We start from the raw sequence: 51,518 nt of genomic DNA on the forward strand, positions 1-51,518 counted from the left end.
ATCTCAGATCCAGCAACTCCAGCATCGTCACCAAATGCAGGACGATCTACCGTAAAGCCTGACAAAAACATACTATCTGTTTCAGGGAAATATTCGATCCGCCGCAAGTCGTTAAATATTTTGGGAGTAGTTTGCTTTTCCATCGAACTATAGCTGTAGATGGGGTTGCCTTTAGGATCTATTCCCTGTAAAGGATAGTGTCGAATGCCATCTTCTGTTCGCAAAGCTTTCCAAACATCTCCTTTACTGTCTACCCACCAGCCACCAAGATGAGGATAATCTTTGCTGCGATCGTATTCGTTCTTTTCAAATTTGCCATTACCGTTGCGATCGCGCCAGATCCATTCTCCTTGTTCTGGTTGATACGGTGGCCAATTTCCGGCAATAAATGGTTTATCTGCGCCATTAGTTCCGACAAACATTCCGGCGGGGATGGCAACTTTACCATCTGTGGCGGGATTAAAACGATAGATTTGCAGAAAGCTGTTATACATATCTGTGAGGAACAAAAACGGCTTCCCTTGGATGCGGCGAACAAAGGTTCCGTCTGGCGATGTATGCAGACGTGGATCTTGAGGATATTTGAAAGGATTTAAGGTGTAGGCTTTGTAATTCCATTGCTTACCAGCAGCCTTACTGTAATCCATCAGATAGTGTTCTTGTTTGGTGAATAAATCTACACCATCAGTTTTCGGATCGGCATCTGCATTATCGACGAATATCAATCCCAGCGATCGCCACATTAGTTTTCCCGATGGCGAAAATTTCCGCAAATCTGTTCCTGATTTGTTGAAACCATTACTATTTATATAGATATTGCCGGAAGCATCTGTACCGACTCCGGTAAGTCCGTAAAGTTTCAAATCTCGAACTTCACCAGGAACTCCTGCATAGATACCGCCTTTAGAACCAAAACTACTCACCTGCACTGGCCGATCTTTGATCTCATAAGTCAACATTTGCTGACGCGGGCCATTTTCTGCTACTAACAGCTTACCTTGATGATTAATAGCGATCGCAGTTGGTTCGACGATATCTGCAATCTGTTGGGGCAATTGCTTTCCACTTTGGGAATAATGTAAAATTTTTGCAGGCTTACTACCATTTTTACTTTGAATAATCCACAGATTTTTTTGTGGATCAATAGTTATTGCTCCTGGATTAGCAACGGGAAAGCTGCGAAGTTCCTTCATCGTATCAGTATCATAAACACGAATCTGGTTAGCAGCAGAATCACTCACATATAACTCGCTTCCCACAGTTGCTAATCCAGTAACTTCACTTTTAGTACTGGTAATCAACATACTTTTATCCCAACCACGCCCATTCGGAAACGGCGCAGGTTTTCCTGATAAGTCATAGCGTCTAACGCTATACCAAGTTGTTCCTTCTGGTGGATAATCTTCTTTTGTATCGCCCCTGGAACCTTGAGTCATGGCAATGTAAACATATTTACTATTTGCGGTTACAGCTTTGCCACCGCCACGACTCCAGCCGTGAGTATCCCCAAGAGCAGCAATAACTTTACCATCTTTATATATTCCTGCCTCCATTGCCGCCTCATCCCAATGGCTGTTAGTATAAACCGTGCCATCAGGGGCAACATACATTGCCTCAATATTATTTTGTATCCGCAGATTTCCACTGCCAATTGTATTACCTATCCAGGATGTTTTGTAGTTAAGCGCGGGTGTTTCAGTATTGTTTTGTACCAGCAACTTTGTACTGTCAATAGTATTACTTATTGGTGATGCTTTGTATGTAATTGTCGGTGTTTCTGTTGTTGCCCAGTCTGTTGTAATTCCAATGCTAGTAACAATGACTGCAACAGTCATACTGAGTAAAAAATTGAAAGTTTTACTTCTTTGTAAATATTTAGTCTTAGATAATTTTTTTACCTGCTGATTGAGTTTATGACGAAGTTTTACTAACTTCGCCAGTAATTTATTTATCATATATTTTTCATCTTTTAATTATTTATATACAATTACCTTTTTTGAAATCCGCACAAAAGATAACTGTTTTTAAATTCACTCATATACAGTTTTTCCGAACCAAGATATCTGATTACATATCAATAAAAAGCTATCAGGATTAAAAATGTACTATTTATATAAGCTTTATCAAAATCACATGATTGTATAAAATAGTAAACAAAAATTTTAAAAGTATTTATTATTGCTTTTGTACTGTGATTTCTGATACAAACTTATTTGCTCACTAGTAGCTTTTTCCTTACTATACATAGCATACAGCTTGTTAAATTATAGGTATAGTAGATATGTAGTAAGTGTTATTTAGTTAATAAAAAGACAGATTTTAATTCATTGTTGACGTTGGGATATAAATAGTTTATAAATTGGTGTTCCGTAAAAAAACTCTTATTAGTAATGTGTATTCCGAAATTATAGTGATTCGGGTTTGGATACAACACGCTGTAGGGGCACACAGATGTGCGCCCCTACTGTTTTAATATATTTATAGGATAAATATCGATGGAAGCTAATAAAGAAAGAAGTTTTAATTCAGTATCTGCATCCATTCTCACTCTGGGATTAGGCTGGTTTCCCAAAAGTCCCGGAGGATTAGAAAGGTATATTTATGAACTAACTCATAAATTAGCAGCAAATCACGATCGGATTGAATTATGTGGAGTCGGTTTACCAGAAGCTGAACTAAATTCGCCGATTAAGCTGACTAACTTGGCGAGTCCCGATAGTGCTATTTGGCAAAGATTATGGTCGATTCGCACGAATTTTCAGAAAACAAGAACCAGCAAACCAGATGCTATTAATTTGCACTTTGCATTATACAGCTTTCCGATTTTAGATATTTTACCAAAGGGAGTACCAGTTACTTTTAACTTTCATGGCCCTTGGGCTTCTGAAAGTCAGCAGGAAGTTGTTAACAAAAACCTCAGTCTTTTAATTAAGCACTGGCTAATAGAACAAAACACTTATAATCGCTGCGATCGCTTCATTGTTTTGAGCAAAGCATTTGGTAAAATTCTACATGATAAATATCAAGTACCGTGGAGCAAAATTAATATTATTCCCGGTGGAGTTGATATTAATTGGTTTCAGCCAAATTTATCACCCCAAGAGGCTTGTGCAAAGCTAGGCTGGCCTAGTAATCGCCGGATTATATTTACATCACGCCGCTTAGTGCATCGAACGGGAGTTGACAAATTATTGCAAGCTCTGGCCATAATTAAGCCCAGAATACCAGATGTTTGGCTAGCGATCGCAGGTCGTGGCCACATCCAAGCTGCACTACAACAACAGGCTACAGAATTAGGACTAGATGACAACGTTAAATTTTTAGGTTTTCTCCCTGATGAGCAATTGCCTATAGCTTATCAAGCGGCTGAATTGACTATTATGCCTAGTCAATCTTTTGAAGGATTTGGATTAGTAATAGTTGAGTCTTTAGCTTGTGGCACTCCTGTTTTATGTACTCCAGTTGGGGGAATGCCAGAAATTTTATCAGAATTTTCACCAGATTTAATTACTACTTCAACAGACGCCTTAGCTATTGCTGAAAAATTAGAGCAAGTGCTTTTGGGTAATATCCCCATACCTTCACGATCGGACTGTCGCCACTACGCCACCACACATTACGACTGGAATCAAATCGCCCAACAAGTACGGAATGTTTTATTAGCTTAAATAAGTGATTGTAATAGATTTTAGGGTTGCTGCGTGGGTCAAATTAGATAAATTAGAGGTTTTATGAAAATTCTTTTTTTAGACCAAAGCGGTAAACCAGGCGGTGCCGAATTATGTTTAATAGATATTGCTAAACCTTATGGCGATCGCGCCTTAGTAGGTTTATTTGCAGATGGATCGTTTAAAGATTTACTACAACAAAATCATATTCCAGTAGAAGTTCTCGCAACTCAAGCAATCCAAGTTCGCAAAGAAAGCAGTTTGCTACAAGGATTCAAGAGTTTGGGACAACTTGCACCTCTGATTACTAAGGTAGTTAAAAAAGCGCGTGAATACGATTTAATCTATGCCAACACCCAAAAAGCATTAGTTGTCGGAGCTTTAGCAAGTTTTTTCAGTCGTCGCCCTCTGGTTTATCATTTACATGATATTCTTTCCAAAGAACATTTTAGCCAAACTAATCTTCGCATTGCTGTTAACTTAGCTAATCGTTTTGCATCATTAGTAATTGCTAATTCTCAAGCTAGTCAAACAGCCTTCGTACAAGCAGGAGGACGCTCAGACATCATCGAAGTTGTTTACAACGGCTTTAATCCAAAAATTTATCAAACTGATGAATCTGATATTAAACAATTACAGCAACAGTTAGGATTAGAAGGAAAATTTGTTGTTGGACACTTTAGCCGTCTTGCACCTTGGAAAGGCCAGCATATTTTAATTGATGCCCTGGCTAAATGTCCGCAAGAGGTGACAGCAATTTTAGTAGGTGATGCACTGTTTGGCGAACAAGATTATGTCCAAAAGTTACACCAACAAGTTAGTGAACTGGGATTAGAAAACCGCGTCAAATTCTTAGGATTTCGTTCTGATATTCCCCAGTTAATGGCAGCTTGTGACTTGGTGGCGCATACATCTACTTCGCCAGAACCCTTTGGTAGAGTGATTGTAGAGGCAATGCTATCTGGAAAACCTGTAGTTGCAGCCAAAGCTGGAGGTGCAATGGAGTTAGTAGAACATGGCCTTAATGGTTTTTTAGTGACACCAGGAAAACCCCAAGAACTTGCACAAGTAATTATCACTTGTTTACAGGAGACAGAAATAACTGCGACTATAGCTAATAATGCCAGGACTACTGCTAGTCAGCGTTTTGATGTTGCAAGTATTAATCAGCAAATTTTTCAACTGCTGTCCCACAGATTATAATTACTTTTCTCAAACTCTTATTTCTCCGTGCCCTCTATGTCCTCAACCCCACCCCCAACCCCCTCCCCGCAAGCGAGGAGGGGGCTAAGATGTAGCTCATGTGATTAGGAAACGCTATAATCTGGCTTTCAACTTAGCTACACTAAACTGGTTACGCAGATATTCCAAATGGGCGATCGCATTTGCTTTATCGACAGTTAATCTAATTTGGGGTCTATTGCCTTATTTAGCCGTCAGACTTAAGTCTGCGGCTAACAAAGTAAGCCTGCTTATGCAGGCTAATTATTTTCTGCTAAATTCTGCACTGTAGCCTCAAGCCGCTTCCCGCAGTTGTGGTTGTGAGGGCACACTCACCTCTGGAAATGAAAGCGAGAGTTGTTCGGCTTGAGGTACTGCCGCTTGCTGCAAAACTTGAACTTCAATATTCACGCTGACCAAATAACTACCTGTATCAGCACCAACTGCTTCGGCAATTAGTTTAGCAATGTCTGGGCGTTTGGCAGTCAGCGGGTCACGTAAAATACACCGATCCCATTCATGCTTGGCAGTCGGATTGAGGTTGAGAATATAATGCTTCATCATCGAACTAACCCTTGAATCCATCTTCCAGAAGGTTTTCACAGAGCCATTATGCATTTGGCTAGGCTTTGTGGACGCTATACCTATTATAGTATATTTGTACTAAATTGGACGATATCTGAGTCAGAAAGTAGGAAATATATCATGTCCATCCAATTGGCTATATTCCCTAATCTATGCAGAAAGCCCAAAAATCCCTTTAACCGGACACGATTAAGCTGTTCCACATTTAACTTGCATAATTAGCGTGGGCTTTTCGACCTATGCCACAAGAGTTATATAAATTTTGGATTAGATGTCGTTTAGCTTATAAACCATTCCTAAAAGCGTATAGGTGTGTCTTAGCTATATTCCCGTGCTACATCCGATTAGTTAAAGGACTTCTAACAAATAATCAAAGCGCAATGTCTACGATGGGCAAAGCCAACGCCAAATTTATCTATTCCTTTCTTCTTCAATTTGGTAGTGTCTCTGAATTCCTAATCCCATAAAATCTGCCTATAGGTAAATTCTAATACAAAGGTATTGCAACTAAGCTTACAAAGCAACACCTTATATTTATGTAAATCGCTATATGCTAGATATCTATATTATTGACCTATTTGTAATTGGTCTACTTTTACTGATGGTAACTTTAGGGTCAGGTTGGATTACTCGCTTACCCCTTTCTTTTGCCATCATCTACCTAGTGGTTGGTATTTTTCTAGGCCCTTATGGCTTAGGGCTGATTCAATTACGTCGAGATGACGTTTTTAACACCGAACTGCTGGAGAAAATAACAGAACTTGTAGTAATTATTTCTGTATTTAGTTGCGGCTTAAGAATTGTTCGGCCTCTAAAGTTGGGGGTTTGGAATATTACGGTGCGATTGATTCTATTTTTGATGCCAATTTCAATTTTTGCTCTGGCTGTTGTGGGTAAATTGTTTTTAGGTATGAATTGGGGAGAAGCAATTTTATTAGGAGCAATTCTCGCACCTACCGATCCAGTATTAGCATCAGAAGTACAACTAACCAGTGCAAATGACCAAGATGAGTTGAGATTTGGTTTAACTTCTGAAGGTGGGTTAAATGATGCTTTAGCTTTTCCCTTTGTTTATTTTGGCATTCATGCCTTAGAAGATGACAACTGGGGAAACTGGTTTCAACAATGGATTACAGTTGATTTAATATGGGCGATCGCAGCTGGTATTATTATGGGAATTGTTGTTGCCAAATCTATAGTTTGGATTGAAAAAAAAGTTCAAAAACGCCGTCCTGCCGATGAGTTAATGGAAGATTTTATTGCTATCAGCACAATTCTCATAACTTATTCATTAACAGAAATGGTTAATGGCTATGGATTTTTGGCGGTATTTGTTGCTGGGTTAGTTGTCCAACGCAGTTACAGGAATTCTGAAAAACCGATAGAACAATTAGAATTTGTTGAGCAAGTAGAAAAGCTACTGGAAGTTGGGACAATTTTACTATTAGGTTCAATATTATTATTGAAACCAATGCTTAATTATGCTATGCAATCTGTGTTAGTGATAATTTTGTTATTCTTGATCATCAGACCTTTAGGAGTTTGGATTAGCACAATAGGTAAACGTCCTCTAGATTCACGCCGCCGAACCTTTCACCCAGGAACTCGGTGGTTATTTGGATGGTTTGGTATTCGCGGTGTTGGTTCTTTATATTATCTAGCTTATGCCTTTGGTCATGGCTTAAAAGGTGAAGCAGCCGAACAAATTGCTTGGATAACTTACACTACTATTGTTGCCTCGGTCATTGTGCATGGAATTAGCGCAACTCCATTAATGAAGTGGTATGAGCGCAATTTTGCTAACAAGAGAAAAACTACTACTCCCACTACAATAGACGAATTTGAGTAAAAGCCATTTTTGTATGTAGCGACTGTCTTGAAAGTCGCTACAGTTTAATTTTTTGAACTTTACTCCCAATTTGAGAGTTGCTTTGAGTCTTAATTCCCCTTTCTTTATAGGAAAGGGGTTTATATTAGGTCTATATTCCCTATTTACCTGTCACTTTTTCAATAACTTCTTTCGCTTTTTCGCCAAAACTTTCTGGGGGATTTTGTTTTTGTTCAGCCTTCAAATTTCTTTCGTAAGTCTTCTCTATAGTAGTAAGATTTTTTGAATCTTTTATTGCTTGCTCATAAGCTTTTTCTCTGTCTTCTTCTTGAATGCCAACACCTGGATCGTATTCGTTAGCACGATTAATTTTTTCTTCAGAATTTGGTTTATACTCTGGAGGTACTAGTTTTAATTCTTCAAGAGTAGTTGCATAACTACTTTGCTGAACAAAAATGAAGGAACCTGTTAAGCTGATGAAAACCATCAAGCCAACAACCAAAAAGCTTGAACGTAATGCTTGTTTTAAACTTAATAGAATTTTTTGCATGAAAAAATCTCCTAATCTTTCGTGATGAGCTTTTTTAGGTAGAAGATAGGTTAGATATCTTAGGCTCACAGGCATCCTAAGTGTTTAGGTACAGTTCTTTCTTCTATCTCAAGGTATATTAATTTTTAGCTAGGGTAATCTTATTCACAAGACTAAAATCCCCGACTTCTCTAAGAAGTCGGGGATTTCGTTGTCCACAAATAATTTAGTAGTAGGACAAAATTGTGCCACTTTACCCGTGTACCTCTTGAAAATGAGAATCGCTATAGTCACAAATTTTCGTGCTTACTAATATATTGTCCAGAATTTAAGTTTTGGACTAATAGCTCAAATCTAGTCAAGTAGACTAACATTTTTACTTTCTTGTCGGATAAATACTTATGACCAACTGTGATTAATCTTAATTCCTCGGCTTTGCATTACCTCTTCAAATAAATTTGTTGGTAATGCTTCTTCTACAGGAAAAACTCCTGGTTTCTTGAGTTTACCTTCTAGCAATAATTGGGCAATACTACCTGTGCCACAACCAGAAGCTACCGCTGTATTTTCATGCACTACAGTTGAACAATAAACAGCTGTCTCACCATTTTTTTGCCCTGTAACTTCTGAACGAACTGCTACTCCAATTCCACTAAAATTATTAGTGACATCTGTCATTGAATGGCTGACATGAGACAGAAATTCAATCATGTAACGACGCTGCATTAACCATTTGGGAAAAACGTGTGCCGCAATCCAAGTTAGATGATTATAAAAATCTGGAACAGAGCCAAACTTAGTAATTACAGTTTTCACTGATGGGAATGCATGGGGCAGTGTAAAGGTTTCTGGCATATCAAACCAGTAAACTCCGCTGCTTGCATAAGGAGATGGAAACTCAACTACTTCCCTTTTACTGTAAGGCTTGACTATTTCCCATTTTCCATCTATCCAAGCCTCAAAAGGATACTGCAACCCTAGAAAAGTTGTCCGCATCACTGTAATGCCAGCACCACCAGAACCAGAAACTAAATAACTTAAATGGATCTTTTCTGGTCGATCGAATTGTTCAACTCCCTGACGTACCATGCTGTTAGAAATACCAGGGAAAATGCCAGTATTAATAATTGCCGTCACGCCAGCAGCAGCAGCTTTTTCATGATAATTCAGAGCCTTGCTGGTATAAGATCGGTGGTCGCTAACATCTAGATAATTAACGCCTTCAGCAATACAGGTTTCGAGAACATTAGTATCTCGATAGTGAAACGGCCCAGCACAATGAATGACTAAGTTAGAGTTTGCGATCGCATCTCGCAGTTTGTCAACTTCTGTCAAATCTAATATCAAAAACTGCACTTGTCCCCCTGAAGACAAGCTCACAGCCTTCCCAAACTCCGCAGAACGTCCAGTAATCGTAATTTGTGCTTGCGTATGGGTAGCTAGATCCTCGGCAACACTGCTACCAATCCGCCCTCTTCCTCCAATAATTAAAACGCTGTCTGTCATTACTCCAGATTCGCAACACTAACCTTATTTCATCAGTTTTGCGTCCTGTCTGGCATCGGTTATAAGTATGATTTATAGTATTTAATAAAATTTCTGCTCTATCTAAATAGTTGTAAACAAGTTTGTAGTCAGGACTAAAGTGCTTACTACAAACTCTTCATTACTAACTTGACAAAATACTACATTTGCGCTTCAATTTGCCTAAATACCGTTAGCGCCGAGTAACTCACCCCAGCCGTACCTTCCCCTGGATGGGTGGAGTCACCAACTAACCACAAATTCTCGATTGGTGTCCGATTGGCGAACCCAAAAGGGCCAAAGGTAGGAATTCTTTGACCAATACCGCCAACTATACCGCGATCGCGGGCTGTGAAATGGGCAAAAGTGCGGGGTGTTGCGGCTTCTTGATAAATAATAGTTTCTGGTTTGAGATAAAAGTATTGGGCAAGACGAGCGATCGCTTCTTGGGTAAACTTTTCTTTTAGTCCTTCATAATCATCAGTCTGCCACCACTGTGCAGGATCGACAAACGAAGAAGCAATAATTGTCGCTTTCCCCTCCGGTGCGCGACCATCTCCAGGATGACTGACGGAAACAAATAGGGAATTATTCTCGCCAATTGGGCCATTAACATCGTATAGAAATTGGAGGTGGGGAGGACACCCAGGCGGAATCGCGCTGACATCTATACCCAAATACACCACAAAAGCACCCGATGCTTGAGGCAGTTTTTCCACCCGATTTTTATAACCAGATGGCGCTTGTTCTCCCAACAACTGCACCAAGTTTTGCACGGTGACATTGCTAACTATGTGGTCGGCTGCTTCTGTCCAAACTTCGCCAGTTTTCTGATTTCTAATAACAACAGCACTGGCTTTGCCATTTTCTACTTTGATTTCTTCTACAGTGTGGCGCATCAATAGTTTGCCACCATCTCTTTCTAAAGATTGTACCAAGCGATCGCTTAATACTTGCATACTTCCCTGGAGGTGAAACAATCCTTGGGGTAGTTGGGATACACTCAACGCCGTTGCTGCATAAAGTAATGCTGTCTCGTCTGCATCTACCTGGGAGTATAGCTTCAGTTGCAAATCTAAAAAAGTTCTCAGTCGTCGGTCATTTCCCAATCCACATAACCGTAAAGCATCTCCTACCGTAAACAAAGTGAAGGGTACGGTAATTAATGTACTCGGACGCACCGCCTGAGTTAGCTGCCACAAATCCCATAAATTACGCGGTGGTAGTACCGGGTCGCGTCCTTGAAATTCCCAACTAGCAGCAAATAAAGTTGCCATCAACTGCCAAAACGGTTCGCTACCAGGAAACTGTTTTTGTCGTTCCTCTTGCCATTTCTCTTGGTCGCGCCAAACGTTGATGGGTGTGGTTTCCCCAGGTAAATACACCGCACAAGCAGGGTCACAAGGCGTTGCTTGTGGCAAATCTATTGACAATTCTGAGAAAATCCGGTGGTGAATTCCCCCTGGTTCCAACCCCGCCACCTGAGTTGCTCCCACATCAAAGGTAAATCCCTGGCGTTTAAACGTTGAAGCACAGCCTCCTGGTACGAGGGCTTGATCCAAAATTAAGACACTGTAACCTCTATGAGCTAATAATGCTCCAGCAGTCAGTCCACCTATTCCTGCACCAATAACGGTGACACGAGAGTTATTTTTGTCAATAGAAATGCTGGACATTGATTAGTTTCTTTAAATTTCTTAATACTTTTACTTATAATTTTACCTTAATCTCTGACTTCAATAGGGTCGAAGGGTGCGATTTATCAGTTGAGTCCAATACAGACCTAACCCCCAACCCCTTCCCTATAAGGGAAGGGGAGTAAGATTCAAAGCCTCTCTCCTAAGAGGAGAGAGGTTTGGAGAGAGGTCAAAGAAGCGCTATATTATCCCGCGATTTGAATCACGGGCGGATCAACCTAAACCCAAAAAATTGGAAATCAACGGCAATAGATTGCTGCATTGTTCAACCAACTTCGCGGCACTGGGTAAACTAGAAATTGTCCCTTTTAAAATCTTTATAGCCGTTTTCGCCGCCTTTTGCATCGCCCCCTCTTGAGGACTTTTCCCGGCTTCAGCTAAGGCTTTCACCTGTTCTAATGCCTCAGCTTTATCTTCTTGAGCTAAGTTTGTATCAGCCTCAATTGCTGCTTGCAATTGCGTCAACAATTCCTTAATTCCTGGTTTATCTGGTTCGGGAGACGCTGGTAACTCGTTGATGGTATTTGTTACCGTACCGCTAATATCACCTAAATTTAAAGCTTGTCCACTTGCATTGAAATCTCTGCCAACACTACCAATATTAATTTGGCGGCTGGCATCATTACTGTTAGTCATATTTTTATTCTCTACTTTATTGTCAACTTGAACATTAATTGGTTTATTTGCTAATAATTTTACAATCTCTGCCATTTCTCCACTTTGTTGGCGATAAACGACTATTTGCTCATCTTTAGCTTGTAATTGTGCTTTATATTTTTCTTCTACAGCTTGCAGTGCCAGTTGATAACTTTGTGTAAAATCACTATGAATCTTTTCTTTATCAGCACCATCAGGTACACCAACTTTAACGACTACTACGCCATCACCTTTATTTTCAATACTCTGTAGAGCTAATTCTGTGTCTGCATTTTGGTCTTGCACTGTTTGGAAGGCATTAACAAAAGCTTTCCAGTCTATGCCATTGCGGAAAATTAAATCAACAGTATTTAAAACTTCTTCAAAGAGTTTAGTAAATTCTCCTGGTTGAAAGTCGCCACTACTGGGACGGCGTTCGCGGTCGTCTGTTTCAGGCTTTGGATGTTCGAGAAGATAGATAAAGCGACAATCTACATTATCTAACTTGGTTGTACTTTCAATATTCCACGCTTCCACACAAGCACCTGTCATTTGGGCGCTAGTGAAGTTAGTACCTATAGCTTGAGCTAAAGTTAGGTTTGCCCGCTCTAAACAAGCGCCTTGGAAGGTGGCTTCTCTAATATTAGCGTCTTTTAGATTCGCTTCTTTTAAATCTGCACCTATCAGGTTAGCGCCTTTCAGGTTTGCACCAGCATAAAATTTTCCTCGACCATTACCAGTGACGAGTAATTTTAGAATAGCTAATTTAGTTAATATGGTGTCGTCAACTCTGGCAAAGTCAAGTTTTTTTGCTTCATAAAAACGAGTGCGTATTAGGTTTGCTTTTCTAAAATCTGTGTTTTTTAGGGTTGCACCAGTAAAATCAGCATCGGTTAAATCGGCATTGCGGAAGCTAGTTCCACCTGTCGCAGCAAAGGCGAGAGCAAATGAGCGAATCCAAGGATCTTTTTCATCTCCCGTTAAACTACGCCAGCCAATGTAAGCGCTAAATAATGTAAAGGCTCCGGCGAAGGCTACGGCTACGGCTCCGGCGAAGGCTCCGGCGAAGGCTACGGCGAAGGCTACGGCAAAGGCTCCGGCTACGGCTACGGCTACGGCTACGGCTACGGCGAAGGCTCCGGCTCCGGCAAAGGCTACGGCAAAGGCTACGGCAAAGGCTCCGGCTCCGGCTACGGCTACGGCTCCGGCTCCGACTCCGGCTACGGCTACGGCTACGGCTACGGCTACGGCTACGGCTACGGCTACGGCTCCGGCTACGGCTACGGCTACGGCTACGGCTCCGGCTACTAAACCTGCTGTTAAACCCTTACGAATGGTGATAATAAAAAAAACCAGTATCGCAATTAAGCAAACTATCCCGATGATGACGTTTTGAGTGCTTTTGATATCTAAAATATATGCGACCAATGTACCAACTAAGATTGAGAAAAACCCTGATATTCCCGATAGCAGCCACGAGGCTATAAGCAACCCAATAGTCCAACGTCGCTGTAGTCCAGCCTTACCACCTGTGAAATCAGCATCTTTAAGAATTGCGTTGGTAAAGTTTGCTCCTCTAATATCCGCCTTGCTAAAGTTTGCCCCAGTCAAGTTTTGACCTTTAAAAGAGCGACCTCGGAGATTTTGACCGGAGTAGTCTGGCGGCATAATCACTAATTCGTAATTCGTAATTAAGAAAGTCAGATGAAATCTGGGTTTGGAGGTTTTAATCTGGTGACGGATTTTAGAGAATTGGTATCACTGAGATTTTATACAAGTTTGCTGTGCAATATTTCGGATTTTGGGAAAATACAAAAATTTTGGATGCAACACGCAGTATAAAAGCATAACTGTGCGTCCTTACTTTAAATGCTTAAGTTATCATCAGCAATATTGAAGTTGGTGTAAGCATACTTAACCTGTAGTTATCAATATTGCAACTGTAGCAGTCTCACAACTTATGGGAGTAGCTCCCGATTTTATGGCAGTGGCTCCCGAACTTATGGCAGCGCTTCCCAAACTTATGGGAGCAGTTCCCGAACTTATGGGAGTAGCTCCCGAACTTATGGGAGTAGCTCCCGAACTTATGGGAGTGGCTCCCGAACTTATGGGAGTGGCTCACAAACTTATGGCAGTAGCTCCCGAACTTATGGCAGTAGCTCCCGAACTTATGGCAGTGGTCTCAATACGGTTTTGTTAAAGTTTTAATCTTTTGAAGATCCCCCCCAACCCCCCTTAAAAAGGGGGGGCTTTTAACCCTCTTTTACCCCCTTTTTAAGGGGGTCGCCGTAGGCGGGGGGATCTTAAGCGATTTTGCCAGAATTGCTAGCAAACCCCCTAAAAAGAAAAAACCCGCCGTAGCGGGTTACACAACAAAACTATGAACAATGAAAACTTGATTTAGCTGGAATACCTCATTTCAGCTTCCAGTTGACGAATCAGCTGTTCGTCGCCTTTTGCTCTAGCTATTTCCAAGCGATGCTCTAGGCTTTTTTGAATATTCGCTCTGTGAGCTTCTCGTGATTTGCTCACACTTTGTAGTCTATTTTGACTCATAGTGATTACCTGCTTTAATTTTTCAATTTATGTCTTGTATTGTTAACATAACACACATTTTGTAGCTGTTGCTACAGAAAAATATCTTTTTTATATAATTTTACCAAAATATGTCTAACAACCAGATAGATCGACAACCACTCGTGACATTACTAAGCGATTTCGGCGATCGCGATGTTTATGTAGGCATAATGAAGGGAGTCATAGCCCAAATCAACCCCAGACTGAGGGTGGTAGACTTAACGCACCAAATTCCGCCGCAAGATATTGTCGCAGCTAGGTTTAGCCTGATGAATGCTTATGCCCATTTCCCCGTTGGGACAGTGCATCTAGCAGTAGTAGATCCGGGTGTGGGAAGCAAGCGACGAGCGATCGCAGTAGAATTTGCTCAAGGGTTTTTGGTCGGCCCAGATAATGGTATATTCAGCGGGGTACTCAGTCAAAGTTCTGCGATGTCTACGACGGGCTACGCCTACGCAGCCGTCGAACTTACAAATCTTAATTATTGGCGCACTCCTCAACCAAGCAAGACTTTTCACGGTAGGGATATCTTTGCACCAGTGGCAGCTAATCTTGCTAGTGGTGTCCCCCTCAAACAGCTAGGACAAGAAATCGATCCAGTAAGTTTGGTAAACCTGGATATAGGCAACTGCAAGCAGACAACCACCAGTGTAGTGGGTTGCATTCAATATATTGACCACTTTGGCAACCTAGTGAGTAACATTCCAGCGAGTTACGTGCAAGGCAAAAGTTGGTATGTGCAAGTTGCCGGATTGAGTCTACTAGGCTGTGAAACTTACAGTGAGGTGAAAGTGGGAGAGATAATAGCCTTAGTTGGCAGTCACGGCTGGGTAGAAATTGCCATTAATTGCGGAGATGCTCACTCACAATTACAGATTAATTTACAAGATGCGCTAGAAGTCTTGTTTTTTTAAGAAAATCAGACCAGTGAATATTGTTAAAGTTAAGACAGTGAAAAATCATCAGGCTGTAAAGTGCCTGTTGCTGATTTGTAGGGAAGTCAAAGAAAGGAGAAAATTGTAGATATAAAACGGAGGGTGGGCAACTACACACCACCTAAAAACAAGCATTTTCATTCACCGTAGGCAGTGCCAATTCCACAAAAATTTCCAGAAAGCAACTGCTAAAAGACGTAAGTTTAGGAATGGTGACATGAAGTTGCCTTATTGCTCATAATAATAAAAGTAACCCTTGAGCAATTTCCTGTTGTACTGTACTAGAGAATCATAATTATATTCTTAACTATGACTACACAAACACTCTCTGCACCAGAAGTTTATCAAGGTCAGTTTGGGGAATTTACAATTACTCAGAGCGATCGCACTGGCGTAATTATCTATCGCGCTGGATTAATGGTAGCAGCACTGAGCTTTGCCATCGGCAGCGCCTTGATTTTACTCAACAATAACCCAACTGTTGTAACTTTACTGACACCTCTATATGCTTGTTTCAGTCTCGCGCTTGGTGTAAGTTTATTTACCATCCATATTTATATGGCATCACTGCACCGAACGTTGCAAGTTTTTTGGGCGATTGGTAGTATCGCATCAGTGATTTTGGCGATCGCTAGTAGTGAACCTTTAGCTCTTGCTGTTTACAATCAGCCAATTACCTTATTTGGGGTTGGTTTTATCTTCGTAGCTTTGACAGGTATTTATTTTAAAGAGGCTTTTTGCTTCAATCGCCTGGAAACCAAAGTATTAACCCCAATTGTACCGCTACTGTTGTTAGGACATTTGGTAGGAATTTTACCAACTCAGGGAGAAAGCATTTTATTAGGAACTTGGGCGATATTATTTTTAGTATTTGCCCTGCGCAAGACAGTCCAAGCAATTCCTGCTGATATTGGAGATAAATCTGTGTTTACCTACTTGAAAGAACAACGTTTAGCAAAGGTTTAATGCGGATAAAAAATCGTCGGTGTCAAAAATTTCCCAAAATCAAACTAATCAAACGCCAAGAAATGTGGACACTTACGGCTCCAGGGTGGGCGATTGCGATCGCTTTGATTGCCTATTTAATATTTTTCATTTTTACTCATGTACACTCATTTCTCGCCGTAACTTCCCCGATCCAATCAGCAGAAGTATTAGTTGTTGAAGGATGGCTACCAGATTACGCTATAGAAAAAGCTTTGACTGAATTTAAAAACGGTTCTTATCATCAAATAATTACTACCGGAGGCACATTAGGAAAAGGAACTTATCTTACCGGATACAAGAACTTTGCAGACGTGTCAGCTGACACTTTTATAAAACTCGGTTTAGAAGCAGAAAAAGTAGTAGCTGTTCCGACACCTTTTGTAATTAAGGATCGTAGTTATGCATCTGCTGCTGAATTTGAGCGTTGGTTATCCAATTCAAATTTAAAAATAGAATCGATTAATCTTTTTTCCTTGGACGTTCATGCCCGTAGGAGTTGGTTTCTTTTTAAAAAAATACTTACCCCTCAAATTAATGTTGGTGTGATTGCTGCCACAACGCAAGATTATAATCCAAACAAATGGTGGAGTTCTAGCGAAGGTGTGCGGACGGTTCTTGATGAAGGTATAGCTTATCTTTATGCACGTTTTTTGAATTGGAAAGCCTAACGGTGATAATTCGTAATTCGTAATTCGTAATACTTCTCTACGAGAGGCTGCGCCCTTCTCCTTCGGAGACGCTACCGCGAACGACTACGCTCAGGACAAGCTCAGTATAAGTTCGTAATTCGATAATTCGCAATTCCCCGACTTATTTAATAAATCGGGGAGCTATCTAGTGAGCGTTTTATGTTTAATTAGGTTGACCTACTTACCCAGGATTTGTAATAATGCTTGCCGATAAATTTTCAGACCCTCTGTATTCAGATGGTCGCCATCACTGGTTAAATTTTCTTTCAGAACATTATTTTCATATAATGGTGCTAGTCCGGCTGCGGCAACTGGTAGTTTTTCTGTTTCAGCCACTTGATTAATCAGAACATTAATTTGTTCAACTCTAGAATTTGGGGCAGCTACTTTTGGATCTGAGCTTGCTGCCACTGTTGAATAAAAAGCTGGAATCAGAAAAATCTCTTTAGTTGCCATTGTGCGCAGAAGTGCGATCGCCTCTTGGAGATTTTTGCTAAATAACTCATCACTAATTCCATACAAAGCATCATTTCCACCTATGGCAATAATGGCTTTTTCGCATTTAACCTTGGTAGGAATTAAACTTTTCAGTTGTTCTAGTAATGAGATTGTACTCAGACCATTTAACCCAAAATTAAAAGTACCACTCCCAAGGGTATTGCCAAGTCCAGCCGAAATAGAATCGCCAAATAAGCAACCTGAGAACTGTTTATCCTGAGCGGCGAGTGTTTGATATTGTAGGGCAACTTTCCCTAAAGGTGAAGAACTTACGTCATCTTTCGGCGGCGCATCAGCAGAACTAGCAGAGGAATTTGCCATACCGACTAGCTTCTTAATCTTTGACACATCAATAACTAGTTGATTACTGGGATAGGCTTGTAGAAAGCTAGTTATTCCTAGACCTTCTGGTGATTTTGCTCCGATGATCAGGGCAGATCGTAGTGCTTGTATACTAGCTTGATCGCGACGAGCGATCGCTTGGGAAGCAAAAGATAAAATTTGCTTGCCCATTCCTGTGTTTATCAGCTTATCTAAAGCCACAATATCAAGCGACATTTTCACTTGCAGGGCTTCTTGAAATTTCTGTTTCTCTTTATCGCTGAGGTAATCTAGAAAAGATTGCAAATCGCTAGAAGCCTTTTGAGTCTCGCCATAGTTGCGTATATCTGCTACCGGAATTGATTGCTCAAACAATCCGTACCTGACGGTAACTTTTTCGGCTGCCAAACTAGGTAATAAACCAAGTCCACTATGCACCAGTAAAAATATTAAGCACCCAGATAGGCTTATTAGAAGACGATAAAAATATTTCATCACAGAAGATAAGAAGATAGATAGTCAATAGACCTCTTGCAAAAATACTTGAATCACCCCTCCCCAACCCTCCCCTTGTGAAGGGGAGGGGTAAGATTTCAAGTTTCCCCCCTTTATAAGGCTACGGTGTATACACAAGTCTGAAATATCTGATGAATCTGGGTTTTACCCCACCCTAACCCTCCCCTTATAAAGGGGAGGGAACTGGATTTCCGGTTTCCCCCCTTTATAAGGGGAGATTAAGGGGGGTAATTCGAGTTGTGTATACACCGTAGCTTTATAAGGGGGGATTAAGGGGGGTCTATTCGACTTATGCAAGAGGTCTAATAGTTAATAGTCAAGAGTCAAGAGTCAAAAGTCAAGGGGAATTGGGAAAGAGGTCTTTGTCTTGACGGCGATTCATCGCGTCTCTTGCCTTAACCGAACAGTATCGCCCCTACAACAAACAGCCAACCCTAATTTGGGAATACTCAATCCAGTAGGCGTGAGGATAGAACGGTGGTAGAAGAAGGCGCATATTGGCTAGCTTGGGCACAAATTTCAGGAATTGGGCCAGTATTACTGCGACGGCTGCAACAGCATTTTGGCACGCTGGCAACAGCTTGGAACGCTACTAAGGTACAGTTAGGAGAAGTAGAGGGTTTTGGTTTTCAGACACTAGAAAAAGTAGTACAACAGCGATCGCGTTTGCACCCAGAACAACTCTTCACCAAGCACCAGCAGGAAAACTCTCATTTCTGGACGCCAGCAGATGCAGATTATCCCCGTTTACTGCTAGAAACTCCCAGTCCACCGCCAATTTTGTACTATCGCGGTGAAGTCGAACTCCAAGAAAATCTCGGACAAAAACCAATGGTTGGGATTGTCGGAACCCGCCAACCCTCAGAATATGGTATCCGTTGGACTCGCCAAATTAGTACAGCTTTGGCTAAGAATGGCTTTACAGTCGTTTCTGGTATGGCAGAGGGAATTGACACCGAAAGCCACATCGCCGCTATGAAAGCAGGTGGACGCACGATCGCAGTTTTGGGAACTGGTGTAGATGTCATTTATCCACATAAAAATCGGGATTTGTACAAGCAAATTTTGACGGCTGGGTTAGTTGTAAGTGAGTACCCCACAAAAACCCCACCCGATCGGACTCACTTTCCCCGTCGCAACCGCATTATCGCAGGTTTAAGCCGCGCCATTCTGGTAATGGAAGCGCCTTTAAAATCTGGTGCCTTAATAATCCTCTAATGGTTACTACAAAGGCTTTTGGGGCTACTTGGCTATCCGGTGGCTATCATGGCAAAAGCAAAGGCGGGAACAGTCGGCATTGAGAAATACAGGGGCAACTATAGGATCAGATTACCCAGAGCGATCGCTGGCGGCTCCAGTCGCTACTTGTCTACTGGATTATCTATTGATGACCCTGGCAGCTACAAACAGGCCCAGAGACTAGCATGGGATATTGAAGACAAAATAGCCAATGGTCGATTTAACCCCAGTAACTACAAAGCAACTATTAAACCTCAACTAACTACACAGTTAACCCTTAGTGAACTCTGGCAGTTATTCAGTGATCATAAGAAAGCGTCTGTTGCCATATCGACCCATCATAAAATATATGAAGGAACTTGGAAAAGACTAATCGCAGCAGTGCCCCATCAGTCCCCCGATGATGCCGAGGCGGTTAAGGATTGGATAGTGAGAAACAAACCAGCCAGTACCGCTAGGCAGGTAATCATCCATCTGAGTGCAGCTATGGACTGGGCCATGTCTCAGGGACTAGTCGCAACTAATCTATTTTATGGGTTATCTAAAGGTATCAAGGTATCCAAAGGACATCATATTGACCCCTTTACCACCGCAGAGATGTTGGCTATTCTCCAGATGTTCCAAGATAGCCACTATGAATCCTTTGTGCGCTTCCTGTTCCTGACTGGCTGTAGAACTGGAGAGGCGATCGCGCTCCAATGGAAACAAGTAGCCCCCGATTACAGCCATATAACTATTAATGCTACATATTACCTTGAGCTAAGGGCCAGGAAGCCAACTAAAACTAAGAAGTCCCGCCAAGTACCCTGTAATCCTCAGTTGGTTAGGTTGCTTCAGGGATTAACCAGAGGTCAGCCTACCGATCAGGTCTTTACCAGCTTAGAAGGCTGTGTCATAAATAACCATAACTTTCTGCTGTACCACTGGCGACCAAAGATAACCCAGTTGATCGATCAGGGTCTAGTCGATCGCTACCGACCCGCATATAACACTAGGCACACAGCTATCACTAGAATGCTTGAATCCGGGCTAACTGCTGCCGAGGTTGCTAGGGTAGTTGGTAATAGCCCCAGAGTGATTACTGAACATTATGCGGGTATCAGTCGGTCAATAGTTCTACCAGAGTTTTAGGCTAAATATCATACCTAGTCCCAACTAAAAACCCTCTGGATATCCAGGGGGCTATTTGTTTCATCATTGGTTTCTCTAGGGTTTATTGGGTGCGTTCTGTAACCATTCTAGTAGTTTGTTGGTAACTGCGGTTTGCTTGTCGATCGCTGTGTTCAGTTTGGCTATTGAATCAGCCATTTTTATCTGATTAGTATTTAGTTCCTCGATGGTGTCCTTGAGTGACTTTTGGCGCTTGGGTTGTTCTTGATAGTTCCGAAGTAGCCAGTTAGGGGCATAAGAGAAGTTAAACATATTATTAGTTATTCCTTAAGGTTTTCTTAGCGGTCAATCGGGCTTTTCTGAGTACCATTCTGAGTACTGTACTGAAGGATTCCCCCGACTCTTGGGATAGTTCATTTAACCATTTTTGGGTGTCCTCATCGACCCTAACTGATATCCGTTGAAGGTTCATTGTTTTGTCCTTGGGTTATTTACCTTACTTTGTCATCCCCTGACATCTGATGACAGCGCTTGTTGACACTTTATAGATAAGAACCCCGAATATTTTAAGGACTAAGAAAAATGACTCTTCAAACCTATGCGGAACAACTACAACAACAAGCGCGAGAAATGGCAGCAGAAGCGGCTAAGGCACAGAGAGCGGCTAATGATGCTCAGAAGGCCATTGATGATGCCAAGATATTTGCTAGTCAGTCTTCATTAAATGCGCTTCATGTCATCCAAGATGCTATTCGGATTTGGATCAAGCAAGGTACTTTGACCCGCAGACAATCGCAAGTTTACCTAAACCGATATGTGGAACTTTTTGGACTGGAAAAAGCCCAAAATGAATACCTGAGACTTGCTGCTAACTTGTTGAATCATCCCCATTATGGAGTTGAGACAACTACTAGCAGATTTGGTAATGGTGGGCTTATTTGGAAAGGTCAGAACTACAAAAACACCCAGGAACTTTATGAGGCTATTCAAGGTGTTTTAGGTGATGATCCTTTCGATTCTGTTGAATGGGTAAATGAAATATTGGAGCTTGTTTTTGAGGACTCAACTAAACTAGCTGCTGATACTTTCCTACCAGACCGATTTGCCTCAATCGCTAACTTAATCCGCCGGATAGTTCAGGAAGCTAAAAACCCGATCAACATCCCTGATATTTCCCAGTTCACTACTGAGGATGCTGCTTTCCTCTCAGCCTTTCTCGGTATGTTCTAGACCACATTAGGAGCCTCTTGGCTCCTTTGATTATCCTTAATAACCAATAGCCCCACTGGATACCCGGTGGGGTTTATTGTGCGCATATGGGTCACAGCAAGGAAACTGAGGAATCCCCGATTATCTCTGGTTAGCTCCAGTTATCTCTGATTATCTCGGTTTTTGGATACAGTAAGTGCATTGAAAGATTGCCAGCGATCGCCATAACCGATGTTTCATCGCTATCCTTACCCTATAAGGATTACAGGTAATCTTGGGGCTGTCAGTGGGACAGTAAAGGGTTATAGATTAACTATAGCACAGACAGCTTTTAGTAGGTTTAGGGATGCCTTAGAATCAGCCGAGATTATGGGTACATCTGGATCAATATCAAGCTCTGGATCTGCCAAATACCATATAGGGGAATCATCCCTTACATCTCCAAATCCCACCTTTGGATGCCTTTGTACAATCCCTTGGTAACACCAGTGAGTTTCTGCTTTATGCGTTCTGTATTGTCCCTGCCCATCTTGAATACCATAGAAAAACTGAGTTAAACCTGTGGCAGGGTTATAAGTAGGCTGAGGGGATGTCTCAATAGCTAGTCTAGAGCCTCCGTTAGTCTTTCCTGGTAGCCAAATAGTTCTAGCATCAACTGAAATATTAGACAGCAGTAGGGACACCCCTAGCAGCCCTGAGATTATCTTGATTATCATAAATAGCTTTAAGTATTTGCAGTTACTATAATAACACTGTTACTTAGAATAGCCATATTAGCTACTAGTTATCCTATGGGGCTAAATATCCCTTGTTGCAGTCCTAAAAGCTGACTAGGGGGCTGACTTCAGGCTATATCAGGGGCTTTTAGTTGCGGCTAGTCGCCCCCCTAGTGGTAATAAAGGCACTCGGTAAAAGGTCATTTATTCCGACCTAACCATACTATGACACCCCCTAATCAATCCCGTTGACTCTAACAGGGTTAACCCGTGTACCAGTTTATGCATTTATGTGCCAGTTAACTACTGACACTGATAATATTATGGGTTACAATAGGAGTATACTAAGAAACAAAAATAACAATGACTAATCCGAGAACCAACCGCAAAGTTAAGTTACAGGTCTGGTTAACCGAGGAAGAACATGAGTTATTGTCCCAGGCTGCCACTACAACAGGCCAGGGGATGTCTAGCTATGTCCGGTCTACTGTACTAAAGGCTATCAAGGCAGATTTAGGTATGTCATTAGGGGAATAACTAGATGTTTACTATTGTATTAGATGGTATCAAGTTAGATGGGAATGATATTGATTTTGTGACTTGTGTCATAGGTACTGAAGAAACTGAGGATTTCTTAGCCGCCGATGGTTTCTGGGTAACTCTTACATATTCTGGTTTAGATAAAGCAGGTAAAGCTGATATTTTTGTAACAAAAGATGAGCTTGATGGAAATACTTATGAGCTACTTTTAGATATCATTCAACCTGTATAACTACATAGTATATATTCATAGAGTATTTTCTATGATAATCATAGGATAATCCAATGGTTATTTTAAGCCTCCTAACCCGCATCATTCCAACTCGGAGGCTAGAACCCTTATTCTTTGGTTAATAAAAAATAATGACAGTTTCTTAGTAAGGGACACAAAGGAAACACTCAAATGAAAAGACAAGACACCCACCAAACCCTAAGACTCTCTGCCGACATGAAGGCACAGGTTAACCAGTTAGGTCAAGCAAAGCAAATGACCGCAGGAGAGATTATCAGAGAGGCACTGGCGATTTACCTAAAGTCCCAGTCAGCCTAAAACAACAGGGGCAACCAGCGCTAACTAGTTACCCCCAACCCTAAATATTTCAAAGAAAACAAAACCGGGCTAAGTGCCCAAAGGATTAATGTAATGTCTTATTATAACTCAGATACAAGTAATAAGTCAACCTTTGGCGGATTTGATGATGATGACAGCGCACCGAAGGCGGATCAAGTTTTAAAGATACTGCGTGCGGTCAATATATTAGATTTAGCGTGTAAGCCAGGGTCATCTAGATTTGATAACAAAGATTACCATGATCAGGTACAGGCCAAGAGAGTTGCTGTTAAGTTTATCGAGAATGCTAAGGATAAGCCACAGGCTTTCTGGCAGGTATTTGAGGCTGTTTATGGGTGGATCAAATATGATGAATGGTTACAAAAATACCATTTAAATGGTACTGAGGTTTCCTTTAACAAGCTAATGTGTGAGTTAGAGGATGTGTTGGAGATTTCCAGAAAGGGTCAGTCAGAGTTCCTATCAAGTCGCAGAAGGGATTTCCAAGAAAGGAAAGCATTTAACCCAGTCAAAGAATACCTTCAAAAGGTTGCATTGAAGTACCCAGTATTAGATGCGGATGATGAGGCTATCAGCATAGATGCTCTAGAAGCCATCATAGATGAACCCCAATCGGATTATGTACCAGTACACCCCCAGCTAATGCCGGAGTGGGGGCAGTTAGCTAAAATACTGTTTGGTGTAGATGATGCGCTATCCCAAAAGATGCTTGAGTGTTGGCTGAGGGGGGCTGTATCAAGAGCGGTTCACCCTGGACAAAAGATGGATAATGTTCTGATTCTGAAGTCAGCGCAGGGTAAAGCCAAGACAACATTCTTTGAGATTTTAGGCGATGCTTATTTTATCCAGAGTTCAGACCCGACCTCGGTTGAGACTACCCGACTACTTCAGAAAGGCTGGATTTGTGAACTAGGGGAACTAGAGGGGATTACCAGAAAGTCTGATGTAGAACTATTCAAGCATTTTATAACCAAGCGGAAAGATGATCTGCGGGTTATGCATACAGAGGACATACCAGAGCGACCTCGCCATGTGGTCTTTGGAGGTACTTGTAACTCTAATGAGATCCTGAAGGACACCACAGGGAACAGAAGGTTTATGGTAGTCCCAGTCATCCAGAAGATTCCCGCCAAGTGGTTAAAGGAGAACCGCGATCGCATCTGGGCATCCGCGTATCATTCCTATATGTTCTACAAAAACCATGAAAACTCTCATGATTTAGAGTGGTGGTTTACTGATGAAATGGTGGAACAGTCAGAGGAAAGAAACCAAGAGTATATGGAGCGGTCGCAGTATGAAGATAGGTTAGAGATGCTGCTGGCATTCCTAGAGAACCGATGGATTAGGCAGGATGTAGATGGTATTGGGTTTACCCTACCCGACTTAATGGAGTCCGGTCTAGGTATTGCCATTCGAGATCAGAAGACAGGTAGGCAGGATGTCAAAATAGCCAAGTTGTTAGAGGATCGAGGATACCAAAAGAAAAAGTCTAGGGTAAATGGCGCACAGATTACCCAATGGAAAAAACCGGGTACTAGTAATGTACTTCACTTGACCCAGAAGGAGTTAGTGATAGCTAAAGAGCAAGTCTAATATTAGGTGTTCCCAACCCATTAAAAAGATTGAGAACAGATTGAGAACAGCCCCAAAGCCTTACTGTGTAACAGTTCTAGCTTTGGGGTTTTATTATTTGTTCTCAATCCCTAAAAGATTGAGAACAGGGTCAAAGGCTTACCCCATAAAGGTTACAGTGATTTGTTCTCTATGTTCTTAATCTTTCTAGATTATTTTATATTAAACAGTAAACTAATCATACTTTTACTTGTTTTGATTGAGAACATCGAGAACAATGGCTAGAACCTTTATCTAGTAAGCATTACAGCCTGTTCCCAACTGTTCTCAATCTTTTAGACTAACTTAGCTCAAATGCTTATACAGTAAGTATCTTAACTGTTCTCAATCTTTTATAGAACATCGAGAACATCGAGAACACCCAAGGATAACCCAGCGATCGCCAGTAACCGCCTAGCCCCCCCGGTATCCCTAAGACAACCCCACGGGGACTAAACTTTTCCCTAGTAAATATTTCCCATCATTGCCATACTCTCAGGGGTTGACTAAATGTCTACAACAGCCGACAAGGAACCCTAAGATGAATAACAAAGCCCTGGATATTATCAAAGCCTTTAACCCTAAGCAGAAAGCTACCTTCAAACTACTGACCCCGGAACAGAAGCAAAGGCTACTAGTAGTCCTACTGAAGCGATCGCAGGGGACTAGAAAGCCAATCCTGAAGCGACCCCAGGCACAGACTAAAAACTAAGTGCTAAAGTGTTGCCATTAAATATAAGGTCAGCCTACCCAGGCTAACCCAACCCAATATGTCAAGAGTAATCAAAATCATCACCACAGATGGATTAGTAGTAGAAATAGACACCACCGATGTAGATTTTATTGAGGTTCAGGAAGAGGGGCTAACCGATGATGACTACACAGAAGCGCGATATTTCCACATGGTTATGAAGGATGAGGAAGAGTACCTTCTGGATGTAGTGGATAACTTAGACCCGCGAGAGACTTTATTAGACCTATTCCAAACAATGTAGCACCTATCGGAACAACCAAATAAGCATAACAAACTCCCTTAAAATCCAGTAAATACAACAAAGCCCCAGAGCATTCTGGGGTTTTTAACTGGGGAATATTTATCCCATTGTGCGCGTCTGGATAGCCCCAGGATACCCAAGGGTTAACCCTGTTTGCCTCTATTTGGTATCCTTGGCTAACCAATATTACCCCCATGTCTTAGCGATCGCCCCAGATGCTTAGTCAGTATGTGGTTTAATGTCATAGGCTATTAAATCTACTGTATGCCTATCAGTTTACCGAAGTTATAAATAAATATCCAAGTAGGTTGACTAAATATCTGTAGGTAATGCACTTGGGATGCGGATATGAAACAGAAGATTCAGACAAAACAGATGGCGGTTCGGATGAAGGAATCAACTCTTCAGTGGTTGGAAAAGGAAAGCCTGAGAAGTGGTCAGAGTGCATCTGAGCTAGTCCGGGAAGGTATTGAGATGCTACAGAAGTCCAGAGACACCCAGGCAGTTAAAGGGCTAGTCCAAGAGTATTTATCATCCTTAGACCCCTCTGAGTTTCAAGATGGGCTTCAGTGCCTTATAGACATGATTAAGGAGCGCGTTGATGGCGAACAATAAGCCCTGTGTAGTCAAGGGGCTGCCGGAGGATATCAGGGAGGCTGTAGATAATCAGCTTGCCAGAGGTATTCCAGCCCCATCAATATGTCGATGGCTGAGTAATCAGGGTTTCAAGGTGAACCCTCGGCAACTGTATAACTACAAGGATAAATCAGTACCAAAGGCTGTCCCTAGTGCCCCTGAAGCCTCTATTTACTCCCCGGATGCAACTGATAGTCAAATGTTGCGATCGCTGCTAAAGACCACCCTAGATGCTGTTAGTAGCCTGAATGACCAGTTTACCCTTACTGGTGATCTAAGGACTGCCAGGGTACTCCGAGAGATGGCTGAAACCGCCTCTGGGCTTCTAAAGTTCAGACTGACCAATGAACAGCCTGATCCGCATATTGAGGTATCGGTTAATCTAGGTAGTCTTGAGGTGGCTTTAGGGCTACCAGAGGCGGATTTAGGGTCATGGCGGAATGATGGCGGAAAAAGTGGCTGATTCCGCGATGATGGCGGAAAACCCAACCAATAACTAAAAATCCCCAGGAAAGCTGGTAACTATCCGGGGGATTAACAAACAAACTTAAAGGCTTCAATATATGTCCATTATAACATTTCTCGCGCTAAATGGTGCAAGAAAAAATACTGATTATTTCAGCGACATTTTCAGCGATCGCCTAGCCTGTGGTAATGCCTGGGAGTATTCCCTAACAGAGAACCTGAAAACTCAGGGACTTGATAAGGTGTACCAACTAGATCAGTACATTCCACATAGGGCTGTTTATGGTGATTTTAGGACTGACCCAGAGAACTGGCGGAAGCGCGATCAGTCAAGAATGCCTCAAGACCTTTACCCGAAGTTTCAGCGCGACATTAGGATTATCCATAATGGTAAAGGCTGGAACTGTGAGGTCAAGTCTAAATCAGGCATATTTAAAGACCATAACATATTGGTAGGCGGTATTGCAACCCGATGGGAGCGCTATAAGTTCCCGGTTCACTTTGTTATTGCCATCGATCGCGCCACAGGAGAAGCCAGGGTAACTGAAGCGGATAGGCTAACCAGAGAGACAAGCTGGCTGAGGATTAAGGCTGAGGAGTTATCTTATGGTGTGCCCCGGCATTTGTTTAAACCATTAGATAGCTGGCTAGATTTCATCAAAGTTAAGTAAAATATACTACTACAACCCATAGCAAGTGGTAGAGTTTATACTCATGAACCATAACCCTTTCCAAATAAACCTGCTAGGTAATCTCTATGATCTCTCAGAAGTTGAGGATATTAGATGGGATAACCCAGATGGTACAGAAAGTAGTGGTGTAGACTACCCTGAATATGCTCATAGCTACTATGGGGATGCTGAAACCTTCTACATATCCTTGGTGGATGGAACCCAGCTAGAGGTCGCCATCTCGGATCTAGACCATACAACTGAACATTTACTATATGAGTGGATAGATACTCTGTAGGCTACTTTGGTTAGTTGACTCTCTGGCTATCTTCTGGCTACACTGGGGACTATAAACACCCCCAGAAGCCTTATAGAAGCCGAAGGCTTAGGATTATCGCAGGTTTAAGCCGCGCCATTCTGGTAATGGAAGCGCCTTTAAAATCTGGTGCCTTAATTACTGCTACCTACGCAAATGAATTTGGTAGAGATGTCTATGCATTACCTGGAAGACTAGACGATTATCCATCCCAAGGATGCTTAAAGTTATTGAGTCAGGGAGCTTCTTTCATTCTTAAAGAACTAGACGAACTGTTAACAATGCTAGGAGCAATACCACAAATTGATGCAATTGAGGCTTCTACAGCACCAGAACAGTTAATGCCAACTTTATCACCAGAATTGCAAACAGTAATGAATGCGATCGCAAGTGATGCTTTACCCTTTGATTTTATTGTCCAACAAACCGGCATGGCTGCTGGCTCAGTTTCCGGTGCTTTGTTACAGTTGGAACTTATGGGTTTTATTTCGCAACTACCAGGTATGCGGTATCAAAAAAGTTAAGAATTAAAAGATAACAACATTATTTAGCTTTGTTTTTAGCAATTTATATCGGTTCTAAGTTGCATAGAATACAGACCGAACCCCCAGTGCTTCCCTTCTAGCGTTGCTGAGTAAAATTCAAAGCCTCTCTCCTTTTAGGAGAGAGGTTTGGAGAGAGGTCAAAATGTATTGCATCCGAAAGAGAAGCGCTATAATCATCAGATTTATGGCAATATAAAAATACAATTTTTATATAAAAACAAACTACTTAAAATAAGAAATCAGTGGGCTTTTGAATACTAAGTAGAACTATTTTGCCTCGAAATACAATTCCAAGGCTAATATAGCGGTTCTCAGTTGATTGAGGTACAAGAATCCCACCCCCAACCCCCTCCCCGCAAGCGAGGAGGGGGCTATGGTGTACCTCATTTGATTAGGAAACGCTATAGTTCAAGTTCTCTTAACTGGACTAAACAACAATTCATCTCAAGTTCGGTTAAACACTCACCCAAACATGATTCAAGTCCACTTGAGTGAACAGTAGCTCAAAGCCGCAGAACTTAAGTTCTAGACAGGATGTGGTTTAGCATAATACTTTGACTGTTACCAAAATGTGGGTAATGACGAGATTTTAATTATGGGGATTCTCTTTTTGCTTGTTAAAGCCTGAATTGGTTCAAATGACTACGGGGATTATAAGTACGTATAGCCCGGATTTTTTCATAATATTCCCGCTCTTGTTGGCTGAGGTCTTTTGGTGGAACGATCGCTACTTTCACTAACTGATCGCCGCGTCCACCTTTGGGGAGGGGCCAACCTTTGCCACGTAAACGTAGAGATTGACCAGAACGGACTCCTGCTGGTAGTTTGACATTCACTGAACCATCGGGAGTGGGTACATCAATAGACGCTCCCAGAGTCGCTTCATCTGGTGTGATTGGCACTTCGCATACCAAGTTATCGCCTTCCATTTGGAAGAAGGTGTGCGGCTGAAGTTCGACTTTTAAGTATAAATCCCCCCGTTGTTGAGTCATGGGGTTAATTTGACCTTTGCCTCGCACCCGTAGGCGAGTACCAGTTTTAGCCCCAGATGGAATGCTGACATCTATTGTTTCGTTGCCTAAACTGAAGCGCTTTTTCACACCATTAAATGCTTCAGCAAAAGTTAGAGCGATCGCAGCTTCACTATCCTGGGTACTACCCGCACCTCCATCTTGAAACCCAAAATCGTTAAAGCTGCTGCTAAAATGGGTTGAAGTACCCGGAGAAGTGCGGTAAGAGTGACTTCGTGCCTGACTTTGGCGCCCCGCACCCGCACCACGAGGGGGAGGCCCACCAAAGCGTCCTAGCAACTCATTAATGAACTCATCAAAATTGCCGTATTGACTGAAGTCAAAGTTACCCATATCGGGAGCCGCGCCGCCAGATGGGAAACCTTCACCAGCTTGTTTCCAATATTGACCGAATTGGTCGTACTTTTTGCGTTTATCTGGGTCTGACACAACTTCGTAGGCTTCGCTAACTTCTTTGAAGCGTGCCTCTGCCTGTTTGTTGTTTGGGTTGACATCAGGATGGTATTTACGGGCTAGTTTACGAAAGGCTTGTTTAATTTCCTCCGAACTGGCAGTCTTGCTGACTCCCAAAATAGCGTAATAGTCTTTGAAGTCGGTTGCAGCCATCTACCAGCCTCCTATAGAAATTCCCGTTATGTTTTTTTGAAGAAGAGAGATGTTTAATTTGCCTGGTATAGTGCCAAACAAAAAGAATATGATTTCAAATTAACAAAAAATATAGAAAATCAAGTGTGGTTCTCGCTCACCAAGGAATCGCAATTCCCGTACTCCGATTTTTCTGATAAGCGGCTGAGGCTGTTTAGCCCTTCTTCTCGGCTTGGGGGAGCATCCCGGAGTTGACGGTGCATCCGCAAAATAATTTCTTCTGGAACTTGGCGCGATCGCCTTTTATTCCGTGCCAAACACAGCCAAACTGGTGTATCCACCCAAATTCCCCTAATGTCAGTAAAGCCCAAGTTACGGGCTAAAGCAATGACTTCACGACGATGGCGGCGCTGGGCATTGGTGGCATCAAAAATAGCTGTATTAGTTGTGGAAATAGCTTGCTGAAATTGCCGCTCAATTTCGCGCCAAATCAGTAGCCACGACCCTTGAACAGCTTGGGAACCAAATAATTCCCCCCGAATGGCATCGGTAGAAATTAACGCCATTTCAGGGGATTGTGTCAGTAATTGTTTTGCCAAAGTTGACTTCCCACTACCTGGAAGACCAATCAGTAAAATGAGTGCTGTTAGCGGTAGCGGGGCGTTCAGCCCGTGCTGAGTGCTGTTAGCGGTAGCGGGGCGTTCAGCCCGTGCTGAGTAAGAAGTTAGGAGTGAAGAGTGATTAGAAGTTTTATTCATAACTCATAACTCCTAACTCCTAACTCATAACTCATAACTCAGCACTCACAACTCAGCACTCACAACTCAGCACTCAGCACTATTAAATGATGGTTCCATCAGGAATTACAGCATTTTTCATCACGACAACGATGCCGCTACGGATGTAAAAACCTTGACTTTCTCGGTCAGCTTCTTGCACGTTATCTTTATTGATGATTTTGACATCGTGCCCGATACTGGCGTTTTTATCAATGATGGCACCGCGAATAATCGAGTCAGTACCAATACCTACAGGAATGTCACCTTTTTCTACATTACATTGACGTTCTACAAAAGCTTGATAAAAATCTGCACCCATAAGTAGGGAATCTTCGATGACACAACCAGATTCAATTCGCGATCGCACTCCCAATACTGAATGTTGAATGCGGCAATTTTTCAAAATACAACCTTCGCCGATCATTGATTCTGTTACATGGCAATCTAAAAGTTTACTTGGAGGTAAGTAGCGAGCGCGGGTATAAATTGGCGCTTTTTCATCGTAGAAACTAAAGGGTGGCTGAGGCTGCTGAGTTAGGGCTAAATTGGCATGATAAAATGCTTCGATTGTTCCAATATCTTCCCAGTAGTCATCAAAAAGATAAGCTTGAACGTTGTAATCTTTAGAGGCATCAGGAATAATTTCTTTGCCGAAATCAGTCCTTTCTGTACCTTCTCTCAACAACTTAAACAAAACCTCTTTTTTAAAGACATAAATCCCCATTGAGGCGATGTAAGGCTGCTCTTGGGCTTGTTCTTTTGTTAATCCTAGTACGCTTGTATCAACACGCATTTTGGTTAACGCTTCACCTTTGGGTTTTTCGCTAAAATCGATTATTCTGCCAGAATCATCAATTTTCATCAAACCAAAATCTGAGGCGCGGCGCTCATCAATGGGGATGACTGAGAGAGTAATATCAGCCCCCGTTTCTCTATGGCGTTGGATAAACTGGCGATAATCCATGCGGTAGAGATGATCGCCTGAGAGAATTAGATATTCGTCTGCATTCCATTCTTCCATTAACCACAAGTACTGACGTACAGCATCGGCTGTACCTTGGAACCAGTTAGGGTTTTCTGGTGTTTGTTGTGCGGCTAGCACTTCTACAAACCCTTCATTGAAGCCAGTAAAGTTATAGGTACGGGCGATGTGACGATTCAGTGAAGCTGAGTTGAATTGTGTCAGGACGTAGATTTTGAATATTTCGGAATTTATGCAGTTACTAACAGGGATATCGATTAAGCGGTATTTCCCCGCTACTGGTACTGCTGGTTTAGCGCGTAGTTTGGTTAGTGGGTAAAGTCGAGTACCCGCACCACCACCAAGAATGATTGATAATACTTTTTTCACAAAATTTCTCCCGACTGCCTTTCAACTCTCATCTTCAGTTTAGGACTGTCTGCCACCACAGGTAAGGGGGATCGTCTGATTCTTTGGGATGAATTTTAGAGAATGCTGGTAGTGTATATATGGTGCGGCTGATAAGTAGAAAGATAGAACATTTGTATTAATTGGGATGAAGAATGGGGTGCGATCGCTATACCAAAAAAATTAACAGAGAATTGTTTTTGGAACATCACATCAGATCAAACACTGAAGCTACCTAAACTTTTCCTCTGATTTACCAAACGCAATTGCTGCGATCGCTTCAAATATTTCACCCAAGGTTCCTCTGATAACTGTGAAATGGCATTTGGTGAAAGTGTTGCTGTGAAAATATCTTTACCACTGCTAACACCACTAACGCCTAAACTTTCTAAAACAGCAGTTGCAGCCGAGTCCAAAACTGATTCGGTATGTATAAAAACCGTCAAACTGGGTTCCTCTAAGTTTTGAACATCATTTAGCGCTGTAGCAAGGGCAGCATCTAGCTTTTGATAATTCATCAGCAATTCCTTGGTAAAGAGGGTAGACAATTTCTGCCTACCCTAACTTATCAAAGTTATAGGTTTTTATCGCCTACCCTTAGTACAGAAATAATATCCACCTTTCTCAGTCTAATTACAGATTAGCTGCGTTAATCACTCCATAACCCCATTTGTCATCAAATGTGCCTGCGGGTTTTCCAGGAATTGCACTATTTTTACGTAGCAAGTCTTTCACAGCAGCCGGATCGAGTTGAGGATCTCGCTGCAACAGTAGTGCTACTAACCCACTTACAAACGGTGTCGCCATACTCGTACCAGCCTGAACCACAAACTTGGAATTAATCATCGATGAACGGTCAAAATTAGCATCGGCGGAAAGTGTGGAAATAATCATCGCTCCTGGTGCTGCTACATCGGGCTTCTTCCCATCAGTGCGTAGAGGCCCTTCACTACTGAATTCCGAAATAGTATCCAATTCTAAGCCCATTTCTCGCACTTGGCCATCAATATCTGTGTACCTAGTTTTAGTAGTATAGGCAGCAACTGTAATTGCACTGCTGGCGGCTCCCGGCGAACCAATTTTTAACGCATCCTTGACACTTTTACCTGTGAAAAACACTGATGAACTATCATCTAATGTCCACACATTTAAACACGTGTCAGTTGAAGAAGTGTTGCGGACTCGCAGTTGCCAAACACCTCCCATGACTTGCGAGGGGCCAATACCGCGTATTTGCACAAAGAAATTATGGTCGCCGTTAGCTTGGTCTGGCGCTGGTGTGGCTAATTGTACCCGTGCATCTGGTAATTGGTAATCTTGGGCGGCATTACCGTTAGTAATGATTTTTTGAAAGGGGGTGATAAAACCGTTAGGACTCCGCACAGATACTTCCAATTCGCTGTCTTTGGCATACCAAGCATTTAACCAAACTATGCCTACTTGATTCAAAGGGACATTAAAGCGCATACCACGAGTGCGTCCACTGGGTATGGTCGCTTGTCCATGAATGTTATCGTTTCCTTCGTTACCCGCTGCACAGCAAACAATTCTTCCAGGGCCAGTTTCGGCATCGATAACTTTGGATAGGGAATCGCTACCATCATGGGCATCAGCGTGTCCGCCCAAGCTGAGATTTACCACTGCTGGGCGTCCCAACTCCCTAGCAACTCGGAAAATATAACGCACACCATCTGCAATGTGGGCATCCTGTAAATCTGACCTGACGACAACTAATTCCGCTTCTGGTGCGACACCGCCATAGCTCGCATCGGCACCAGCGGCAATGCCAGCGACGTGAGTACCATGACCGCCAGTATCCTGAGAAACTGTCAGTTGCGCTCCGCTAAATTCCGCCCCATAGCCGCCCTCTGTGACTCCTGGCCCTGGCAATGTTTGATCCCAAATGTGTAAAATGCGTCCAGCAAAGGCGGGGTGTTTCGGATCGATGCCACTGTCTATAATGCCAATGATTACTCCTTTACCAGTCAGTCCGGTTTTATTCTTAAATTCCGGTAGTTTGACTGCTCCCATTGCAGTGTCCATCCTCAAATGAAGTTTGCGTGATGGCTTAATTCGCTGAATCACATCTTCTTCAGATAAGACATCTAAACTCTCTATCGGTAAGAAAGCTGTCCGCACACTCCCAGAGTTTTGATTGACTTCAATATTATATTGTGATAGATAACTTAAGTCTGCATCATGGTCGCAGTAAATAAAAACGACGCTTTTAGTGGGCTTGACGGGGCTTTTGTGGGCAATGATGCCAAGCGATCGCTTATGTGTAAGTAAAGCTTGATCTCCTTCATTTTGATAGTCTTGATATGCCAAAAGTAGTCCAGGAGAAAGTTTTTCGTGTCTCATTTTTACCTTAAATTAAATTGAGTTGCCGCGAACAAAGTAGTGGTTCTAGTAGGATAAGTCGCTCTAAGATTAACGCAGACTATGTAGTTTTTTCGCTTCGATTATTTGATGCGACTATAGTTATCTATTTATTTTATAGATAACATCAAATAAGGTTAGGGGGTGAGAGTTATTCCTAAAACAATTGCTAATTCATAACTCATATTCTGGAATTACGTATCCCTCATAGTGATTTTCTGTAGTTACTGAGACATCTTTGATTGCTTACATCTAAGAATTACCCAAGTCTGAGGTAATATCATGTCCGCATAATTAGTTATGATTTCCACACTCATTGCACCCCACCCCCAGCCCCTCCCCGCTTGCGGGGAGGGGAGACAAAGCACAGCTTTGGCGGGGTGGGGTTCTTGGGGTTTAGTAATTAATCAAGCGGACATGATATAACAGGTAATTTTTATGAAGCTATTAAACTAATCCATTGTCTGCCGAAATAATTACGGACAAAGTGAGGAAAATAAAATTAAGAATAATTAAGTAATAAATAAATTTCTTAAAGAAGAATTTAAGATTCAGAATTCAGGGGTGAGAATGCAATCAGTGACGAGTTTATCTAGTTGACCTGTTAAAAACTAAAATAAATTGTAGTCAAAATAGTTAAAACTGATAATATTTGCGTATAAAACAGCATGAAAAAGGCTAAATCACTAATGAATACTGAGAAATGACAGATTCTCTATCATAAGTAAGAGCCATAAAGAAGCTAATATTTGCAACGATCGCTTCTAAACATACAAAAAGTTATTCATGCAAATTCAAACACCAGACTGGGTGAAACACGCTGTTTTCTACCAAATTTTCCCAGATCGTTTTGCCAGAAGCAAACAGCCGCGCAAACGGTTATTGCAAGAAGCTCGTTGGGAAGATTGGGACTCTATGCCAACCCTCCAGGGCTATAAAGGCGGCGATTTATGGGGCATTATGGAGGATTTAGACTACATCCAGAATTTGGGGATTAACGCGATTTACTTCACACCCATTTTTCAATCCGCCAGTAATCATCGCTATCATACCCACGATTATTATCAAGTTGACCCGATGTTAGGGGGCAACGAAGCTTTTAAGGAATTGCTCGATGCAGCCCATCAACGGAATATCAAAGTCGTTCTGGATGGGGTGTTTAACCATTCCAGCCGGGGCTTTTTCTTTTTCCACGACGTTTTAGAAAATGGCCCCCATTCGCCTTGGGTAAATTGGTTCAAAATTGAAGGCTGGCCCCTTTCACCATACAATGGGGAATTTCCTGCCAACTACGTGGGTTGGGCGGGAAATCGCGCCTTGCCAGAATTTAACCACGACAATCCAGAAGTACGAGAATACATTATGGAAATTGCCGAATATTGGATTAAATTCGGTATCGACGGTTGGCGATTGGATGTACCATTTGAAATAAAAACTCCTGGTTTTTGGCAGGAATTTCGCGATCGCGTTAAGGCAGTCAATCCTGAAGCTTATATTGTGGGCGAAGTGTGGGGAGATTCCCGCCAGTGGTTGGATGGGACGCAATTTGACGGTGTGATGAATTATCTATTTGCTGGGCCAACAATTGCCTTTGCGGCAGGCGATCGCGTAGTCTTAGAACAAGTCCAAAGCCGCGACTATCAACCCTACCCACCCTTATTTGCTGCCGAGTACGCCACCAAAATCCAAGAAGTACTGCAACTTTACCCTTGGGAAATTCAGCTAACTCAACTCAATTTGCTTGCAAGTCACGATACAGCCCGATTGATGACCATTGCAGGCGGCGATATAGCCAGTATAGAATTGTCAACTCTACTGTTGCTCACCTTTCCCGGTGCTGCCAGCATATACTATGGTGACGAAGTTGGCTTACCTGGAGGAATAGACCCAGACTCACGTCGTGGTTTTCCTCTAGAGACTAAGTGGAATCAAGAAATTTTCAATACTCACCGCCAGTTAATTGCCCTCCGCCATACTTACCCAGCATTGCGTACAGGTGATTACCAAGTTCTCCATGCTCAAGGGCAACTTTATATCTTTGCGCGAACTTTGGGGACAGAGGAATTGATAATTGTCGTCAATGCTGGTACAAGTTCGGCAACAGCCAATGCAGATGTTGCCACTTTGCGGACTCAACCCAACAAGCTTTTATATGGCACTGCTGAAGTTGAGTGGAATGGCGAAGGAGAAACTCAGCAGTTGTCATTGACTGTTCCCGCACGGAGTGGGTGCATTCTGGGAGTGGGGAGTAGGGAATGAGGGGAGCAGGGGAGCAGGGGAGCAGGGGAGAAGTTGTAGTAGGTCTTTCCCCTCTGCCCCTCCGCACCTCCGCACCTCTGCCCCTCTGCCCCTCTGCCCCTCTACCCTTACTTCCCCGCCACCATTGCAGGCATCAATACCGCATCAATGATATGGATCACGCCATTGTCTGCCAGAATATCTGTTTTGATGACATTGGCGTTATTCACTTTAAATTTACCGTCGGCAGATTCAATGGCGACAATTGAACCTTCAAGCGTCTCTGCCTCATTAATCTGTACCAAATCATCAGACCTAACATCCCCACTAGCGATATGATATGCCACAATTTTCTGGAGCTTGGGGATATCTTGTAGTAGCGAGTCTAAAGTTCCCTCTGGCAGATTAGCAAAAGCTTCGTCAGTTGGTGCAAAGAGCGTGAAAGAACCAGGGCTTTTCAAAGTTTCTATGAAATTTACAGCTTTAGCAGCCTTTATTAGGGTATTGAAATTACCGGCTGCGATCGCAGTTTCCACAAGGTCAGCCATGAGGGTGCGTTATTTAATACTACAAGTTACTTATAAGTGACTAAAATACTCTTAGCCTCTATCAACAGAGAGGTTGCCGGCGATTAAACAGACAGCAGTAGACTGATTTAGTGCTGTTACACTGGAGAATGACCCCAAGAACCACTGATTATGCTAAAGCGCTCTAAGTTCGAGACAACTCAATCTCAGATTATGCACCGGGCTGAGGATCTGATTAGTGCAGCCTCAAATCGATACCGCATTACGGTTCAGGTGGCAAATCGTGCTAAACGTCGGCGTTACGAAGACTTTGAAAGTAACGAAGATGCGATGATGAAGCCAGTGCTAAGGGCAATTATCGAAATGTCTGATGAATTGACTCAACCAGAAATTATCGGCGAACTATAAGATTGAGTGCTGAGTGATGAGTGCTTAATTCTGAATCAGGCAAATTCATCTTTTCACTCAGCAACGCCCAAAATATTGTTCTATGAAAAAGACAAAATTTCTGTTTAAATCAATTTTCTCAAAACTCACAACTCAGTACAAGCGAAACGTACCGCTACCGCTAACACCACTACTGCTTACCTTAATGGTAATGAGTGTAATTGTTTTAGGTTCAGGGGCGGATAAATCAATACATAGAAATTTATTTAGTATCCAACCTGCTTCTGCCCAGAGAGTCACGCCTAGCGATGTTTGGCAGCTAGTGTATCAGCAATTGCCAGATTTTCCACGGGAAAATAAGTATATCAGCAAAGAAAATGGGAAAGTTGCCGAAAGCAACACCTTAGCAAATCGCCTAATTAGATATCACATTTATACCAAAGGGCGTGCCCCGATTTATCGCTTAGATTGGAAGCTGACTTTAGCTGATTACCTGGGTGTGAACGAAATTATGTATGATACTACCTATCCAGGAAATGATGCACTACAGAAAAATCCGATAGAAGGCGATCGCAAAGCCATCAAGAGCCTCACCCGCAGCCAGCGAGATGCCCTAGTACAAGTCTTAGTCAATATATTTAATCCTACTTCCCAAAACACCGTACCCCCTAACCCCAACACCACACCCAGTCCCACTACATCAACTACCCCACAGCCACCGCAACGAGGAGGTGCCGAACTACTTAAGTAATAGAAGAGTTATTAAGTTGTAAATTAATCACTCCTAACTCCTCACTCCTCACTTTTTATGGAACGCGTTGTCAAAACCGGATCGGGTTGGCGTATTGGCTGGAACCCCGATACACCTGAGTTTAAAGGTTTAGTTGGTACAGATGATTGGGCAATTGAGTTAACCGAAGCCGAGTTAAATGATTTTTGTCGTCTACTAGCACAGCTAGCAGACACCATGAAGCAACTCGCAACTGAATTGATGGAAGAGGAAAAAATTACTTGTGAAGCCGAAAGCGATTTATTATGGATGGAAGTGGAAGGCTACCCTCATGATTACAGTCTGCGTTTCATCTTGAATACAGGGCGATGTGTAGAAGGTCAATGGAATGCTTCTGCTGTTCCAGATTTACTGCAAGCTAGTGGGATGCTTAAGGTTTTTTAAAATTGCCTCTTGATTATCCTACAGTTTTGCTATATGATAAGAATTCTGACCGGGGCGTAGCGCAGCTTGGTAGCGCGCCACTTTGGGGTAGTGGAGGTCGTGGGTTCGAATCCCGCCGCTCCGATTGATGATAAGCCATACCTGCTAGTCTTTTTAAAAGATTGGCAGGTTTTTTCATAGCTTTTTCCTGAAAAAACCGAACCGAACAGTAAATCTGGGTGTATCCGCACAATCAAATTTTCTCAATGATAAGTAATTAGGCGGACTTAATATAAAATCTCTAGCAGATTAGTAGGTAAATTGGCATGAGTGAAAGTACAGAAACGATTTTCAGCAAAATCATTCGTCGGGAAATTCCCGCTGATATTGTTTATGAAGATAATTTAGCCCTGGCATTCAAAGACATCCATCCCCAAGCCCCCGTTCACATCCTCGTCATTCCCAAAAAACCCATTGCGACACTAGCTGAGGCTGAATCTGAGGATCATGCTGTGTTGGGGCATCTTTTGTTAACTGCTAAACGTGTTGCAGAAGAAGCTGGACTAAAAAATGGTTATCGAGTTGTCATCAATGCTGGTGATGACGGCGGTCAAACAGTCCATCACTTACACTTGCATATTTTGGGAGGGCGGCAGTTGGATTGGCCCCCTGGTTGATCGGAGGCAGGGGGCAGAGGGGCAGAGGGGCAGAGGGGCAGAGGGGCAGAGGGGCAGAGGGGCAGAGGGGCAGAGGGGCAGAGGGGCAGAGGGGCAGAGGGGCAGAGGGGAAAAGCTTACTGCAACTTCTCCTCTGCTCCCCTGCTCCCCTGCTCCCCTGCTCCCCTGCTCCCCTGCTCCCCTGCTCCCCTGCTTTCTAGTATCAACGAGATCATAAGTGCTTAATTCAGGCAGCGCGTTTTCACTTAACCGTGCGGTAATGTAAAAACAAATCACTTCCAACCTGACGAGTTTCTATGAGTTGGAGATGAGGAGCAACATCGGGAAGAAAACCCTCTCCCTCCACTGGGCTAGGAGCGTGCTTTCCTCCAAAAATGATCGGCCAAATGGTCAACCACCAATCGTCAATTCGCCCTGCCTGCACTAGAGCAGCTGTTAAAGAGCCACCTCCCAAAGCAACGATTTTGCGAATACCCCGCTCTGCCATCAAGGTGTAGGCCCGATCCCAGTCCAGGTCTGTATCTCCCAAATCAATTAATTCGGCCTGTTTTTGCAAAGTTGTTGTATCAGAACTGCGCTCTAAAGCAGTTTGTGTGGTAAATATCCATCGCTCAATGTCCTGACTCAAAAAAGGCAAGTCCGGCGATAAGTTAAGGGAACCTGAAACAACGCAAGTAATCGGCTGAGGAGACTGACCCCGAACCTCACGTGCTGCTAACAGTTCGCGATCGCTAATTTCAAAGGTTCCCCCCTCAGCCCGAATTGTCCCTGCTCCTACCAGGATTAGATCGGCAAGGGAGACTTGATACTCCACGTGTGCGCGATCCACTACATTCGGTTCACGGGGCGCTTTCGGATCTACGGCACTAATTTTTCCATCGGCCGTCATCGCAAGAACCAAAGTTGTTTGGATAGCTGACATGATTATGTTGTAACGATTCTTTATAATTTTAGCTTTTTGAAGCCCCTCAATACTTTAAAGTGAATAGTTGTTGCATTGTGCTTTAAATCACTTTGTTAAATATGGCTCAAGGTGGTAAAAAACTGTTGTTGAATGATTTTCTCTACACAAGAGTTTTTTACGCCTAAGAAAGTATCATATCATGTCCGTATAATTAGTTATGATTTCCACAGTCATTGCACCCCACCCCCAGCCCCTCCCCGCCTGCGGGGAGGGGAGACAAAGCATAGCTTTGGCGGGGTGGGGTTCTTCAGGTTTAATAAGTAATCTAGCGGACATGATATCATGCCTAAACGCATATCTGCAATCGTCGTATTTATCTTAATTTTAATTTTGGGATTTGTATCTCCAGTTCAAGCTGCAACTCCCCGTTCAACTTGGGTGGTGAATGAAATTTACCAATATAATCATCCCTTTGCTTCTCAATTGCCTCAAGAACTGGCAACGAAAATGCAAAAGATGACAGCTAAAGATAGCTTTTTCAGCTTTTATCGGGGGACGGCTCACATTTTTTATCGTGATATGCAGACCTTACCAAGTTCACGATTTGTAAACTCTTCAACCTCAGCCGTCTGGTTAGAAGGAGATATGCATCTGCAAAATCTTGGAGCGATAAGAGATAGCAAAGACAACAACGTTTTTGACACCACCGACTTTGATGAAGGCTATTTTGGCCCTTACGTTTGGGACTTGCGACGGATGGCAGTCTCCATTCTGTTGGTAGCTAAAAAGAATGGTCTTAACTCAACTGATGCTGAGGATGTTGTGCGAAATTTCTTGGATGCTTACCTCAATAAGATGAATGACTTTAAGGGAAGCAATGATGAACTGTCATACCGTTTAGAATCCAGCAATACGAACGGTGTGGTCAAAGATTTAATTCAAAAGGCATCACAGAATAGCCGTTCTAAGTTTTTAAAAAAGTATACAGTGCTAAATAACAGTAACAATCGCCTCTTCAAGACAGCCTCAATACTCCAGTCTGTATCCAGCAGCACCTATTCTGACATTGCTGGGGCTATGAGCAGCTATATCGCCTCAATTCCTCGCAGTAAGCGCTACAACGACAGTTACTATACTCTCAAAGACATTCGGCTTAAATTAGGTTCAGGTGTTGGTAGTCTTGGGAAGTACCGATATTACTTGCTGATTGAGGGGCCAAGTTCAGCAACCGACGACGATCGCATTTTAGAGATGAAGCAGGAAGGCAGTAGCGCAGTTGCAATCGCAGTTCCAGGTCTGCTGCCGAGTTCAGTCTACGGAAACCAAGAAGGGGCAAGGGTGACAATCACTACAAAAGCGATGTTATCCAATCTCGATCCCTTGGTTGGCTATACTACTGTCAGTAGCATCCCCTTTATGGTGCGTGAAAAATCACCCTATCAAGTGGATTTTGACTATAAGTTGTTAACCACCAAGTCAAAATTCATGGATGCGATGGGGTACGCCGGGAAGGTGGTTGCCAAAAACCATGCAATCTCCGATCGAGACTATGATGCTGCGATTATTCCTGTCAGTGTTGATAAAGAAGTGACTGATATTGTGAGTGGTAATAAAGCTGTATTCAAAGACGAAATTTTTAACTTTGCAGTGGACTATGCAACTCAAGTCGAATATGATTACACAAGTTTTGTAGATGCTTATAAACAAGGGGTGAAACTCTACTAAAACATTGATTCAGTATTCAGAGATTGTATCAAATAATTGCTCTAAGAGGGTGTTTGAAAAGTCTAAATTATTACTAGCCTTGGCGACTAGAAGTCACGGCTACACAGACAAAACCCACACTTCTCTACGAGACGCTCCGCGTAGAGAAGTGCGGACTTTGCTTGTGTAGCCGCGATTTCCAATCGCTTACAGCCAAGCGCGATCGTATTGAACAGGCCAGAGTTTATCGTGTCCAAGTTGTTTGGCTGCCAGATGTGGCCAGTAAGGATTGCGGAGTAGTTCGCGTCCCAACAAAACTAGATCAGCGACTTCTGTACGAATAATCTCGTCAGCTTGTTCAGGGGATGTAATTAAACCCACGGCTCCTGTATGAATATTAGCTTCGCGGCGGATGCGTTCGGCAAACTGAGTCTGATAGCCAGATTTAATTGGGATATGAACGCCCGGTATAATACCGCCTGATGAAGTATCGATGAGATCGACTCCTAAAGACTTGAGTTTGTCACTTAAAGCAATACTTTGCTCAATGTCCCAGCCATCATTATCTACCCAATCAGTGGCGGAGATGCGTACCCAGAGTGGATGTGTCTGGGGCCAAACCTCTCGGACTGCTTGAACTATTTCTCTAAGCAGACGAGTCCGATTTTCAAAGCTGCCACCATAATCATCTTGACGGTGGTTAGAAAGAGGCGAGAGAAATTGGTGCAGTAGATAACCGTGGGCAGCATGGATTTCCACTACCTTAAAACCAGCTTGTAAAGAACGTTTGGCAGCTTGGGCAAAAGCATCAATAACTTCTTGAATTCCTTCAAGATTTAGGGCTTCTGGAACTGGACTATCTTGGCTAAAAGCGATCGCACTACTCGAAACTAAGGGCCGCCAACCTTCCTGAGATTCATCTAGTGCTTTCCCTCCTTTACTCGGTTTGGCAGTGCTGGCTTTTCTACCTGCATGAGCTAGTTGAATACCTGCAACAGCGCCAAAGTTATGAATTAATGCCACAGTCTTGGCTAAAGTTTCGATATGTGAATCTGACCAAATTCCCAAATCTTGCGGGCTAATGCGTCCACGCGCCTCCACAGCTGCCGCTTCTGTGAACACTATTCCTGCACCGCCAACTGCGCGAGAAGCTAGATGAATAACGTGCCAATCATTAGCATATCCATTTGTACTGGAATATTGACACATCGGTGAAACGGCGATGCGGTTGCGAAAAACAACTTCACGAATCTTGAATGGTTCAAATAGATGTGCCATTAATCTTAATTCCTTCTCTTGCTACGTAAAATAAATTGGCGAGGGATTTGCAGCATGAATTCGATTTCGCATTAAACAACTGGAGATTTTCTCTTCCGTACACTGAAATGAGCGATAAACGCCACAGCCAACAAAAAGAATCCCAAATCACAAACGCTTGATTATGTCTAGCTATTTATTTAGTTACACTAATAATTAGGTATGCATATTTTCATAAAGACTGTATACTATTTAAAGTACATTAAGCCGACCGATAAACTGTAGTATATCATCTAACTGACGTAGATACCTGCCAGTCAATTATTTAACTGCACTAATCAGAAAACAGAATGGTTTCTTTCATCCATAGTGGGCGATCGCTCATGAACAGCTTCTGTTTTATTGCTTTAGGTTGAGTTGTGCAATCTCAAATAGTCTGCATATCACGATTATTACAAGGAAAAGATTTCATGAGCAACATCAAACTATACTTCGCCAAAGCCTCTACCTTCTCTCAACGGACTCGCGTCGTCTTACTGGAAAAAGGTATTGACTTCACTCCGATAGAAATTGACCTACAAAATAAACCAGACGGGTACACGCAGATTTCGGGCTATGGTAAAGTTCCGGCGATCAAACATGGGGATGTGGAAATTTACGAGTCCGCCATTATCAATGAATATCTAGATGAAGTTTTTCCAGAACCAGCTTTATTACCCCGCGATCCCGCAGCTAAAGCGATCGCTCGGATTTGGATAGACTACGCCAATACTCGCTTTATCCCAGCTTTTAACAAATTCTTACGCGGTAAAGATAGCACCGAACAAGAACAAGGACGAAAAGAGTTCACAGAAGCACTTCTATATATTGAACAAGAAGGATTAGGCAAAGGTGATTACTTCTTAGGAGATCAGTTTAGCCTAGTTGATATCAGCTTCTATCCTTGGTTTGAACGTTTACCACTCTTAGAACACTTCCGCAAATTCACACTACCAGCAGAAACACCTCGTTTGCAGACATGGTGGAATCTGGTACGCGATCGCTCCTCAATCCAAGCAGTTGCAAATCCTGTGGACTTCTATTTGCAAAGATTCGCCAAAGTTCTCGGTGAACCTCTTCCCGTTGGTGCATCTCAAAAATAGGACACATGACCAACAATTAACCAAAATCCAAAATGGGATAACCTATGAGCTTAAATAACCAAGTTCTAGACAAACCAATTTCCGCAGAACTGCCATCGGTAGAGGCCAACCTCACTTACCTGATTCCAACGGCAGAAAAACCTGTTAACTATACTTACGAACCGCCAGCTGGGATTCCCCGCACAAATGCAACTTATCAGACATACAAACTGCCAATTTACAATGCTCGCTCCATCTCAGAGAACATATCGTTAGATCGAGAAGGATTCGCCTTTACTGGACATAATACTAATGTCCGCAACTTTTACGATGAAGACGAAGTACGCCGCGTCTACTATCCAGAAGCCGAGCAATTGTTAAAAGAGGTGACACGTGCAACGAAGGTAGTGATATTCGATCACACCTTGCGTAACGCTGGTCAGTCAAAGCCTGGTGAGAATAACATTAAAGAACCCGCCAAGCGCGTACACAACGACTTCACCGCCAAATCTGGCTATACTCGCGGCCGTTTGGAACTAGCAGCGCGAGGCATAGATGATGATGATATTGAGACGTTACTAAAACAACGATTTGCCATCATCAATGTTTGGCGAGCGATCGCACAACCAATTCAAGAGTCACCCTTAGCAGTGTGTGACGCGCAAAGTATTGCAATAACAGACCTTGTAGCTGGTGATTTAGTGTACCGCGATCGGGTTGGTGAGACATACGGAGTCACGTATAACTCCAAACATAAATGGTTCTACTTTCCGCAAATGCACAGAGACGAAGCACTATTTATCAAATGTTTCGACTCCGCAGAAAACGGATACGCCCGTTTTGCCGCCCATACAGCCTTTGAAGACCCCACCAGCCCAGCCAACGCTCCCCCACGAGAAAGCATCGAACTCCGAACATTGGTCTTTTACCCCGCATAGATCGCAAAAACTTGTCTCAAACTCCTACTATCTGCGCCTCTGCGTAAAACAAATTACATCAGTTTTCGTGTATTTTAACCACACCTGTCGTAGGGCGCAAGACCTTGCGCCCCACCTCGTGGTATGTTTGCTAACCAAGCGGTAAGGGTTAGCTATGCCGTCAGGCTTATCGCCCACATAAACTCAAAATGAGCCAAATTGTAGAAGAAGTTCTGGCAGCTAACCTTAGTTACACTGATAAATTCGGTGATAAAGGTAATCTCACCATACCCCCATCTCGTCGGTTTGCAATTCTCACGTGCATGGATGCTCGACTTGACCCAGCTAAATTTGCTGGACTAGCTGAAGGAGATGCCCATGTAATTCGTAATGCAGGTGGACGTGCTAGCGATGATGCGATTCGCTCTTTAGTAATTTCTTACAAATTACTTGGAACGCGTGAATGGTTTGTAATTCATCACACTAATTGCGGGATGGAAACCTTCACTAATGAAATTATCAGTAATTTACTTTCTAGTAGCCTCAAAACAGCCAAGCTAGATGAAAAAGGTTGGTCAGATATTGGATCTGGGTCGGGATCAGGCGAAGGCAAGTTTATCAATTGGTTGACTATTGATGACCAAGCAAAAAACGTTTATACAGATGTACAACGGATTCGTTTGCATCCATTAGTTCCGAATGAAATTCCGATCTATGGCTATATCTACGATGTCAAAACAGGGCAATTAATTGAAGTTCCTGAAGCTACTAAGCTTGGTAAAGCTGCGTAGTTTGATCGTGTAAAGTAAAAGTAGTATTTAATGAAATAGCTATTTGTGTAAAAACCTCCTTTGCTGGTGAAGCGTATTCGCTGATCGCAATCGGATTTCCAGTATCACTACCACTACAAATACGGGGATCGATGGGAATTTGTCCTAATAGAGGCGCTTGTAATTCTGCGGCTAGTTGTTCGCCGCCACCACTACCAAAAATCGGTGTGCGTGAACCACAATCACCACAAATTAAATAACTCATATTTTCAATGATGCCAAGAACAGGAACACCCACTTGGCGAAACATATATATATTACGTCGTACATCTGCAACAGCTACTTGTTGAGGAGTTGTCACTAAAATGACTCCACAAATTGGGCTTTCTTGGATAATTGTAATTTGAGCATCACCTGTACCGGGAGGTAAATCTATCAATAAATAATCTAATTCACCCCATTCCACATCTTGTAAAAATTGCGTGATAATTTTATGCAATACAGGCCCCCGCCATGCCAAAGGACGATTTGCTTCTGCAAGTAAACCCACTGACATTATTTTTATTCCTTGAACTTCTAGAGGTAAAAACTTATCACCTGTGGGAGTATTAATCACTTGAATATCAGCTTGTCCTAAACCCAACATTTGGGGAACATTGGGGCCATAAACATCAGCATCTAATAGTCCTACTTTTGCACCTTGTAATTTTAAAGCTGCGGCGATATTAACGGCTGTTGTGGATTTGCCCACACCACCTTTACCACTAGAAACTGCAAGAGTTGTTTTAACACCGGGAATGGTACAAATTTGAATATAAGTTTTTTTACACCAAGATATAGATGATAATTTAGATTGAATTTCTGGCTGTAATTGGTGCTGATGAGAACCAATATATAAACGTAAGTAAATATAGTCATCAATTATGCGTAAGTTTCGTACCATTCCCAAACTAACGATGTCATTTTTTAAGGTAGGTTCGATGATTTGTTTGAGTAGTTGGACTACTTCTTGCTGATGGTCTGTAGTCATATCTTCTGAATGTTAGAAGGGATATTTTTGTACCTCATGTTAGTGTAAGCTATCCTATAAAATTTGAAATATGCTATATAGCCTTTAATACTTTATAAGTATAGGAATACGGTTTGATTTCTGAAAAAAATTAAGTATTTGTAGGGTGCGTTATGACTTTAGTCTAACGCACCAAACCCTTGAAAATGGTGCGTTACGCTTCGCGATAACACACCCTACGTGTTGTTCAAAAATCAAATAGTAATCCTATATGTCTTATGCACTCGTACATTACCCCAATATTAACACAGAACATATCAATCAAATAAGGCATAAATATGACCCACAATTTGATTTAATTGAGCCACATATTACACTTGTATTTCCCCTAGTGGAGTCTATTAATAAAAACAATCTCATTCTTCATATTGATAGTATTTTGAGTAAGTGGAAAATATTTCCTATTTGTCTCAAAGGATTACAAAAATCATGGGATGAGTATATGTTTTTAATGATTGAAGAAGGAAAAGTAGATATGGTCAAGCTACACAACGAATTATATACAGGTATATTAGCTGAATATATCAGGGAAAGTTTACCATTCCTTCCACATTTAACACTAGGAAAATTTACAAAAGATACAGATAAATTTTTGCAAGTGTTAGAAGAAGTACAACATTTCGATTTAAATTATCGTTGTTTTGTCGATAAAGTCCACCTGATAAATATTGATGATAAGCAGAGGTCAATAATTTGGAGTCAAGAATTTGTATTGCGAAATTAGCAAAGCTTTGATTGGTTTGGCACTACTAAGTTACCAAGAACGATCGCTCTGATTTAGATCCTCTGCAAAACTTCTCTCACCCAAGCTTCTTCTTCGGGCGAGCGCACTATCTTTAAAGGTTGTGAATAATCAATTGCCAAGTCAAATCTAGCACGTTCGTAAACTTCGTTTAATAACCTTTGTAATTCAACTATCGGTTCAGGTTCTCCCTCACGCAAAGGTACAGGAAAAACAGGAATTGGGTTTTTTAAATCGAAAGTATATAAATCTGCGTCAGGCCTGTTGTAGCTGCGACTGACCAAGATACTATAACTATAATCTGTGGTTGATGCTCCAAGAATAGGCATTGGCTGCCCTTGTCTCAAGAGGTCAATTTCTACTAAGTTAGTTGCAGAAGCCAAAATTTTCTGTCGTTTACTTTCGTAGGCGGCTCTGCCTTCTTTGGAGCGTTTATTTTTAGGAGAAAGTATTTCAATCACAGCAACTACTTCTTTGGTTGGAGTTGCTCGCACCTCTAAAAATCGCTCAGTTATCTGTTCAGGTACAGGAACTCTCACTTTACTGGGTTCAACAAGTTTCGCAGCAGTCAAAGTTGAACTGTTATCTGTAGTGTTACGTTTGGCAACTGCTATATTAGCAATTCCTACGAGTAAGATATCATCTACACTAGTGTAAACTCGCTCTTCAATGGAAACTCGGTATTTAGGGGCGATTTGAGGAGTCAGGTCATCAGCGATCGCTACAATCAAACGATTATGAACTTGATGCCAAAGTTCAGGTTGTTCCAAATACGGGTTCATTCCAGGAAATGGATTGTCCATTAAGCTTTCCCTTAGTTATTTACTGCTCCCTTGAGACCATTCTATCTGTTTGAATCTTCTGAATTGCCCGTTGCGCTTGGATGGACACTTCTTTGTCAGGGTCATCTAAGGCTTGTTGTAGGGGATTAATAACGTCGGGATGAGCTAAATTTCCAAGTGCGATCGCAGCTTCTTTCCGTACATCGGCATATTCATCTGTTAATGCTTGAATTAATTTCGGCATAACTTGAATATCTGGAATTTTTTGTAAAGCTTGTGCTGCTGATTTCCGCACTTGCCAATGTTCATCATTTAAAGCTATTTCTAATGCTGAAATTGCTTGATTATTTGCATGAATAGCCAGAGATTGAGCTGCATTCCGACGAACTTGCCAGTCACTATCATTTGTAAGTGCTTGAGAAAGTATTGTAATTACTTCTGCATCTTGTAAATGTTCTAAAGTTAAAGCCGCAGCACGACGTACACTTGCTTCTTCATCAAAGATTAAATTTAAAGCTTGTGGACATTTTTCTAGTTGATTGATATATCGCAGTGTCGTAACGGCTGCTTCTCTTAACTCAGAATTTTTTGATTCTAAAAATGGCAAAATATATGGCAAAGATTGAATATCATGTATCTTCCGCAAAAGCACTAAAATATTTAATTGAAGATTCACATCATTACTTTGTAGTTTATCTAGTAAAAGTAATAATTCATTTGGTGTGATTAACTCGTTTAATGCTGATGCGGCTTCAGTACGAATATCTGCATCTGTTGAAGTGAGGCATTCAATTAAAGCCGGGATTGCAGCAGGATTGGCAATTTCCCAAAGGGCAGATATTGCTATTTTCTGAACAGTAATATGTTCGTCTTTCAAAGCTATAATTAAAGCGTCGATTGTTTCATCATCGCCTAGATGTTGCAAGGTTTTGACAGCTACTATCCGATCATTTACGTCAGGCGATCGCAACATTTCCAACCATTGGTTTAATTCCAAATTACTACTTGTAGACATTTTGAATCCTCTAGAAATAATTACTTCTTCTACTACTGCACACAACTAGCGCAACAAAAACGGAATTTGTACAGTAATTGCATTGGTTGGACATTCTTTTTCACAAGGTAGACAAAACCAACACTCATCATATTTCATATAAGCTTTCCCCGTCTCTGGATTCTTAGCCAATACATCCAAGGGACAAACTTCAATACAGGCTGTGCATTTTTCTAAACATTTTGATTCATCAACTATCACAGGAACATCTATTCTCTGATTGATTAAAGCCATAAAATAACTCCATGATTTTGTACTGAAACTGCTAAACGATAAAATAAATGGGGTAAGCTTACATCAATTATCTCATGATTTTAGGTTGTTTATAGGCATTATGGAATATCGCAGAGCCAAGATAGAAGGAGGTACATTTTTCTTTACCGTTGTTACTCATAACCGCCGGGAGTTTCTTTGTAATGCAGAGAATATTCTGCTGTTAAGACAAGCATTCAGAGAAGTAATGAGCAAATCTCCATTTATTGTAGATGCCATTGTCATATTACCAAACCACATACACTGTATTTGGACGTTACCACCAGGGGACACTGATTTTTCAGATCGTTGGCGATTAATCAAAAATTATTTTACCCATCATTGTGATATTCAATATCAAGGAAAAATCTCTGTATCACGTCAAAATAAAGGTGAAAAAGCTGTTTGGCAACGCAGATTTTGGGAACATCAAATTCAAGACGAAATTGATTTCATTCGTCATGTTGATTATATTCATTATAATCCTGTCAAGCATGGATATGTTAAAGCATCTAAAGATTGGAATTATTCAAGTTTCATTTTGTATGTAAACAAAGGAATTTACGATATAGATTGGGGTTCAGGAATAGAGATAGAATTTCCCGAAGATGTAGGAAATGAATAATCTATTCGTAGTTATTGTAGGTTGGGTGGAGGCGCAAGTTAATATCTTAGCAGCACAATGAACAATTTATATTGCGCCGTAACCCAACATCAAGCGATATTAATCTTAGCGAATAATTAAATATATAAAATAGGTTTAGCATTAATTTTATCCAATAAATTGAGAGATTATTATAGTGTAAATATTTTCTGCTTTCCCAATATCATGTGTTGGGTTCCACTACGTTCCACCCAACCTACAGGAGATAGCGATCGCACTTGCAGAATTTATTGTAGGTTGGGTGGAGGCGCAAGTTAATATCTTAGCAGCACAATGAACAATTTATATTGCGCCGTAACCCAACATCAAGCGATATTAATCT

General features: G+C 42.0%; 53 protein-coding genes, 1 tRNA gene and 1 pseudogene (1 of these 55 cut by a window edge). 33 read left to right on the top strand and 22 right to left on the bottom strand.

The features are described 5' to 3' along the window. Positions 1 to 1,955: the 5' portion of a hypothetical protein gene (locus V7K61_RS28525; protein ID WP_335058734.1), read on the bottom strand. The gene continues 343 nt to the left of window position 1, outside the view; 1,955 of the gene's 2,298 nt are visible here — the first part of the coding sequence; it begins with the start codon at positions 1,953 to 1,955; its stop codon lies off the left edge, out of view. A 540-nt stretch (positions 1,956 to 2,495) separates the two neighbouring features. Between V7K61_RS28525 and V7K61_RS28530 the strand changes: the two genes are divergently transcribed. Beyond that, positions 2,496 to 3,668: a glycosyltransferase family 4 protein gene (locus tag V7K61_RS28530; RefSeq protein ID WP_335058736.1), complete on the top strand. Its 1,173-nt coding sequence runs from the start codon at positions 2,496 to 2,498 to the stop codon at positions 3,666 to 3,668. Between the two features lie 63 nt (positions 3,669 to 3,731). Beyond that, entirely contained in the window at positions 3,732 to 4,871 is a 1,140-nt protein-coding gene (locus V7K61_RS28535; protein WP_335058738.1) for a glycosyltransferase family 4 protein, read from the top strand. Between the two features lie 312 nt (positions 4,872 to 5,183). On the opposite strand, the gene V7K61_RS28540 is transcribed toward V7K61_RS28535, so the two are convergent. Further along, positions 5,184 to 5,453 carry a hypothetical protein gene (locus tag V7K61_RS28540; RefSeq protein WP_069069307.1) on the bottom strand — a complete coding sequence of 90 codons (270 nt, stop codon included), beginning with the start codon at positions 5,451 to 5,453 and terminating at the stop codon, positions 5,184 to 5,186. Positions 5,454 to 6,024: 571 nt separating this feature from the next. Here V7K61_RS28540 and V7K61_RS28545 point away from each other — a divergent pair. Continuing rightward, positions 6,025 to 7,323 (top strand): cation:proton antiporter, encoded by a 1,299-nt coding sequence (locus V7K61_RS28545; protein WP_335058740.1) that lies wholly within the window; start codon positions 6,025 to 6,027, stop codon positions 7,321 to 7,323. 139 nt (positions 7,324 to 7,462) lie between these two features. Here the strand turns inward: V7K61_RS28545 and V7K61_RS28550 are convergent, their stop codons facing one another. The 4 genes from V7K61_RS28550 to V7K61_RS28565 form a co-directional block, all read right to left on the bottom strand. Beyond that, positions 7,463 to 7,852 (bottom strand): hypothetical protein, encoded by a 390-nt coding sequence (locus V7K61_RS28550; RefSeq protein WP_094351535.1) that lies wholly within the window; start codon positions 7,850 to 7,852, stop codon positions 7,463 to 7,465. 378 nt (positions 7,853 to 8,230) lie between these two features. Continuing rightward, on the bottom strand, positions 8,231 to 9,337 hold the full coding sequence (locus V7K61_RS28555; protein ID WP_335058742.1) for a saccharopine dehydrogenase family protein: 1,107 nt from the start codon (positions 9,335 to 9,337) through the stop codon (positions 8,231 to 8,233). A 179-nt stretch (positions 9,338 to 9,516) separates the two neighbouring features. Further along, positions 9,517 to 11,031, bottom strand: coding sequence for a C-3',4' desaturase CrtD (crtD, locus tag V7K61_RS28560; protein WP_335058744.1), 1,515 nt, complete (start codon positions 11,029 to 11,031; stop codon positions 9,517 to 9,519). Between the two features lie 234 nt (positions 11,032 to 11,265). Then, entirely contained in the window at positions 11,266 to 13,356 is a 2,091-nt protein-coding gene (locus V7K61_RS28565) for a pentapeptide repeat-containing protein (RefSeq protein ID WP_335058746.1), read from the bottom strand. A 292-nt stretch (positions 13,357 to 13,648) separates the two neighbouring features. Between V7K61_RS28565 and V7K61_RS28570 the strand changes: the two genes are divergently transcribed. Continuing rightward, positions 13,649 to 13,888 carry a hypothetical protein gene (locus tag V7K61_RS28570; protein WP_335058748.1) on the top strand — a complete coding sequence of 80 codons (240 nt, stop codon included), beginning with the start codon at positions 13,649 to 13,651 and terminating at the stop codon, positions 13,886 to 13,888. 200 nt (positions 13,889 to 14,088) lie between these two features. Here V7K61_RS28570 and pirA read toward each other — a convergent pair whose 3' ends face one another. Then, on the bottom strand, positions 14,089 to 14,244 hold the full coding sequence (gene pirA, locus V7K61_RS28575; RefSeq protein ID WP_292747632.1) for an arginine synthesis PII-interacting regulator PirA: 156 nt from the start codon (positions 14,242 to 14,244) through the stop codon (positions 14,089 to 14,091). A 110-nt stretch (positions 14,245 to 14,354) separates the two neighbouring features. On the opposite strand from pirA, the gene V7K61_RS28580 reads away from it, so the two are divergent. The 3 genes from V7K61_RS28580 (at position 14,355) to V7K61_RS28590 (ending at position 16,855) form a co-directional block, all read left to right on the top strand. Beyond that, positions 14,355 to 15,179 carry an SAM hydrolase/SAM-dependent halogenase family protein gene (locus tag V7K61_RS28580; RefSeq protein WP_335058750.1) on the top strand — a complete coding sequence of 275 codons (825 nt, stop codon included), beginning with the start codon at positions 14,355 to 14,357 and terminating at the stop codon, positions 15,177 to 15,179. A 330-nt stretch (positions 15,180 to 15,509) separates the two neighbouring features. Then, positions 15,510 to 16,166 carry a DUF2301 domain-containing membrane protein gene (locus tag V7K61_RS28585; RefSeq protein WP_335058752.1) on the top strand — a complete coding sequence of 219 codons (657 nt, stop codon included), beginning with the start codon at positions 15,510 to 15,512 and terminating at the stop codon, positions 16,164 to 16,166. Next, complete coding sequence (locus V7K61_RS28590) at positions 16,166 to 16,855, top strand: ElyC/SanA/YdcF family protein (protein WP_335058754.1); 690 nt, start codon at positions 16,166 to 16,168, stop codon at positions 16,853 to 16,855. Before V7K61_RS28585 ends, V7K61_RS28590 begins: the two co-directional genes overlap by 1 nt. A gap of 198 nt (positions 16,856 to 17,053) precedes the next feature. Here V7K61_RS28590 and V7K61_RS28595 read toward each other — a convergent pair whose 3' ends face one another. Beyond that, the gene (locus V7K61_RS28595; protein ID WP_335058756.1) at positions 17,054 to 18,133 is read right to left on the bottom strand and encodes an alpha/beta hydrolase; all 1,080 of its coding nucleotides are present in this window, start codon (positions 18,131 to 18,133) and stop codon (positions 17,054 to 17,056) included. A 555-nt stretch (positions 18,134 to 18,688) separates the two neighbouring features. Between V7K61_RS28595 and dprA the strand changes: the two are divergent. Both dprA and V7K61_RS28605 read left to right on the top strand, forming a co-directional pair. Beyond that, positions 18,689 to 19,420: pseudogene (dprA, locus tag V7K61_RS28600) on the top strand (DNA-processing protein DprA); the annotation flags it as partial. Positions 19,421 to 19,477: 57 nt separating this feature from the next. Further along, positions 19,478 to 20,581 (top strand): site-specific integrase, encoded by a 1,104-nt coding sequence (locus tag V7K61_RS28605; protein ID WP_335058758.1) that lies wholly within the window; start codon positions 19,478 to 19,480, stop codon positions 20,579 to 20,581. 75 nt (positions 20,582 to 20,656) lie between these two features. Here the strand turns inward: V7K61_RS28605 and V7K61_RS28610 are convergent, their stop codons facing one another. After that, the gene (locus tag V7K61_RS28610; protein ID WP_335058760.1) at positions 20,657 to 20,872 is read right to left on the bottom strand and encodes a hypothetical protein; all 216 of its coding nucleotides are present in this window, start codon (positions 20,870 to 20,872) and stop codon (positions 20,657 to 20,659) included. 270 nt (positions 20,873 to 21,142) lie between these two features. Between V7K61_RS28610 and V7K61_RS28615 the strand changes: the two genes are divergently transcribed. Continuing rightward, positions 21,143 to 21,790: a hypothetical protein gene (locus V7K61_RS28615; RefSeq protein WP_335058762.1), complete on the top strand. Its 648-nt coding sequence runs from the start codon at positions 21,143 to 21,145 to the stop codon at positions 21,788 to 21,790. 281 nt (positions 21,791 to 22,071) lie between these two features. On the opposite strand, the gene V7K61_RS28620 is transcribed toward V7K61_RS28615, so the two are convergent. After that, positions 22,072 to 22,485: a hypothetical protein gene (locus tag V7K61_RS28620; protein ID WP_335058764.1), complete on the bottom strand. Its 414-nt coding sequence runs from the start codon at positions 22,483 to 22,485 to the stop codon at positions 22,072 to 22,074. A gap of 363 nt (positions 22,486 to 22,848) precedes the next feature. On the opposite strand from V7K61_RS28620, the gene V7K61_RS28625 reads away from it, so the two are divergent. From V7K61_RS28625 to V7K61_RS28675, 11 genes are all read left to right on the top strand, one after another. After that, the gene (locus V7K61_RS28625; protein WP_335058766.1) at positions 22,849 to 23,022 is read left to right on the top strand and encodes a plasmid mobilization protein; all 174 of its coding nucleotides are present in this window, start codon (positions 22,849 to 22,851) and stop codon (positions 23,020 to 23,022) included. A 4-nt stretch (positions 23,023 to 23,026) separates the two neighbouring features. Continuing rightward, positions 23,027 to 23,257 (top strand): hypothetical protein, encoded by a 231-nt coding sequence (locus V7K61_RS28630; protein WP_335058768.1) that lies wholly within the window; start codon positions 23,027 to 23,029, stop codon positions 23,255 to 23,257. Between the two features lie 171 nt (positions 23,258 to 23,428). Next, the gene (locus V7K61_RS28635; RefSeq protein WP_335058771.1) at positions 23,429 to 23,575 is read left to right on the top strand and encodes a ribbon-helix-helix protein, CopG family; all 147 of its coding nucleotides are present in this window, start codon (positions 23,429 to 23,431) and stop codon (positions 23,573 to 23,575) included. Positions 23,576 to 23,668: 93 nt separating this feature from the next. After that, positions 23,669 to 25,189 (top strand): VapE domain-containing protein, encoded by a 1,521-nt coding sequence (locus V7K61_RS28640; RefSeq protein WP_335058773.1) that lies wholly within the window; start codon positions 23,669 to 23,671, stop codon positions 25,187 to 25,189. Positions 25,190 to 25,748: 559 nt separating this feature from the next. Beyond that, the gene (locus V7K61_RS28645; RefSeq protein ID WP_335058774.1) at positions 25,749 to 25,919 is read left to right on the top strand and encodes a hypothetical protein; all 171 of its coding nucleotides are present in this window, start codon (positions 25,749 to 25,751) and stop codon (positions 25,917 to 25,919) included. 58 nt (positions 25,920 to 25,977) lie between these two features. Beyond that, on the top strand, positions 25,978 to 26,202 hold the full coding sequence (locus tag V7K61_RS28650; protein WP_335058776.1) for a hypothetical protein: 225 nt from the start codon (positions 25,978 to 25,980) through the stop codon (positions 26,200 to 26,202). Between the two features lie 348 nt (positions 26,203 to 26,550). After that, the gene (locus tag V7K61_RS28655) at positions 26,551 to 26,817 is read left to right on the top strand and encodes a hypothetical protein (RefSeq protein WP_335058778.1); all 267 of its coding nucleotides are present in this window, start codon (positions 26,551 to 26,553) and stop codon (positions 26,815 to 26,817) included. Continuing rightward, positions 26,804 to 27,301, top strand: coding sequence for a hypothetical protein (locus tag V7K61_RS28660; protein WP_335058780.1), 498 nt, complete (start codon positions 26,804 to 26,806; stop codon positions 27,299 to 27,301). Before V7K61_RS28655 ends, V7K61_RS28660 begins: the two co-directional genes overlap by 14 nt. 100 nt (positions 27,302 to 27,401) lie before the next feature. After that, positions 27,402 to 27,974, top strand: coding sequence for a hypothetical protein (locus tag V7K61_RS28665; RefSeq protein WP_335058781.1), 573 nt, complete (start codon positions 27,402 to 27,404; stop codon positions 27,972 to 27,974). Between the two features lie 43 nt (positions 27,975 to 28,017). Continuing rightward, a complete protein-coding gene (locus V7K61_RS28670; RefSeq protein WP_335058783.1) occupies positions 28,018 to 28,272 on the top strand; it encodes a hypothetical protein in 255 nt (84 codons plus the stop codon). A 14-nt stretch (positions 28,273 to 28,286) separates the two neighbouring features. After that, positions 28,287 to 28,814, top strand: coding sequence for a DNA-processing protein DprA (locus V7K61_RS28675; protein ID WP_442936378.1), 528 nt, complete (start codon positions 28,287 to 28,289; stop codon positions 28,812 to 28,814). 638 nt (positions 28,815 to 29,452) lie between these two features. On the opposite strand, the gene V7K61_RS28680 is transcribed toward V7K61_RS28675, so the two are convergent. From V7K61_RS28680 to V7K61_RS28700, 5 genes are all read right to left on the bottom strand, one after another. Further along, complete coding sequence (locus V7K61_RS28680) at positions 29,453 to 30,472, bottom strand: DnaJ C-terminal domain-containing protein (RefSeq protein WP_335058785.1); 1,020 nt, start codon at positions 30,470 to 30,472, stop codon at positions 29,453 to 29,455. Positions 30,473 to 30,591: 119 nt separating this feature from the next. After that, positions 30,592 to 31,209 (bottom strand): AAA family ATPase, encoded by a 618-nt coding sequence (locus tag V7K61_RS28685; RefSeq protein ID WP_335058787.1) that lies wholly within the window; start codon positions 31,207 to 31,209, stop codon positions 30,592 to 30,594. 82 nt (positions 31,210 to 31,291) lie between these two features. Beyond that, on the bottom strand, positions 31,292 to 32,581 hold the full coding sequence (locus V7K61_RS28690; RefSeq protein WP_335058788.1) for a glucose-1-phosphate adenylyltransferase: 1,290 nt from the start codon (positions 32,579 to 32,581) through the stop codon (positions 31,292 to 31,294). A 236-nt stretch (positions 32,582 to 32,817) separates the two neighbouring features. Then, complete coding sequence (locus V7K61_RS28695; RefSeq protein ID WP_335058823.1) at positions 32,818 to 33,117, bottom strand: hypothetical protein; 300 nt, start codon at positions 33,115 to 33,117, stop codon at positions 32,818 to 32,820. Between the two features lie 115 nt (positions 33,118 to 33,232). Beyond that, positions 33,233 to 34,960, bottom strand: coding sequence for a S8 family peptidase (locus V7K61_RS28700; RefSeq protein WP_335058790.1), 1,728 nt, complete (start codon positions 34,958 to 34,960; stop codon positions 33,233 to 33,235). A gap of 804 nt (positions 34,961 to 35,764) precedes the next feature. Between V7K61_RS28700 and V7K61_RS28705 the strand changes: the two genes are divergently transcribed. Continuing rightward, entirely contained in the window at positions 35,765 to 37,237 is a 1,473-nt protein-coding gene (locus tag V7K61_RS28705; RefSeq protein ID WP_335058792.1) for a glycoside hydrolase family 13 protein, read from the top strand. A 107-nt stretch (positions 37,238 to 37,344) separates the two neighbouring features. Here the strand turns inward: V7K61_RS28705 and V7K61_RS28710 are convergent, their stop codons facing one another. Further along, positions 37,345 to 37,764: a fasciclin domain-containing protein gene (locus V7K61_RS28710; protein ID WP_292730910.1), complete on the bottom strand. Its 420-nt coding sequence runs from the start codon at positions 37,762 to 37,764 to the stop codon at positions 37,345 to 37,347. A gap of 150 nt (positions 37,765 to 37,914) precedes the next feature. Between V7K61_RS28710 and V7K61_RS28715 the strand changes: the two genes are divergently transcribed. The 5 genes from V7K61_RS28715 (at position 37,915) to V7K61_RS28735 (ending at position 39,960) form a co-directional block, all read left to right on the top strand. Then, complete coding sequence (locus tag V7K61_RS28715; RefSeq protein ID WP_094351515.1) at positions 37,915 to 38,151, top strand: DNA-directed RNA polymerase subunit omega; 237 nt, start codon at positions 37,915 to 37,917, stop codon at positions 38,149 to 38,151. A 190-nt stretch (positions 38,152 to 38,341) separates the two neighbouring features. Beyond that, positions 38,342 to 38,881, top strand: a complete 540-nt coding sequence (locus tag V7K61_RS28720) for a hypothetical protein (RefSeq protein WP_335058825.1) — start codon at positions 38,342 to 38,344, stop codon at positions 38,879 to 38,881. A 57-nt stretch (positions 38,882 to 38,938) separates the two neighbouring features. Beyond that, positions 38,939 to 39,304 (top strand): DUF1818 family protein, encoded by a 366-nt coding sequence (locus V7K61_RS28725; protein WP_335058794.1) that lies wholly within the window; start codon positions 38,939 to 38,941, stop codon positions 39,302 to 39,304. A gap of 50 nt (positions 39,305 to 39,354) precedes the next feature. After that, positions 39,355 to 39,428: transfer RNA gene (locus V7K61_RS28730), tRNA-Pro, on the top strand. A 181-nt stretch (positions 39,429 to 39,609) separates the two neighbouring features. Next, positions 39,610 to 39,960 carry a histidine triad nucleotide-binding protein gene (locus tag V7K61_RS28735; protein WP_322667436.1) on the top strand — a complete coding sequence of 117 codons (351 nt, stop codon included), beginning with the start codon at positions 39,610 to 39,612 and terminating at the stop codon, positions 39,958 to 39,960. A 241-nt stretch (positions 39,961 to 40,201) separates the two neighbouring features. Here V7K61_RS28735 and V7K61_RS28740 read toward each other — a convergent pair whose 3' ends face one another. After that, on the bottom strand, positions 40,202 to 40,882 hold the full coding sequence (locus V7K61_RS28740) for a RibD family protein (protein ID WP_335058797.1): 681 nt from the start codon (positions 40,880 to 40,882) through the stop codon (positions 40,202 to 40,204). A 324-nt stretch (positions 40,883 to 41,206) separates the two neighbouring features. Between V7K61_RS28740 and V7K61_RS28745 the strand changes: the two genes are divergently transcribed. Beyond that, positions 41,207 to 42,589 carry a DUF2252 domain-containing protein gene (locus V7K61_RS28745; RefSeq protein WP_335058799.1) on the top strand — a complete coding sequence of 461 codons (1,383 nt, stop codon included), beginning with the start codon at positions 41,207 to 41,209 and terminating at the stop codon, positions 42,587 to 42,589. A gap of 186 nt (positions 42,590 to 42,775) precedes the next feature. Here the strand turns inward: V7K61_RS28745 and namA are convergent, their stop codons facing one another. Next, a complete protein-coding gene (gene namA, locus V7K61_RS28750; protein WP_335058562.1) occupies positions 42,776 to 43,846 on the bottom strand; it encodes an NADPH dehydrogenase NamA in 1,071 nt (356 codons plus the stop codon). 449 nt (positions 43,847 to 44,295) lie between these two features. Between namA and V7K61_RS28755 the strand changes: the two genes are divergently transcribed. From V7K61_RS28755 to V7K61_RS28765, 3 genes are all read left to right on the top strand, one after another. Continuing rightward, positions 44,296 to 44,967 carry a glutathione S-transferase family protein gene (locus V7K61_RS28755; RefSeq protein ID WP_335058801.1) on the top strand — a complete coding sequence of 224 codons (672 nt, stop codon included), beginning with the start codon at positions 44,296 to 44,298 and terminating at the stop codon, positions 44,965 to 44,967. 44 nt (positions 44,968 to 45,011) lie between these two features. Further along, positions 45,012 to 45,884 (top strand): CmcJ/NvfI family oxidoreductase, encoded by an 873-nt coding sequence (locus V7K61_RS28760; RefSeq protein WP_335058803.1) that lies wholly within the window; start codon positions 45,012 to 45,014, stop codon positions 45,882 to 45,884. Positions 45,885 to 46,072: 188 nt separating this feature from the next. Beyond that, positions 46,073 to 46,654 (top strand): beta-class carbonic anhydrase, encoded by a 582-nt coding sequence (locus V7K61_RS28765; protein ID WP_335058806.1) that lies wholly within the window; start codon positions 46,073 to 46,075, stop codon positions 46,652 to 46,654. Here V7K61_RS28765 and V7K61_RS28770 read toward each other — a convergent pair. After that, positions 46,632 to 47,663: an Mrp/NBP35 family ATP-binding protein gene (locus V7K61_RS28770; RefSeq protein ID WP_335058808.1), complete on the bottom strand. Its 1,032-nt coding sequence runs from the start codon at positions 47,661 to 47,663 to the stop codon at positions 46,632 to 46,634. The two genes, V7K61_RS28765 and V7K61_RS28770, sit on opposite strands and share 23 nt — an antisense overlap. A 250-nt stretch (positions 47,664 to 47,913) precedes the next feature. On the opposite strand from V7K61_RS28770, the gene V7K61_RS28775 reads away from it, so the two are divergent. Further along, complete coding sequence (locus tag V7K61_RS28775) at positions 47,914 to 48,426, top strand: 2'-5' RNA ligase family protein (protein ID WP_335058810.1); 513 nt, start codon at positions 47,914 to 47,916, stop codon at positions 48,424 to 48,426. A gap of 53 nt (positions 48,427 to 48,479) precedes the next feature. Here V7K61_RS28775 and V7K61_RS28780 read toward each other — a convergent pair whose 3' ends face one another. Genes V7K61_RS28780 through V7K61_RS28790 form a run of 3 tightly spaced genes read right to left on the bottom strand, consistent with a single transcriptional unit; the run spans position 48,480 to position 50,514 of the window. Continuing rightward, complete coding sequence (locus V7K61_RS28780; protein WP_335058812.1) at positions 48,480 to 49,247, bottom strand: DUF4058 family protein; 768 nt, start codon at positions 49,245 to 49,247, stop codon at positions 48,480 to 48,482. A gap of 19 nt (positions 49,248 to 49,266) precedes the next feature. Beyond that, positions 49,267 to 50,241, bottom strand: coding sequence for a HEAT repeat domain-containing protein (locus tag V7K61_RS28785; RefSeq protein ID WP_335058813.1), 975 nt, complete (start codon positions 50,239 to 50,241; stop codon positions 49,267 to 49,269). A gap of 45 nt (positions 50,242 to 50,286) precedes the next feature. Beyond that, positions 50,287 to 50,514 carry a 4Fe-4S dicluster domain-containing protein gene (locus V7K61_RS28790; RefSeq protein WP_012408944.1) on the bottom strand — a complete coding sequence of 76 codons (228 nt, stop codon included), beginning with the start codon at positions 50,512 to 50,514 and terminating at the stop codon, positions 50,287 to 50,289. Positions 50,515 to 50,614: 100 nt separating this feature from the next. Here V7K61_RS28790 and V7K61_RS28795 point away from each other — a divergent pair, with 100 nt between their 5' ends. Beyond that, on the top strand, positions 50,615 to 51,157 hold the full coding sequence (locus V7K61_RS28795) for an REP-associated tyrosine transposase (RefSeq protein ID WP_335058815.1): 543 nt from the start codon (positions 50,615 to 50,617) through the stop codon (positions 51,155 to 51,157). The last annotated feature ends 361 nt before the right edge of the window (positions 51,158 to 51,518 follow it).

It is taken from the genome of Nostoc sp. (assembly GCF_036918015.1).
Lineage (GTDB): Bacteria > Cyanobacteriota > Cyanobacteriia > Cyanobacteriales > Nostocaceae > Nostoc.

Excerpts from the sequence above, each read along its gene's own strand:
- V7K61_RS28710 (WP_292730910.1), bottom strand. The coding sequence starts at position 37,764 with ATGGCTGACCTTGTGGAAACTGCGATCGCAGCCGGTAATTTCAATACC.
- V7K61_RS28580 (WP_335058750.1), top strand. The coding sequence starts at position 14,355 with ATGTCTAACAACCAGATAGATCGACAACCACTCGTGACATTACTAAGC.
- crtD (WP_335058744.1), bottom strand. The coding sequence starts at position 11,031 with ATGTCCAGCATTTCTATTGACAAAAATAACTCTCGTGTCACCGTTATT.
- V7K61_RS28535 (WP_335058738.1), top strand. The coding sequence starts at position 3,732 with ATGAAAATTCTTTTTTTAGACCAAAGCGGTAAACCAGGCGGTGCCGAA.
- V7K61_RS28680 (WP_335058785.1), bottom strand. The coding sequence starts at position 30,472 with ATGGCTGCAACCGACTTCAAAGACTATTACGCTATTTTGGGAGTCAGC.
- pirA (WP_292747632.1), bottom strand. The coding sequence starts at position 14,244 with ATGAGTCAAAATAGACTACAAAGTGTGAGCAAATCACGAGAAGCTCAC.
- V7K61_RS28635 (WP_335058771.1), top strand. The coding sequence starts at position 23,429 with ATGAAAAGACAAGACACCCACCAAACCCTAAGACTCTCTGCCGACATG.
- V7K61_RS28780 (WP_335058812.1), bottom strand. The coding sequence starts at position 49,247 with ATGGACAATCCATTTCCTGGAATGAACCCGTATTTGGAACAACCTGAA.
- V7K61_RS28550 (WP_094351535.1), bottom strand. The coding sequence starts at position 7,852 with ATGCAAAAAATTCTATTAAGTTTAAAACAAGCATTACGTTCAAGCTTT.
- V7K61_RS28735 (WP_322667436.1), top strand. The coding sequence starts at position 39,610 with ATGAGTGAAAGTACAGAAACGATTTTCAGCAAAATCATTCGTCGGGAA.
- V7K61_RS28785 (WP_335058813.1), bottom strand. The coding sequence starts at position 50,241 with ATGTCTACAAGTAGTAATTTGGAATTAAACCAATGGTTGGAAATGTTG.
- V7K61_RS28660 (WP_335058780.1), top strand. The coding sequence starts at position 26,804 with ATGGCGAACAATAAGCCCTGTGTAGTCAAGGGGCTGCCGGAGGATATC.
- namA (WP_335058562.1), bottom strand. The coding sequence starts at position 43,846 with ATGGCACATCTATTTGAACCATTCAAGATTCGTGAAGTTGTTTTTCGC.
- V7K61_RS28740 (WP_335058797.1), bottom strand. The coding sequence starts at position 40,882 with ATGTCAGCTATCCAAACAACTTTGGTTCTTGCGATGACGGCCGATGGA.
- V7K61_RS28555 (WP_335058742.1), bottom strand. The coding sequence starts at position 9,337 with ATGACAGACAGCGTTTTAATTATTGGAGGAAGAGGGCGGATTGGTAGC.
- V7K61_RS28745 (WP_335058799.1), top strand. The coding sequence starts at position 41,207 with ATGCCTAAACGCATATCTGCAATCGTCGTATTTATCTTAATTTTAATT.
- V7K61_RS28620 (WP_335058764.1), bottom strand. The coding sequence starts at position 22,485 with ATGATAATCAAGATAATCTCAGGGCTGCTAGGGGTGTCCCTACTGCTG.
- V7K61_RS28770 (WP_335058808.1), bottom strand. The coding sequence starts at position 47,663 with ATGACTACAGACCATCAGCAAGAAGTAGTCCAACTACTCAAACAAATC.
- V7K61_RS28720 (WP_335058825.1), top strand. The coding sequence starts at position 38,342 with ATGAGTGTAATTGTTTTAGGTTCAGGGGCGGATAAATCAATACATAGA.
- V7K61_RS28530 (WP_335058736.1), top strand. The coding sequence starts at position 2,496 with ATGGAAGCTAATAAAGAAAGAAGTTTTAATTCAGTATCTGCATCCATT.
- V7K61_RS28705 (WP_335058792.1), top strand. The coding sequence starts at position 35,765 with ATGCAAATTCAAACACCAGACTGGGTGAAACACGCTGTTTTCTACCAA.
- V7K61_RS28725 (WP_335058794.1), top strand. The coding sequence starts at position 38,939 with ATGGAACGCGTTGTCAAAACCGGATCGGGTTGGCGTATTGGCTGGAAC.
- V7K61_RS28570 (WP_335058748.1), top strand. The coding sequence starts at position 13,649 with ATGGGAGTAGCTCCCGATTTTATGGCAGTGGCTCCCGAACTTATGGCA.
- V7K61_RS28625 (WP_335058766.1), top strand. The coding sequence starts at position 22,849 with ATGACTAATCCGAGAACCAACCGCAAAGTTAAGTTACAGGTCTGGTTA.
- V7K61_RS28760 (WP_335058803.1), top strand. The coding sequence starts at position 45,012 with ATGAGCTTAAATAACCAAGTTCTAGACAAACCAATTTCCGCAGAACTG.
- V7K61_RS28655 (WP_335058778.1), top strand. The coding sequence starts at position 26,551 with ATGAAACAGAAGATTCAGACAAAACAGATGGCGGTTCGGATGAAGGAA.
- V7K61_RS28605 (WP_335058758.1), top strand. The coding sequence starts at position 19,478 with ATGGCAAAAGCAAAGGCGGGAACAGTCGGCATTGAGAAATACAGGGGC.
- V7K61_RS28670 (WP_335058783.1), top strand. The coding sequence starts at position 28,018 with ATGAACCATAACCCTTTCCAAATAAACCTGCTAGGTAATCTCTATGAT.
- V7K61_RS28645 (WP_335058774.1), top strand. The coding sequence starts at position 25,749 with ATGAATAACAAAGCCCTGGATATTATCAAAGCCTTTAACCCTAAGCAG.
- V7K61_RS28590 (WP_335058754.1), top strand. The coding sequence starts at position 16,166 with ATGCGGATAAAAAATCGTCGGTGTCAAAAATTTCCCAAAATCAAACTA.
- V7K61_RS28565 (WP_335058746.1), bottom strand. The coding sequence starts at position 13,356 with ATGCCGCCAGACTACTCCGGTCAAAATCTCCGAGGTCGCTCTTTTAAA.
- V7K61_RS28795 (WP_335058815.1), top strand. The coding sequence starts at position 50,615 with ATGGAATATCGCAGAGCCAAGATAGAAGGAGGTACATTTTTCTTTACC.
- V7K61_RS28755 (WP_335058801.1), top strand. The coding sequence starts at position 44,296 with ATGAGCAACATCAAACTATACTTCGCCAAAGCCTCTACCTTCTCTCAA.
- V7K61_RS28650 (WP_335058776.1), top strand. The coding sequence starts at position 25,978 with ATGTCAAGAGTAATCAAAATCATCACCACAGATGGATTAGTAGTAGAA.
- V7K61_RS28615 (WP_335058762.1), top strand. The coding sequence starts at position 21,143 with ATGACTCTTCAAACCTATGCGGAACAACTACAACAACAAGCGCGAGAA.
- V7K61_RS28790 (WP_012408944.1), bottom strand. The coding sequence starts at position 50,514 with ATGGCTTTAATCAATCAGAGAATAGATGTTCCTGTGATAGTTGATGAA.
- V7K61_RS28775 (WP_335058810.1), top strand. The coding sequence starts at position 47,914 with ATGTCTTATGCACTCGTACATTACCCCAATATTAACACAGAACATATC.
- V7K61_RS28695 (WP_335058823.1), bottom strand. The coding sequence starts at position 33,117 with ATGAATTATCAAAAGCTAGATGCTGCCCTTGCTACAGCGCTAAATGAT.
- V7K61_RS28715 (WP_094351515.1), top strand. The coding sequence starts at position 37,915 with ATGCTAAAGCGCTCTAAGTTCGAGACAACTCAATCTCAGATTATGCAC.
- V7K61_RS28765 (WP_335058806.1), top strand. The coding sequence starts at position 46,073 with ATGAGCCAAATTGTAGAAGAAGTTCTGGCAGCTAACCTTAGTTACACT.
- V7K61_RS28685 (WP_335058787.1), bottom strand. The coding sequence starts at position 31,209 with ATGAATAAAACTTCTAATCACTCTTCACTCCTAACTTCTTACTCAGCA.
- V7K61_RS28610 (WP_335058760.1), bottom strand. The coding sequence starts at position 20,872 with ATGTTTAACTTCTCTTATGCCCCTAACTGGCTACTTCGGAACTATCAA.
- V7K61_RS28585 (WP_335058752.1), top strand. The coding sequence starts at position 15,510 with ATGACTACACAAACACTCTCTGCACCAGAAGTTTATCAAGGTCAGTTT.
- V7K61_RS28640 (WP_335058773.1), top strand. The coding sequence starts at position 23,669 with ATGTCTTATTATAACTCAGATACAAGTAATAAGTCAACCTTTGGCGGA.
- V7K61_RS28630 (WP_335058768.1), top strand. The coding sequence starts at position 23,027 with ATGTTTACTATTGTATTAGATGGTATCAAGTTAGATGGGAATGATATT.
- V7K61_RS28540 (WP_069069307.1), bottom strand. The coding sequence starts at position 5,453 with ATGATGAAGCATTATATTCTCAACCTCAATCCGACTGCCAAGCATGAA.
- V7K61_RS28545 (WP_335058740.1), top strand. The coding sequence starts at position 6,025 with ATGCTAGATATCTATATTATTGACCTATTTGTAATTGGTCTACTTTTA.
- V7K61_RS28700 (WP_335058790.1), bottom strand. The coding sequence starts at position 34,960 with ATGAGACACGAAAAACTTTCTCCTGGACTACTTTTGGCATATCAAGAC.
- V7K61_RS28665 (WP_335058781.1), top strand. The coding sequence starts at position 27,402 with ATGTCCATTATAACATTTCTCGCGCTAAATGGTGCAAGAAAAAATACT.